This is a genomic window from Blautia sp. AF19-13LB, from assembly GCF_003479105.1.
In the GTDB taxonomy this organism is placed as follows: domain Bacteria; phylum Bacillota; class Clostridia; order Lachnospirales; family Lachnospiraceae; genus Fusicatenibacter; species Fusicatenibacter saccharivorans.
In genome coordinates this window covers 99,479-157,149 of record NZ_QUGO01000006.1, presented here as the reverse complement: position 1 = coordinate 157,149, position 57,671 = coordinate 99,479, and the positions used below count along the sequence as shown (strand labels likewise).

Annotated in this window: 44 protein-coding genes and 2 tRNA genes (1 of these 46 cut by a window edge); 43 read left to right on the top strand and 3 right to left on the bottom strand. The window is 48.1% G+C overall.

Translation table 11 applies throughout. From position 1 onward, the window contains the following. The 10 genes from DWX32_RS08085 to DWX32_RS08035 form a co-directional block, all read left to right on the top strand. Positions 1 to 271 carry the end of an FMN-binding protein gene (locus tag DWX32_RS08085; RefSeq protein WP_118595168.1) on the top strand. Its footprint begins 1,409 nt before the window's first position, so 271 of the gene's 1,680 nt are visible here — the last part of the coding sequence; the start codon falls outside the window, past its left edge; the stop codon is at positions 269 to 271. 740 nt (positions 272 to 1,011) lie between these two features. Next, entirely contained in the window at positions 1,012 to 3,750 is a 2,739-nt protein-coding gene (locus DWX32_RS08075) for a translation factor GTPase family protein (protein ID WP_118659606.1), read from the top strand. A 1-nt stretch (position 3,751) separates the two neighbouring features. Further along, positions 3,752 to 4,456: an IspD/TarI family cytidylyltransferase gene (locus DWX32_RS08070; protein WP_022462996.1), complete on the top strand. Its 705-nt coding sequence runs from the start codon at positions 3,752 to 3,754 to the stop codon at positions 4,454 to 4,456. After that, a complete protein-coding gene (locus DWX32_RS08065) occupies positions 4,453 to 5,466 on the top strand; it encodes a galactitol-1-phosphate 5-dehydrogenase (protein WP_118595170.1) in 1,014 nt (337 codons plus the stop codon). The genes DWX32_RS08070 and DWX32_RS08065 overlap by 4 nt, the downstream gene beginning before the upstream one ends. A gap of 6 nt (positions 5,467 to 5,472) precedes the next feature. Next, on the top strand, positions 5,473 to 6,144 hold the full coding sequence (locus DWX32_RS08060; protein ID WP_118595171.1) for a ribulose-phosphate 3-epimerase: 672 nt from the start codon (positions 5,473 to 5,475) through the stop codon (positions 6,142 to 6,144). An 80-nt stretch (positions 6,145 to 6,224) separates the two neighbouring features. Continuing rightward, positions 6,225 to 6,785, top strand: a complete 561-nt coding sequence (locus DWX32_RS08055; RefSeq protein WP_055219426.1) for a manganese efflux pump — start codon at positions 6,225 to 6,227, stop codon at positions 6,783 to 6,785. Between the two features lie 139 nt (positions 6,786 to 6,924). After that, a complete protein-coding gene (locus DWX32_RS08050) occupies positions 6,925 to 7,689 on the top strand; it encodes a glycosyltransferase family 2 protein (RefSeq protein ID WP_117804423.1) in 765 nt (254 codons plus the stop codon). Next, a complete protein-coding gene (locus tag DWX32_RS08045; RefSeq protein WP_118595172.1) occupies positions 7,689 to 9,086 on the top strand; it encodes a sugar transferase in 1,398 nt (465 codons plus the stop codon). The genes DWX32_RS08050 and DWX32_RS08045 overlap by 1 nt, the downstream gene beginning before the upstream one ends. Beyond that, positions 9,079 to 9,954 (top strand): LicD family protein, encoded by an 876-nt coding sequence (locus tag DWX32_RS08040; protein ID WP_118595173.1) that lies wholly within the window; start codon positions 9,079 to 9,081, stop codon positions 9,952 to 9,954. Before DWX32_RS08045 ends, DWX32_RS08040 begins: the two co-directional genes overlap by 8 nt. Before the next feature lie 17 nt (positions 9,955 to 9,971). Continuing rightward, complete coding sequence (locus DWX32_RS08035) at positions 9,972 to 10,952, top strand: glycosyltransferase family 2 protein (protein WP_055219419.1); 981 nt, start codon at positions 9,972 to 9,974, stop codon at positions 10,950 to 10,952. A gap of 58 nt (positions 10,953 to 11,010) precedes the next feature. Here the strand turns inward: DWX32_RS08035 and DWX32_RS08030 are convergent, their stop codons facing one another. Further along, positions 11,011 to 13,257: an MBL fold metallo-hydrolase gene (locus tag DWX32_RS08030; RefSeq protein WP_055227573.1), complete on the bottom strand. Its 2,247-nt coding sequence runs from the start codon at positions 13,255 to 13,257 to the stop codon at positions 11,011 to 11,013. 199 nt (positions 13,258 to 13,456) lie between these two features. Between DWX32_RS08030 and DWX32_RS08025 the strand changes: the two genes are divergently transcribed. From DWX32_RS08025 to DWX32_RS08005, 5 genes are all read left to right on the top strand, one after another. Next, complete coding sequence (locus DWX32_RS08025) at positions 13,457 to 14,524, top strand: DUF6077 domain-containing protein (protein WP_118659604.1); 1,068 nt, start codon at positions 13,457 to 13,459, stop codon at positions 14,522 to 14,524. A 12-nt stretch (positions 14,525 to 14,536) separates the two neighbouring features. Continuing rightward, the gene (locus DWX32_RS08020; protein ID WP_055227571.1) at positions 14,537 to 15,373 is read left to right on the top strand and encodes a hypothetical protein; all 837 of its coding nucleotides are present in this window, start codon (positions 14,537 to 14,539) and stop codon (positions 15,371 to 15,373) included. A 16-nt stretch (positions 15,374 to 15,389) separates the two neighbouring features. After that, on the top strand, positions 15,390 to 15,740 hold the full coding sequence (locus DWX32_RS08015) for an EamA family transporter (protein ID WP_055265337.1): 351 nt from the start codon (positions 15,390 to 15,392) through the stop codon (positions 15,738 to 15,740). Then, positions 15,733 to 16,071, top strand: coding sequence for an EamA family transporter (locus DWX32_RS08010; protein ID WP_022462983.1), 339 nt, complete (start codon positions 15,733 to 15,735; stop codon positions 16,069 to 16,071). The genes DWX32_RS08015 and DWX32_RS08010 overlap by 8 nt, the downstream gene beginning before the upstream one ends. Positions 16,072 to 16,166: 95 nt before the next feature. Next, on the top strand, positions 16,167 to 17,297 hold the full coding sequence (locus DWX32_RS08005; RefSeq protein ID WP_055227568.1) for an acyltransferase family protein: 1,131 nt from the start codon (positions 16,167 to 16,169) through the stop codon (positions 17,295 to 17,297). A 117-nt stretch (positions 17,298 to 17,414) separates the two neighbouring features. On the opposite strand, the gene DWX32_RS08000 is transcribed toward DWX32_RS08005, so the two are convergent. Then, positions 17,415 to 19,364 carry a sulfatase-like hydrolase/transferase gene (locus tag DWX32_RS08000; RefSeq protein ID WP_243001857.1) on the bottom strand — a complete coding sequence of 650 codons (1,950 nt, stop codon included), beginning with the start codon at positions 19,362 to 19,364 and terminating at the stop codon, positions 17,415 to 17,417. Between the two features lie 305 nt (positions 19,365 to 19,669). Between DWX32_RS08000 and rfbC the strand changes: the two genes are divergently transcribed. From rfbC to DWX32_RS07955, 9 genes are read left to right on the top strand one after another with little or no spacing between them, the layout of a single operon-like run. Beyond that, on the top strand, positions 19,670 to 20,230 hold the full coding sequence (gene rfbC / locus DWX32_RS07995) for a dTDP-4-dehydrorhamnose 3,5-epimerase (RefSeq protein ID WP_022462980.1): 561 nt from the start codon (positions 19,670 to 19,672) through the stop codon (positions 20,228 to 20,230). A 16-nt stretch (positions 20,231 to 20,246) separates the two neighbouring features. After that, entirely contained in the window at positions 20,247 to 21,047 is an 801-nt protein-coding gene (locus DWX32_RS07990; RefSeq protein WP_055219413.1) for an ABC transporter permease, read from the top strand. 9 nt (positions 21,048 to 21,056) lie between these two features. Then, positions 21,057 to 22,388, top strand: a complete 1,332-nt coding sequence (locus tag DWX32_RS07985) for an ABC transporter ATP-binding protein (RefSeq protein ID WP_117801715.1) — start codon at positions 21,057 to 21,059, stop codon at positions 22,386 to 22,388. Positions 22,389 to 22,416: 28 nt separating this feature from the next. Further along, positions 22,417 to 23,340 (top strand): class I SAM-dependent methyltransferase, encoded by a 924-nt coding sequence (locus tag DWX32_RS07980; RefSeq protein ID WP_117804382.1) that lies wholly within the window; start codon positions 22,417 to 22,419, stop codon positions 23,338 to 23,340. Positions 23,341 to 23,344: 4 nt separating this feature from the next. Further along, positions 23,345 to 24,721 (top strand): hypothetical protein, encoded by a 1,377-nt coding sequence (locus tag DWX32_RS07975; RefSeq protein ID WP_118659602.1) that lies wholly within the window; start codon positions 23,345 to 23,347, stop codon positions 24,719 to 24,721. 2 nt (positions 24,722 to 24,723) lie between these two features. Beyond that, on the top strand, positions 24,724 to 25,695 hold the full coding sequence (locus tag DWX32_RS07970) for a glycosyltransferase family 2 protein (protein WP_022462975.1): 972 nt from the start codon (positions 24,724 to 24,726) through the stop codon (positions 25,693 to 25,695). 18 nt (positions 25,696 to 25,713) lie between these two features. Beyond that, positions 25,714 to 26,955 carry a rhamnosyltransferase WsaF family glycosyltransferase gene (locus DWX32_RS07965; RefSeq protein WP_243037568.1) on the top strand — a complete coding sequence of 414 codons (1,242 nt, stop codon included), beginning with the start codon at positions 25,714 to 25,716 and terminating at the stop codon, positions 26,953 to 26,955. After that, positions 26,936 to 28,369 (top strand): ArnT family glycosyltransferase, encoded by a 1,434-nt coding sequence (locus DWX32_RS07960; protein ID WP_117509230.1) that lies wholly within the window; start codon positions 26,936 to 26,938, stop codon positions 28,367 to 28,369. The genes DWX32_RS07965 and DWX32_RS07960 overlap by 20 nt, the downstream gene beginning before the upstream one ends. 30 nt (positions 28,370 to 28,399) lie before the next feature. Beyond that, positions 28,400 to 30,604 (top strand): glycosyltransferase, encoded by a 2,205-nt coding sequence (locus DWX32_RS07955; RefSeq protein WP_055265468.1) that lies wholly within the window; start codon positions 28,400 to 28,402, stop codon positions 30,602 to 30,604. Positions 30,605 to 30,798: 194 nt separating this feature from the next. Here DWX32_RS07955 and DWX32_RS07950 read toward each other — a convergent pair whose 3' ends face one another. Beyond that, complete coding sequence (locus DWX32_RS07950; RefSeq protein WP_055227560.1) at positions 30,799 to 32,106, bottom strand: D-alanyl-D-alanine carboxypeptidase family protein; 1,308 nt, start codon at positions 32,104 to 32,106, stop codon at positions 30,799 to 30,801. A 250-nt stretch (positions 32,107 to 32,356) separates the two neighbouring features. Between DWX32_RS07950 and DWX32_RS07945 the strand changes: the two genes are divergently transcribed. The 19 genes from DWX32_RS07945 to DWX32_RS20105 all read left to right on the top strand — a co-directional run. Beyond that, positions 32,357 to 34,192 (top strand): glycosyltransferase family 2 protein, encoded by a 1,836-nt coding sequence (locus DWX32_RS07945; protein ID WP_118595195.1) that lies wholly within the window; start codon positions 32,357 to 32,359, stop codon positions 34,190 to 34,192. Beyond that, positions 34,180 to 35,154 carry a glycosyltransferase family 2 protein gene (locus DWX32_RS07940; protein ID WP_117509227.1) on the top strand — a complete coding sequence of 325 codons (975 nt, stop codon included), beginning with the start codon at positions 34,180 to 34,182 and terminating at the stop codon, positions 35,152 to 35,154. The genes DWX32_RS07945 and DWX32_RS07940 overlap by 13 nt, the downstream gene beginning before the upstream one ends. A 150-nt stretch (positions 35,155 to 35,304) precedes the next feature. Continuing rightward, positions 35,305 to 36,714, top strand: a complete 1,410-nt coding sequence (locus DWX32_RS07935) for an undecaprenyl-phosphate glucose phosphotransferase (protein ID WP_118595182.1) — start codon at positions 35,305 to 35,307, stop codon at positions 36,712 to 36,714. An 18-nt stretch (positions 36,715 to 36,732) separates the two neighbouring features. After that, positions 36,733 to 37,929, top strand: coding sequence for an LCP family protein (locus tag DWX32_RS07930; RefSeq protein WP_118600518.1), 1,197 nt, complete (start codon positions 36,733 to 36,735; stop codon positions 37,927 to 37,929). 21 nt (positions 37,930 to 37,950) lie between these two features. Then, complete coding sequence (locus DWX32_RS07925; protein ID WP_055219399.1) at positions 37,951 to 38,904, top strand: glycosyltransferase family 2 protein; 954 nt, start codon at positions 37,951 to 37,953, stop codon at positions 38,902 to 38,904. Between the two features lie 173 nt (positions 38,905 to 39,077). Further along, positions 39,078 to 40,904, top strand: coding sequence for a glutamine--fructose-6-phosphate transaminase (isomerizing) (glmS, locus tag DWX32_RS07920; protein ID WP_118640232.1), 1,827 nt, complete (start codon positions 39,078 to 39,080; stop codon positions 40,902 to 40,904). A gap of 145 nt (positions 40,905 to 41,049) precedes the next feature. Next, on the top strand, positions 41,050 to 42,771 hold the full coding sequence (locus tag DWX32_RS07915) for a S1C family serine protease (RefSeq protein WP_118600516.1): 1,722 nt from the start codon (positions 41,050 to 41,052) through the stop codon (positions 42,769 to 42,771). 225 nt (positions 42,772 to 42,996) lie between these two features. Next, positions 42,997 to 44,433 carry an ATP-dependent Clp protease ATP-binding subunit ClpX gene (gene clpX, locus DWX32_RS07910; RefSeq protein WP_022462962.1) on the top strand — a complete coding sequence of 479 codons (1,437 nt, stop codon included), beginning with the start codon at positions 42,997 to 42,999 and terminating at the stop codon, positions 44,431 to 44,433. An 80-nt stretch (positions 44,434 to 44,513) separates the two neighbouring features. Further along, on the top strand, positions 44,514 to 45,005 hold the full coding sequence (locus DWX32_RS07905; RefSeq protein WP_118640233.1) for a zinc-ribbon domain-containing protein: 492 nt from the start codon (positions 44,514 to 44,516) through the stop codon (positions 45,003 to 45,005). Then, positions 45,002 to 45,460, top strand: a complete 459-nt coding sequence (locus DWX32_RS07900; protein WP_022462960.1) for a signal peptidase II — start codon at positions 45,002 to 45,004, stop codon at positions 45,458 to 45,460. The genes DWX32_RS07905 and DWX32_RS07900 overlap by 4 nt, the downstream gene beginning before the upstream one ends. Before the next feature lie 162 nt (positions 45,461 to 45,622). Beyond that, positions 45,623 to 45,706, top strand: a tRNA-Leu gene (locus DWX32_RS07895). A gap of 260 nt (positions 45,707 to 45,966) precedes the next feature. Then, positions 45,967 to 46,050: transfer RNA gene (locus DWX32_RS07890), tRNA-Leu, on the top strand. Between the two features lie 301 nt (positions 46,051 to 46,351). After that, the gene (locus DWX32_RS07885) at positions 46,352 to 47,425 is read left to right on the top strand and encodes a carbamoyl phosphate synthase small subunit (RefSeq protein ID WP_055219571.1); all 1,074 of its coding nucleotides are present in this window, start codon (positions 46,352 to 46,354) and stop codon (positions 47,423 to 47,425) included. Beyond that, positions 47,425 to 50,631: a carbamoyl-phosphate synthase large subunit gene (carB, locus tag DWX32_RS07880; RefSeq protein WP_022462958.1), complete on the top strand. Its 3,207-nt coding sequence runs from the start codon at positions 47,425 to 47,427 to the stop codon at positions 50,629 to 50,631. The genes DWX32_RS07885 and carB overlap by 1 nt, the downstream gene beginning before the upstream one ends. A gap of 203 nt (positions 50,632 to 50,834) precedes the next feature. After that, entirely contained in the window at positions 50,835 to 51,746 is a 912-nt protein-coding gene (locus tag DWX32_RS07875; protein ID WP_118659600.1) for an undecaprenyl-diphosphate phosphatase, read from the top strand. A 509-nt stretch (positions 51,747 to 52,255) separates the two neighbouring features. Next, entirely contained in the window at positions 52,256 to 54,886 is a 2,631-nt protein-coding gene (gene ppdK, locus DWX32_RS07870) for a pyruvate, phosphate dikinase (RefSeq protein WP_118659598.1), read from the top strand. A gap of 145 nt (positions 54,887 to 55,031) precedes the next feature. After that, entirely contained in the window at positions 55,032 to 55,625 is a 594-nt protein-coding gene (locus tag DWX32_RS07865; protein ID WP_118659596.1) for an NUDIX hydrolase, read from the top strand. Between the two features lie 102 nt (positions 55,626 to 55,727). Continuing rightward, positions 55,728 to 57,059 carry an MATE family efflux transporter gene (locus DWX32_RS07860; RefSeq protein WP_055227542.1) on the top strand — a complete coding sequence of 444 codons (1,332 nt, stop codon included), beginning with the start codon at positions 55,728 to 55,730 and terminating at the stop codon, positions 57,057 to 57,059. A gap of 223 nt (positions 57,060 to 57,282) precedes the next feature. Then, positions 57,283 to 57,671, top strand: a 389-nt coding sequence (locus tag DWX32_RS20105; protein WP_243037569.1) for an IS607 family transposase, incomplete at its 3' end; no start/stop codon positions are given.

Sequence of the window (57,671 nt, the reverse complement as noted above, 5' to 3'; positions counted from 1 at the left end):
CTTTTTCCGTGCAGCGCCTTACGTGATAGGGCAGATGAAAGAAGAACAGAGCCTTAACATCGACGCCTTGAGCGGTGCCACCTACAGCAGCAACGGTATCATTCACGCCACCGCCAATGCACTCGAAATCCCGGAAGACGAATATGCACCGCGTCCTGGCCGGGATCTGGCACATAAGCAGAAAGAGCACGGTCATATTGTAAAACATACGATCGAGAGCCAGGAGCAGTATGAAGAAAAAGTAAAAGAATACGAAGACGCACAGAATTAAAAAACAAAAATAATCTCAAAATAAGCACTGTAAATACATCCATCTGTATTTGCAGTGCTTTTCTGCTGTAACAGAACCCCGCCTGACTGCATCAAAAATATAAAAAATTTAACAATCATTTGATATAGACCTTATAGGAACAGGATAGCAGTTAAAATACAAATGTGCTACGATCGTGATTGTAGTAAAAAATATTCTGAAAGAAATGGCAGGAACAGCAAAAATACAGCGGTTAGGCTGGAGTCTGGAATGGATGCAGCGCATATCTGAAAAAGGAAACGAAAACCTGGGACAGCTGGGATATACGGATCATTCGCAGAAACACTGTATGCAGGTTGCCCATCAGGCAGAGTACGGTGCACTTCTTGCAAATGAACTTTTAAAAGAAACGGATATGACGTTGGAAGACAGAGTAACCATCGTTCCTCGGTTCTGCAGTTATTGCAGCTGTAAAACTGGCAGGCGGAACGATCAACGTGGCGGTTGCATGCCTGGCGATTTTCTTTGCACTGGGATTTGTTTTCCTGAAAATTGCAGATCGGCAGCCGATGGCGGGGGAGAGATAAAACAGAACATAGCATAAAAAATCTCAAAGCAGGAGAGAAATCCGCTTTGAGATTTTTTGCGTTTCACTCCGGGGTTCCGCAATGAGAGGTTTTGTGGTACAATAAGCAGTGAGTCGGGCCGCAGGGGATGAGGGGGCCTGAAAAATATGAATCATACAGACAGGATGAAACAAAATGGAAAAAACCAAAAAACTGGCGGTAGGCATTTTAGCGCATGTCGATGCGGGAAAGACGACGCTGGCAGAGGGAATTTTATATAAAACAGGCCAGATCCGGAAAGCCGGAAGAGTGGATCACAAGGACGCCTTTCTGGACACGGAGGAACTGGAAAAAGCAAGGGGCATCACGATCTTTTCCAAACAGGCCGTGCTGAAGCTGAACGAGACGGAGGTCACACTCCTTGACACGCCGGGCCATGTGGATTTCTCGGCGGAGATGGAGCGCACTTTACAGGTCATGGACTATGCGGTTCTTCTGATCAGCGGTGCGGACGGCGTGCAGGGGCATGTGGAAACCCTGTGGCGGCTGCTCGCACGGTATGAGATCCCGGTCTTTCTCTTTATCAACAAGATGGATCAGCCAGGCACGGATGCGGAAAAACTGCTGGAAGAACTGCAGAGCCGTCTCTCAGAGCACTGCCTGAATTTCTCGCAGGATCTCCAGAACGCAGAATTGCTGGAAGAACTCGCCATGTGTGATGAGGACGTGCTGGAGCAGTATCTGGAAACGGGAAGCGTGGAAGAAGACCAGATCCGCACGATGATCGCAGAGCGGAAGGTTTTTCCGTGCTGCTTTGGCTCTGCACTCAAGATGGAGGGCGTGACGGAATTTCTGAAAATTCTGGACCGGTTTACAAAAACGCCGGAGTACGGCGGGGATTTTGGCGCGCGCGTTTTTAAGATTTCAAGGGACACGGCAGGAAACCGTCTGACGCATCTGAAAATCACGGGCGGCGTGCTGAAGGTGAAGCAGATGCTCGGCGAAGAAAAGGCAGACCAGATCCGTATTTATTCCGGTGCGGGCTATACGATGGTACAGGAAGCACCGGCGGGGACGATCTGTGCCGTAACGGGACTGAACAGCACTTTCTCCGGTCAGGGCATCGGCAACGAAACCGAGGCGGAAAAACCGGTGCTGGAGCCGGTGCTGACGTACCGCATCGAGCTTCCGCCGGACTGCGATGTCCATCAGATGCTTGGAAAACTGCGCCAGTTAGAAGAAGAAATCCCGGAGCTCCACATTGTCTGGAATGAGCGCCTCGCGGAAATCCATGCGCAGGTCATGGGTGAGGTGCAGATCGAGATCTTAAAGAGTCTGATCCACGAGCGTTTCGGCGAATGGGTGGAATTCGGAGCCGGAAATATTGTATACAAAGAGACGATCCGCAGTACCGTGGAGGGTGTCGGCCATTTCGAGCCGCTGCGCCATTATGCGGAAGTTCATTTGCTGCTGGAGCCGGCAGAACCGGGCAGCGGACTGCAGATTGGAACCGTCTGCAGCGAGGACACCCTGGACCGCAACTGGCAGCGTCTGATCCTCACACATCTGCTGGAGCGGAAGCATCCCGGCGTGCTGACCGGGTCGGAGATTACCGATATGAAAATCACGCTGGTCAAGGGCCGTGCGCACATTAAGCACACCGAGGGCGGCGACTTCCGCCAGGCGACGTACCGTGCGGTGCGGCAGGGGCTGAAAAAAGCAGAATCCGTTCTGCTGGAGCCGGTCTATGCGTTCCGTCTGGAAATTCCGTCGGAATCGACGGGACGGGCGCTGAACGATATCCAGCGGATGTACGGCAGCTTTGAACCGCCGGAAATGGAAGGCGATATGACAGTGATCACCGGAACCGCACCGGTTGTGACGATGCGGGATTATCAGAAAGAAGTGACTGCTTACAGCCGGGGACGCGGAAGAGTGTTCTGTACCTTAAAAGGATATGAGCCGTGTCACAACGCGGAGGAAGTGATTGCCTCCATCGGCTACGATTCCGAGGCGGATGTGGAAAATCCGACGGGTTCTGTGTTCTGTGCCCACGGGGCAGGCTTTGTCGTTCCATGGAATGAAGTGGAAGACCATATGCATCTGGAATACACGCTGGAAAATCCGGAAGAAGAAAGCGATTCAGCCGAATCTGCGGCAGACCGGAGCGGCGGAGCATCCTCTGTGCAGAAAGCAAAAAAAGCATCCGACCGCGTGCCGATGGCAGCTTCCCTGCAGGAGGCAGAGGAGCTGGAAGAAATCTTTACGAGGACATACGGCAAAGTGGAGCGGAAGCGCGCCGGTTTCGAGCGGCGGACACATCCGGTCACCTCGTCATCCGGCATCGGGGATCCCAAATATGCAAAATCAAACCGCCCGAAGGAGCCGCAGGAGGAATATCTGCTGGTGGACGGCTATAACATTATTTTTGCATGGGATGATTTAAATGAGCTGGCGAAGTATAATATTGAGAGCGCCAGAGGAAAGCTGATGGACATCCTGTCAAATTATCAGGGATATAAAAAAATGACGCTGATTCTTGTCTTTGATGCCTACAAAGTAAAAGGCAACCAGGGTGAGGTCGGCATGTACCATAATATTCATGTCGTTTATACGAAAGAGGCGGAGACGGCTGACCAGTACATCGAGAAAACGGTTCACAGGATCGGCCACAACGGCAACGTAACGGTGGCTTCCTCGGACGGTCTCGAGCAGATCATCATTATGGGAGCGGGCGCGCATCGTCTCTCCGCACGGGATCTGCGCACAGAGATTGAACATACAAACGGCCAGATCCGGGAAAACTATCTGGAGAAAGAACAGAAAACGAAGTCGTACCTGCTGGAGAACGCCTCCGGAGAACTGGGAGACTTTTTAAAAGAGCTGGAAGAAGAGCGAAAAAAAGAGAGTAAAAAGAGCAAAGGAAAGGCTTAAGATGAATTACGCAATCATACTATCGGGGGGAATCGGAACGAGAATGCAGATGGGGAATTTTCCGAAGCAGTATCTGGAAGTGGAAAAGAAACCGATTCTGCTGTATACGCTGGAGCAGTTTCAGAAAAGCAGTGCCGTTGAGAAAATCGTCATCGTGGCGGCAGATGCCTGGAGAGAGAAGATCCGCGGATGGATGGAAGAAGACGGGATTACGAAATTTCTCGCCTTTGCGGATGCCGGGGATACGCGGCAGGAATCCATTCATAATGGCCTTACCGTCTGCATGGAGGATTCCGTATCGGAGAACGACGGTGTGATCATCCACGACGGCGTGCGGCCTCTGGTGAGCGAACAGCTGATTGGCGACTGCCTTGCGGCGCTTGCCGATCATGAGGGCTGTATGCCGGTGCTGCCGATGAAGGACACGATCTATCAGAGCAGCGACGGAACGAAAATTGACCATCTGCTGGAGCGCAGCACGCTGTTTGCCGGTCAGGCGCCGGAAGCCTTCCGGCTGCATCCGTACGCGAAGATCAACCGGGAAGCATCGAAAGAGGAGCTGTCCCTCACAAGGGGAACGAGTGAAATTGCCTACCGCCATGGAATGGATGTGGCGATGATCCCAGGGGATGAGCGGAACTTTAAGATTACAACAAGGAGCGACCTGGAGCGTTTCTGTACGATTGTGGAAGGAGAAACGAAATGAGAGCATACGAGCTGCATGGAGTCAATGATTTAAGAAGGGAAGACATCGAAAAACCGGAAATCCCATCCGGCTGGGTTCTGGTGCAGGTAAAGGCATCAGGAATCTGCAGCTCCGATATTCCGCGGATTTTCACAAACGGAACATACCATTTTCCAACGATTCCGGGTCACGAGTTTTCAGGCGTGGTTGCCGCATACGGCGAGGGTGTGCCGGAAGAGCGAGTTGGAAAACGGGTCGGCATTTTCCCGCTGATCCCATGCCGCACCTGCCCGCAGTGCCGGCAGAAAAAATATGAGATGTGCGAACACTACGATTACCTCGGCTCGCGCCGGGACGGCGGCTTTGCGGAATACGTGGCCGTGCCGGACTGGAACCTGATGGAGCTGCCGGAAAACGTCAGCTTCCGCGAGGCAGCAATGCTGGAGCCGCTCTCTGTGGCGCTTCATGCGGTGAAACGAAGCGGTGTGAAGCCGGGCGATACCGCAGCAGTGATCGGAACGGGCATGATCGGTTTTGCAGCGGCAGCGTGGGCGAAAGCGCTCGGCGCCGAAACCGTTTTTGTGATTGGACGGGGCGAAGCAAAACGTGCGATCGCAGAACAGATCCCGGGCATCTCATATGTGACGGAAGAGGAGAGTAAAGCGATTCAGGCGGATGTTGTAGTAGAAGCGGTCGGAACGCCGCAGGCCGTTTCCGGTGCAGTTCTTCTTGCAAGACCGGGCGGAAGCATCGTGCTGATGGGAAATCCATCGGGCGATCTTGCGATGGAAAAGAACGTGTACTGGCGCATCCTGCGCAAACAGCTGAACCTGATGGGAACGTGGAATTCTTCTTATGAAAAAGATGAAGCCTGCGACTGGACGGAGGCACTCGATGCGCTTTCGAAGAAGAAAATCCCGGCACAGGCGCTGATCACGCACTGTTTCCCGTCCGAAAAGCTGATGGACGGACTGGAACTGATGAAAAATCATAAAGAGCCATACTGCAAAGTAATGGTTTCATGGGAGTAGAAAAATATGAGAAAAAGTCAGATATCGGCATCCATGATGTGCTCAAACCTTGTGGATCTGCAGGCGACGATCGATGTATTTGAAAAAGAAAAAGTCGAATATCTCCATATTGATGTGATGGACGGCGAGTTCGTTCCGAACTTCGGCCTTGGCGTCGACTACATCCGCGGACTGCGGGAACTGACGAGTATTCCGCTCGATCTTCATCTGATGATTAAAGACCCGGAGTACAAGCTGCCGTGGATCGGCATTTACAAAGAGGACATCGTGACGATTCATTATGAGAGCACTTTCCAGGTGCAGCGCGCGCTCGATTACCTCGTGCCGTACGGCTGCAAGCGGTTCCTCGCGATCAACCCGGCGACACCGATCGGGCAGATCGAGGAAGTGCTTGATTATATCGACGGCGTCAATCTTCTGATGGTGAATCCGGGCTTTGCCGGACAGAAAATTGTGCCGAGTACGCTGCGCAAGGCGGAAAAGCTGCAGAAATTTCTGCAGGAGATGCACCGGGAGGACATCATTTTAGAAGTGGACGGAAACATTACGAAGGAGCACGGCGCGACGCTGCGTTCCTTTGGAGCCAGCATTTTTGTGGCGGGAACTTCGAGCATTTTCTGCACCAATGTATCGCACTTCGGAGAAAAAATCCGGGAATTCCGGAAAGCAGTGGAATAAGAAAAAGAACTGCCTTCCCGGGATGCACGGTTTGAAAAACAGACGAATACTGTAAAGTGAGAAATGACGGAGCGTGTCATATGGTAGAATTGCTTCTGCTTGCTGCGGCGCTCTCAGCCGATAACTTTGCAGTAAGCATCGGATATGGAAGCAGCAATACGAGAATTTCACCCGGCATGACGGCGCTGCTGAATCTGTTTTGCAGTGCTGCCCTGGTTGCTTCCGCGCAGTTTGGAAAAAGATTTCTGCAGTCCGCAGGACCGGAATGGGGAACCAGAGTGGGTGCGGGCTGCTTTTTTCTTATGGGAACGCTGAAAATTTTCGAAGAACTGAGAAAACGCAGAAGAAAAAAGCAGGGAAAACCAGAAGCAAGACTGGAACATCTGGAAAAACAGCTCCACCCACTGGAATTTGGCCTGCTGGCGGTTTCGATGTCGGTGGATGGAATTGTCTCCGGCGTCTTTGCCGCGGATCTTCCGGTGACAGGAGGACAGATCTTTTTTGCCTCCTTCGCGGTCGGAATGGCGGCGATGTATGCCGGAACTGCCATCGGAAAAAAGACGGGGCAGAAAAACGGCGGAAACGGAGCACTGTTCGGAGGAATTCTGTTCTATTTACTGGCGTTTTTAAAGCTCACATAGAATTACATGTAAGAAAGAAAAACCAGCAGATCCCGGCGTAAAATTGACAAGCCCGTGCAGATATGCTATAAAAGTAGGAGGTTTGCTGCTGGAAAATTTAAAAAACAGATGCAGCAGACAAAGTAAGAGAGGAAAATACATGATTTCAGTAGTAATCCCTTCGTACAACGGTGCAGAAACACTGTTTCAGGCAATCGACTCAGTCCTTTGCCAGACAACAAAAACCCCGCTGGAAATCCTGGTGATCGACGACCATTCCACGGACGATACGATGGAAAAGATGGGGCGTTACGGAGAAAATGACCGGGTACGGTATATCCGGAATGAGACAAACAAAGGAGCATCCGCATCCAGAAACCGCGGTGTACAGCTCGCAAAGGGCGATTACATTGCCTTTCTGGACGCGGATGATTACTGGGATCCCGAAAAACTGGAAAAGCAGGAAAAAGCCCTTGCAAAGACCGGTGATGTGCTCTGCTGTACGGGTCGGGAGCTGATTTACGATCAGGAACCGGAAAAGCAGAAGATTTTTTCTGTCCCGGAGCGGATCACCTACAAAATGCTACTGCGCGGCAACGTGATCGGCTGCTCGTCGGTACTGGCCAAAAGAAGCGTTCTGCTGGAATTCCCGATGGAAAAGGACGAGTGCCACGAGGATTATCTGGACTGGCTGCGGATCCTGAAAAAATACGGGACAGCCTGCGGTGTGGATGAGCCTTTGCTGAAATACCGGCTGTCCAGCACAGGAAAATCGGGGAATAAACTGCATTCTGCAGGAATGACTTACCGTGTTTACCGCGAGCTGGGAATGGGAACGTTCCGCTCCCTGTACTGTTTTGCGTGCTATGCCGTAAACGGTGTGCGGAAGTATTACGGTAAGGGCAAAAAGAGAGGAAGAGATTGATGAACTATAAAAACAGGGAACAGTACAAACATCTGATGCGTGTCCTGGCGGTCGCGGCGATTGTGCTTCTGGAATGCGCTGTTTTTTCTGTGTTCTGGGACAGATACTATGCGAGCCACCTGTGGCTGGAGCCGTTCTGGGATAAGGGAAATCAGATTATCGTCGTGATCTACGGCATTTTTCTTCTGGTTTTCATGTACATTTACGGCGGCATGAAGATCGGCTACATGAAGGGAAGCAGCATCATCTATTCCCAGATGATGACGGCATTCTGTGCCAATGCGCTGATGTATCTGCAGATTATCCTGCTGTGGCGCCACCTGCCGTACATTCTGCCGATGGTCGGCATGACACTCGTGGACTTTGCGCTGGCAGGCATTGTATCCTGGCTTTTTGAGAAGACGTTTGCGCGTCTCTTTCCGCCAAGAGAGGTGCTTCTGATTTACGGTGAATACCCGATGGAAAGCCTGGAGCTGAAGATGAACCAGCGGCCGGACAAGTATATTGTAGCACATAAGGTGAGCGTGGAAGTGGGAGAGAAAGAGCTCTGCCGCCAGATTGACGCATACGGTCAGGAGGGCGTGATCCTGGGCGATCTTCATTCGGAGCTGCGCAACCGTCTGCTGAAATATTGCTATGCGAAAGAAATCCGTGTCTATCTGACGCCGAAGCTGTCGGATATTATGGTACGGAAAGCGGAAGCGCTCCATATTTTCGATACACCGCTTCTGCTCGCGCGAAACAGTGGTCTTTCGTTTGATCAGAGATTCTGCAAGCGCCTGCTGGATCTGCTCGTATCGACGATTCTTCTTGTGATCACGTCGCCGATTATGCTGATCGCAGCGCTCTGCATCAAGCTGTATGACCATGGCCCAGTGTTCTTTAAACAGAAACGTCTCACGATCGGCGGAAAAAAATTCTATGTCTACAAATTCCGAAGCATGATCGTGGATGCCGAAAAAGACGGCGTAGCCCGTCTGGCAACGAAGAACGACAGCCGCATTACGCCGGTCGGAAAGGTGATCCGCGCGACGAGAATTGATGAGCTGCCGCAGCTTCTGAACATTTTCAAGGGCGATATGAGCGTCGTCGGACCGCGCCCGGAGCGGCCGGAGATTGCAAAGGAATATGAGGAATCGATTCCGGAGTTTGCTTACCGTCTGAAAGTAAAGGCAGGCCTTACCGGCTACGCCCAGATTTACGGAAAGTACAACACGACCGCATACGACAAGTTGAAGCTGGATCTGATGTACATAGAGAGCTATTCGATTTTAGAGGATCTGAAGCTGATTCTTGCAACCTTTAAGATTGTCTTCACAAAGGAGAGCACAGAAGGGCTCGAGGAAGGACAGACGATCAGCCTGAACGCGAAGGAAGAGGAGAAAAAAGATGTTTAATACCGAGGACGAAATTCTGCGCCGGCTGCAGGAAAAAAATCTGGAAATGGCCGTTATGTTTTACCACTGGTGCCAGAGAAATCATCTGACCTGTTATCTCTGCGGCGGCGGCTGTATCGGTGCAATCCGCCACGGCGGCTTTATTCCGTGGGACGATGATCTCGACTTTTTCATGCCGCGGAAAGATTACGAGAAGTTCCTGAAAATCTGGGATACGCAGGAGGAGAGTAAAATCTACAAGCTCGAGTACCCGAAAGAGGGCTTCTGCAATGCGCACACGTTTGCGAACATCCGCGACAGCCGCACCACGCAGGTGAAAAAGGAGCAGGTCGATATGGATCTCTGCCACGGCGTTGCGCTTGATATTCTCCCGATCGAGGGCTATGCACCGGGAAACCTTGCGCGGAAATGGCAGGTGATCGAGGGAAAGATTTTCCAGCTCTTCTGCACGCAGGTTATTCCGACCAAAGAACGCCACGGCGCGTTTATGCATTACCTGGGAACGATTCTGCTGGCGCTGGCTCCGACGCAGAAGATGCGGTACCGGATCTGGAAGCAGGCAGAGAACTATATTACAAAATTTGATATCGACAGCCCACGGGTGGACGGCATCACCGAGATGTGCGCACCGCAGGCGATTCTCCGGAAATATCCGAAAAAGATTTTTGCATCGGCGATTGAGGTTCCGTTCGAGAATGAGTGCCTGCCGATTCCGGTCGGATATGACACATATCTGCGCATGGCGTTCGGCAATTATATGAAACTGCCGCCGAAAGAACAGCAGAAAGGGCACCACGATGCGGCGTTTCTGGATCTCGATCATCCGTATGAGCAGTATAAGGGGATACACTACTGCTGTAAGAAATAAAGAAAGAGGATAAAACAATGCCGGAAATTTCAATCATTACCCCGGTGTATCAGGCAGAAAAATTTTTAAAAAAATGTGTGGATTCCATTCTCTCCCAGTCTTTTACGGACTGGGAGCTGCTTCTTGTAGATGATGGAAGCACCGACAAGAGCAGTGAAATCTGCCGGACATACGCAGAACAGGATGCGCGGATCCGTTATCACCAAAAAGAGAACGGCGGCGTCAGTTCGGCGCGGAATGCGGGCGTTGCGCTTGCAGAGGGGCGTTATATCACGTTTGTGGACAGCGACGATTTCGCAGCGGAGGATCTTCTGGAAACACTGTATCGTCTGGCGGAAAAATATGATGCCGAAATGAGTATCTGCCGCGGATACGATCTCTATGAAGGAAGGCCGGTGCCGGATCTGAAACAGGAGGGAATCGAATCTGTGACCGACAGCGAGGAGGGACTGCGCCAGGTGATGAAGGCGCGCGTGTTCGGCGTGATGCCGTGGGGCAAGCTGTATCGGAGAGAGATTTTCGAGGGCGTTGTCTATCCGGAGAAAACAATCGCCGAGGATGCATACGTCATCGTTCCGTTAATGGAGCACTGCCGGAAGGTGGCCTTTTCCACAGCACAGAAATACTATTATGTGCACCGGCGCGAAAGCCTCACGACAAGCGGTTTTCGCTGGTCAGATCTGGGTTCGGTGGAAGTATGGGATCATAATCAGAATGTCGTGGAAGAACGCCACCCGGCGCTGAAAAAAGAAGCAGGTGTGCGCTGCTGCTGGGCGCGGTTTTTCGTGCTGGACAAGCTGATGCTGTTGGAAACCATGGACGCGGAGAAAAAGGCGCTTGCGAAGAGGCTGGCAAAAGAGCTTAAAAAGCATCCGCTTCTGGTACTGGAAGGCGATCACTTCACGAACGGGCGGAAAATCGCCTATCTGACCCTGTTTCTGGGAACCGGAATTTACCGGCAGTGCGTTCGTGCACTGTTCCGGAAAAGAAATTTATAAAAAATGCGGCAGAAACGAATGAGATTTTCGTTTCTGCCGCATTTTTATATGGATTTTTCTAGCTTTCTTTTTCGGAAAGCAGAACACCGTTTTTATCAAACACATACGTTGTTCCGTCAATTTTTTTCGTCCCGGTGACGCATCCGCCCCAGCTCTGGAAATAATATGTTTTTCCATCAATTTCTGCCCAGCCGGTCTGCATGGAAGCATCATCGTTGAAGTAATACCAGTTGTTTTTATAATAGAACCACTGCGATTTTCTCGCACCGCCCCAGCTGTAGGTAAAGTACCAGACACCGTCCCGGATCACCCATTGGTTTGCCGGCATGACGCCGTTTTCATCAACAAAATAAAGATTGTTATCATACGTAAAGGCTTCATCCGTTTTCCGTGTACAGTCCTCATTAATATAATAGTATTTATTCTGAAGCAGCAGCCAGCCTTCGTGTGCGGCACCGCCCCAGCTTCTGAGATAATAATAGTTTCCATCCCATTTCAGCCACTGGTTCTGATACATTTTTCCGCTCTTATTTACAAAGTAGAGATTGTTGTCATACAGGAAACTTTCGTTCTGCTTCAGGGAACCGTCCGCATTCATAAAATACCAGGCGCCATCGATCTGATACCAGCCATTGGTTACGCAGGAATATTTCTGTACATAATACCAGGCACCGTCATGGTACAGCCAGGTGCTGCCGGAAATACCGCCCCAGGAAAGAAATTTGACGCGGTAACCGTTTAAGGTAAGTGTCGTATTGCGTGCGGCACCTCCCCATGTGTAAAAATAGTACATCGTTTTGGTCTCCGGATCAGCGTGCCATCCGGACGAATACATAATACCGGTATCCTTGGCGAGATAGTACCAGTTGTTGCTGATAAACTGCCATCCGGTCTGCATCTCACCGCTGCCGGAAAAATAATAGTAATCTCCATCAAGCAGAAGCCAGCCTGTTGCCATAACGCCGTCCGCGCCGAGGTAATACGTTTTGTGGTCGAGGGTGAGCCAGCCGGTATACGGTGTTTCATCATCGTTGTAGTAATACCATTTTCCATCCCGTTTTACCCAGCCGATGACGTGGCGTTCGTTTGTGATCACGCCGTTTTCATCGGAGGTATATTCGATGCCCGTTTCTGTGTCGCGCCAGGAAGTGGAGCATACGAGAAGATGGCTGCTGTCTGCATAATATTTCTGTCCGCCGCGGGTGAAAAATCCGCTGTACGGGATGCCGTCATGATAAGCAACGAGCTTGGAAGAACGGCCGCGGTAAATTTCATAGGTATCATCCACGTTGGAAGTGACCGCGGAACCGGAAAAGTCAGCAATGACTGCCGGAAGATCGCCGGAATATTCTGTCGTGGAAAATACGCGCAGCCCCAGAGAGGTCAGGGTCTCGACGGTATCGTTATCCATAATACGGAAGTCACCGGTCTGGATAAAATATTCCGGGTTGACGGCAGCAAGATAGTCTGCATCGACAGCATTCGGATATCCGTGATGATTGGAAGTCATCAGATCAATGCTGTACAGCCCGTAGTTCGAAACAATCCGGCTGGCATCGCCCTCGACGTCGTCGATATCGCTCGTCAGAAAAGCGCGGTGGTCGTTTGCGGAGGCAATTACACCAAGACAGAACTGGTTGGCGTCCTCTTTTGGACTTGTGAGATAATCTTCCTCGTAGTTGACAATCTGGATCTGGAAATTTCCAAAAGCAAAATCAGGAGATCCTTCTTCTGCGGAGGCGGCACCGGGATTCAGATGCTGGATCAGGGTCACACCTTCAGTCTCTTCTACAGCAGTAAGAAGCTGGTCGTAGACATAAAGATTGTCCCAGAGACGCGCAGTATTATAGATATAACTGTCATCATACGGGAGCAGATAAACCCGGTCGGGGGAATACAGCCGCACGATGGTATCGCCGGTTCCAATATGGTCGCTGTGCGGATGTGTTGCAACATAAAACTGCAGATTATCGGAGGTGACACCGAGGGAGTCCAGGTAGGAGAGTACCTCATCGTCGTAGCCGGTCGACGTTGTGATGCCGCTGCGCAGCGGATAACGCGGATCAGATCCGTCAGGGTAATCCCAGTCCTCGCCGGAGTCTACCATGCCGAAAATTTTCTGGCCATTATCGTCTACACTTTCCAGAACGATGGCATTGGAGCCGCTGCCGAGTGTCAGAATGTGAATTTTTGCTGTAGTATCAGCCGCATGTGTGTTTTCCGGGGTGAGAAAAAGAAAAGCAGCGGCAAGGGATGCCGCGCCGATGGAAAACACGGATCTGCGGGTATGCCGGGAAAAAGGCATATCAATGGCTCCTTTCGTAACATATATCATTAAAACAAAAAGTAAAACAGCCGGGTGGAAAATAAGCGCTCAACATCACAATTATACAAAATTTCAGGGAAAAGTCAATGTTTATTAGAATTTCGATTACTTGACGCAGACAGGGCATCATGTTAGAATGAGTGGGATTGGGAATGTAAGGAAAAGAAAGGAACCAAACATGATTACCTTATTAAAAATGCCGGCACTGTTTCTGGGAATGCTCGCAGTGTTCTGCTGCCTGGGTTCTTTTTTTATCAGAGAAAACAGGTATGAGAGCGGACATCTGGGTGAAACTGTGCTGTTTGGCTTTATTGCATATTACTTCTTATTTGAACTGATTTCTGTGCCGATGATGGTGCTCGGTGCAAAACTGCATCTGCTCGCATGGGTATGGGCTGCTGTTGTGGCTGTCCTTGTAATTGCTTCCATCTGTCTTCATCTGGGAATGTGGAGAGAGTGGGGAAAAAGAAGCGGCGGTTTATGGAGAGGAAAGACGGCAGCTTTTTATGTGATGCTGGTGCTGATTGGAATCCAGCTGTATTTTGTTGCTGCACTGCAGGAAAACGGCAGTGCGGATGCAGCGTATTATGTGGGAAGTGTGACAACGAACCTTGCGACAGATTCCATCAGCAGCTTTGACCCATATACAGGAAAAGCACTGGATTTTTTTAACATCCGTTATGTGTTCAGCATGTATCCGGCAGCAAATGCAGTACTGTGCCGTTTAACGGGCCTTCATCCGCTCGTAGTGACGAAGGTGATTCTCTGTATGATGACGGTAGTTTTAAGTTATCTCGTCTATGCACAGATCGGAAAGGCGCTGTTAAAAGAAAAACAGATGGTATGGGTGCTCCTGTGCTTTATTAGTGTTGTGAATCTGAATTTTCATACGATCTTTTCGAATGCGTCGTTCCTGCTGACGAGGGGATACGAGGGAAAGGCCGTATTGTGCAATATCATCCTCCCGTTTCTGTTTTATCTTGGTCTGCGCATGTATCAGGAGAAAAACGGAAAGAGAGTCTGGCTGCTGTTTTTCATGACAGGCGTCGCTGCGATTGACCTTACGATGTCATCCATGATGACTGTACCGGTGGCCATGAGTGCTGTGATTCTGCCGAATCTTGTGCGGAAAAAACGCTGGGGACAGAGCAGGCTCTATCTGCTTGCTGTGCTGCCGTGTGTGCTGGTGCTTGGGGTCTATCTCCTTGGTGTGCGCGGTATCCTGCAGATTCCGGTTGTGCGGTAGAAAGGAGAAAATGTGGGCGGAATAAATCTGAATGAGAGCGGCCTCGATTTTGTGAGACAGGTCTTTGTGACGTTTGGAGGAAACACAACCGTACTGACGCTGTTTCTGCTGTCGGTGCTGTATCTCGCTTTAAAAGGAAAAAAGGAAGAGCGGTATGTGTTCGTAACAACCGCTGTTTTTCTGGCCTTTACGGTATACAATCCATTTGCGGTGAAATATATCCTGGGAAAACTTGGAATGGTCAATGTCTATTACCGGTTTTTCTGGATTCTGCCGATGGTACTGACCATCGGATATGCCTGCACGAAAGTTGTGGGCGGGCAGAAAAAAGGCTGGAGACGGTATCTGACCGCGGCTGCGCTGGCAGCGGTCATCTGTTTTGGCGGAAATTCCGTACTGGCTGGCGGACTGCCGAAGCTGCCGGATAACCAGTACAAGATGCCAGATGATCTTCTGGCCGTCTGTACGGTGCTGCACGAAGAAGCGGGAGAGGGAACCGTAAGAGTTGTATTTGAACCGGATTTCAACCTGATCGTGCGGCAGTATGATGCTTCGTTTGAACTGGTTCTGGACCGCGATATGGTTCTGACCTATCAGGGCTCCAATACGGTATCAACCGATGCACTGACCGAGCAGGAAATTGAAGACGAAACAAAGATCCTTCAGATTATCACACAGATGGATCTGTCGCTGGATCAGAAAGAATTTTACAGAAGTCTTAGGGAAATGAATGCAGAGTATATTGTACTTTCGAGCAGTTCAGCGGCAGTATCCTATGTGGAAACAGCGGGGTGCATCCCGGTAAGAGAAGTAGAAGGGCATATCATTTTCCGCGTGGAAGAAAAGTAAGAAGGAGGACTTGTTTTTGAATAAGGCAAAAGATTATATTCAGCTGCACCTGAATATCCTGCTGTTTTCTCTGACGAGTGTGTTCTCGAAAGCAGCATCGGTTCAGCTGAACCGGGGAGGAATCAAAAATCCTCTATTATATGTATTTTTATTTCTGATGGTTGCAAACTGTGGCATTTACGCTATTGCATGGCAGAAGGTAATCAAAAAATTCTCTTTGTCAACCGCATATGCAAACCGCAGCGTCTATCTGATCTGGTCCCAGATCTGGGCCGTGCTCATTTTTCATGAAAATCTGACGGTAAAAAATATCATCGGCCTTCTGATTGTGCTGGTGGGAGTTATGGTGGTGCAGCGATATGAATAAATATATGATTTTAATGCTGATCTGTACAATGTTTTCAGCAGTATCACAGATTCTGCTGAAACAAAGCGCCAACGAGGAGCATGCATCTGCACTTCGCGAGTATCTGAACTGGCGCGTGATTGTGGCGTATCTGATTTTTGGCAGTGTACTTCTTTTAAATACGTATGCCTACACACAGGTAGATTTGAAATACGGTCCGGTGTTGGATACCTTTACGTACGTCTTTGTCCTGCTGCTTTCCTTTGGCGTTTTGAAAGAAAAGGTATCAAAAGGAAAGCTGATTGGGAATCTGATTATTATCCTGGGAGTACTGGTGTATACATTGCCGTAAAATGTTCCGATGATGGAAAGAAAGCGATATCAGCTAAGCAGTCCTTGTCCTTTGAAATAGGGGGTCTGCGTACAACAAACGAACGGCTTTTGATTATGAATAAGAAAAAAATAGATTATCGTTTTAAGATATTATATGCTGTGGCGATTCTGATGGTTGTTGCGGGACATTGTGATGGTGGTGGAATTTCTTTGGACTTTGCGCAATGGTTTCCGTATGAGGGAATCCATCTGGCGCTGTTTACTTTTTGTTCAGGATATTTTTTTAAAGATGCAGCACTGAAACGACCGGGGAGATATGTCTGTAAAAAGCTTCGTACCCTGATACTTCCAATGTATGGGTATACGATTGCGTATGGGCTGCTTGTCAGGTTATTACATCGGTGGGGCTTTCAAATCGGTGGAAAATTTAATTTGCACAATATTCTGATTTCACCTTTAAACGATGGGCATCAGTTTGTCCTTAATATGGCCGGCTGGTATATTGTGCCCTTGTTTATGGTAGAAATATTAAATTGTATGATTCGGGCATTTTTTAAGCGAAAAGGATGGCAGATACCGGAATGGATATTTTTTGCAGGGGCAGTACTTATTGGAATGGGCGGCAATTTTTTGGCGATTATGGAATATCGCACCAGCTGGTGGCTGACAGTGGTCAGAATTCTGTATTTTGCTCCGTTTTATGCAATGGGTATTTTTTATAAAAAGATACTGGAGAAATATGTGGACAGGATTCCATCTGTAGTGTATTTTGCGATTGTGTTTGCTGCAAAACTTATGATTTTTCTTCATTATAAAACTAGGTTGGCTTATACGCCAGCGTGGTGCAATGACTTTAATCAAGGACCGGTCATGCCAATTATTATTGGTTTTTTGGGAATTGCACTTTGGATGCGGATTGCAACGATAATGGAACCAGTATTTGGAAGAAAAAAGTGGATTAATCTTCTTGCAGACAACACATTTTCGATTATGGAAAATCAGTTTTTGGGTTTTTTACTTGTAAAAGTTGCTTTCGGAACAATTGCGAATGGCACAAAGCTGTTTTTGAAGTTTGACTGGTCAAGATGTAAAAGTGATATTTGGTGGTATTATATGCCGAAGGACGTAGAACAGACAAAAATTCTGTATTTATTAGCAGCGATTTTTGTTGCCTTACTGATCCAGTGGATCCTTACACAGGTGAAAAAAATGGGAAAAAACATATTTTTGTACGTAAGACAATAGTTAAGCGTATACTGCTTTAAATATTTTGCAAAATAAAAATCCCGCAGAAAAAGAAATGAAAACTTTTTCTGCGGGATTTTATTTTATATTGCATAGATCTGAATCGTTATCAAATTTTTATTGATAATCGATAGGAGACAGGTTGTGAGGATCATCTTCCGCAGAAGAGCCTAGATGTCTGATGGTTTTGGAATTATCCTCATTTTCAGAGAAATCGTCCTCATCTATTCCAGAAGAAGAACTTTCGACTGTGGAATCCAAATCGTTTTCTGTAAAAGAAGAAGCGGAGGAAATGTCACTTACCGAAGTGGAGTCGGGTGTTTCCTCTTCCAATTCAGGATTTGTATCGCAAGGACCCTCGATGAGATGGTAATCCGACTCGGAAAAATGATACCATTTCCCATCCTCAAGCTTTTGCCAGCCGGAAACCGCGTGGCCGTCCTTATCAATAAAATAAGACTGCTTACCGTCAGCCCAGAGCTGATGTGGATTGTAAGTTACCCATTCGTTATTGGCAAATCGATCTTCTTCCTTAATATAAAATTTCTGATATTCGCCATCGCCGACCCAGACGGGGGTAAGATCAGCATCAAGTTCATCGAAGAATCGGGAGCCCATAGAGAGCTGGCGATTCAGTTCATCGAAGCCAAGTTCTTCGGCAAGTGTAGGCTTGTCTGAAAAAAGATTCGTACCAAGTCCAAGACGGTCACCGTCAATGACAGCTCCAAGGCTTGCGAGAGTAGTTGGGAACATATCCATCGTGGTGAAAATCCGATTTTTTTCATGAACCGGAAGAATGGGTGAATTTAAAATAGCGTTATAAGTAGAACGTTGATAATCTTCATCGATGTTTTCACAAAAATCAGAGTCCATGGTCAGATGATCACCGGAAAGAATTATAGTCGTGTTTTCATAAAAAGGCTGTTCCTTGATCCAGTCTATAAACTCACTGACACGGGAACTGGAGCAGTCAATCACCATACCGTAGTGGTCATCTCCGTACTGCTTTTCATCACACTCGTCACATTTGTAGCCGTCCTCGAAGTGGGTGGCAACAGTCAGCATACTGAAGTTGAACGGTTCGTCATTCTTGGAAATCTCCGTCAGTTTATCTTTTGCATACTCAAACAGTTTGGCATCTTCATAGCCCCACCACTGGTAGTAGCCTTCCGGGATCAGTCCCTCGCTGATCGCCCAGTAGTAATCGTCAATTTCATAATCACCGTGCGAAGTGAAGTAATTCTTCCGTCCGCCGAATGCGGCATCGGAACCCATCATAAAGTACTGTTTGTAGCCGGCTTCATTGAGAACGTCGCCAAGTGTTGAAAGCTGCGGAAAAAAGCTGTCCTGATAAGCCATCTCATTGCCTTGAATCGAAAGCTTCAGCGGAAGACCGGAAGTCTGTGCAAAGAGACCGCCCATGGTCCAGGTGGTTCCGGTTGTCGGATAAGCGCCGCCCAGCTTGTCGGAGTTGGAAAAATTGATATTGTCCAGGGCAAGATTAGTCAGGGCGGGAATAAAATTGTGGTCGTAAGCACCGCCGTCTTTTTTATCAGAATAGGTGCTTTCCATTGATTCCAGATAAATATAGATCAGATTCCGTTTCTTTTCCGGGAATGTAATCGTTGTCTGGGACGGATTGACGTAATTATCTTCGATCAAAGTGCTGTAGCTGTTCTGAATGTGCAGGTAAGTATCGATATCCAGCGTCGTCCAGACATTATAAAGAGAATAGGAAGAAAGAGCGATTCCCAGGGCAATGCAGATGCAACCGAGAATGATTTCCACTTTCTTCCGATGGCGCAGGATAATAAAAAGCGCGATCAGAATAGCAAGAACGGCAAAAGAGATCATGCCGCAGGACCAGACGTAACTCCAGAGCACATCCTTGCTGGTACCCTCAAGGGGTGCCTTTAAGTGATAAACAAGTTCTTCCATATCAAGATGCGCCCAGGTCGCGAGCATCCAGCGGGAAGACGTAAAAAGAAGGATCCCAAGGAATCCTAACAGAACGGAAAGAATGGAAAAAAGTATCTTTCCAACATGCTGTACTTTTTTGCGAGACACAGTAAATAACCTCCAGTTTTCTTTAGTGTTTTATAATAGGTAACAAACAGGTAGCGTTAGGTATAAAATATAACTGGGAACTTACGATATTATAACAGAAACTTTACGAAAAAAATAGTATTTTCTTAAAAAATACGAGTGGAAAATGAAAATCCGGGAATTTACATAAAAAGCGGCGGGGCGGGCGTGAAAATGGGTTCTTGAGTTTCTCAGAAAAGAATGGTATAATAGCAAAGATTGTAGACACAAAAGAGGTCAAAAAAAGATCTGTTCACATTTTTGTGGAGAAGAGAAAGGAAAGAAAAATGGGAAAAATTAAAGTAGAATCTTGTGAAATTGAAGGATTAAAAGTAATTACCCCGACCGTATTCGGCGATGAGCGCGGATATTTTATGGAGACATACAATTACAATGATTTTAAAGAAGCCGGCATTGATGTCCAGTTCGTACAGGATAACCAGTCTGCATCCAAAAAAGGTGTCCTGCGCGGACTTCACTTCCAGATCAATTACCCGCAGGACAAACTGGTACGCGTGGTAAACGGAGAAGTATTCGATGTTGCGGTTGACCTTCGCGAGGGATCCAAAACCTACGGAAAATGGTTCGGCGTCCTGCTTTCGGCAGAAAATAAGAAACAGTTCTTTATTCCGAAGAACTTTGCACATGGATTTATCGTACTCTCTGATTATGCAGAGTTTGCTTATAAATGTACCGATTTCTATCATCCAAACGATGAGGGCGGTCTGTACTTTGACGATCCGGAGATCGGCGTGGAGTGGCCGATGCCGGAAGGAATGACAAAAGAAGATCTGATTATTTCGGAAAAAGATCATAAATGGGGCGGAATTAAGGATTTAAAGAAATAAGGAGTAAAAAACATTTATGAACGTATTCAAAGAACTTTATCAGAACCGGAAACTGATCTGGAAACTGTCAAAAAATGATTTCCGCAATAAATTCGCCGGAGCGTATTTTGGCATTATATGGGCATTTATCCAGCCGATGGTGACGGTTGCTGTTTACTTTGTCGTATTCCAGCTCGGACTGCGCGTGCAGCCAGCTGCCACTGGATATCCGTATATCTGCTGGCTGGTTTCCGGTATTATTCCGTGGTTCTTCTTTTCTGATGCGCTGCCAAGTGCGTCAAATTGTCTGCTGGAATACAGTTATCTGGTAAAGAAGGTCGTATTTAAAATCAGTGTACTTCCGATTGTAAAGGTGATTTCTTCCCTGTTTGTACATCTGTTCTTTATTGTGTTTGCTATTTTGATTTTTGCACTGATGGGAAAACTTCCGCCGGTTCAGATTATCCAGATCGGGTACTATACCTTTGCGGTGATCTGTCTCGTCGTTGTACTTTCCTATCTGACCTGTTCCATCACACCGTTTTTCCGCGATTTCGGCCAGATTATCAATGTAATTCTGAATGTCGGCATGTGGGCAACCCCGATTCTGTGGGATACCACAACAATTCCGAATATTCCGAACTGGCTGAACAGCCTTCTGAAGCTGAATCCTCTGTACTATATTGTCCAGGGATATCGTGACAGCTTTATGAATGGACTCTGGTTCTTCGAGCATCCATGGCACACCCTTTACTTCTGGGCTTTTGTGCTTATGGCAGGACTAATCAGTTCCAAAGTGTTCAAGCGCCTCCGGGTTCATTTCTCAGATGTATTATAGGAGGATGGAATGAGCACAGAAAATACAGAAACAGTAATTTCAATTAACCATGTCAGCAAGGTCTACAAGCTGTTTGAAAAGCCGATGGACCGTCTGAAAGAATCGCTTTCACTGACACATAAAAACTATCACACCGATCATTTTGCGCTGGAGGATATCTCACTTGAGGTGCATAAGGGCGAGTGTGTCGGTATCATTGGAACGAACGGTTCCGGAAAATCCACACTGCTGAAAATCGTCACAGGTGTCTTAAACCCGACGAGCGGAAACGTGGAGTTAAAGGGAAGAGTCAGTGCCATTCTGGAACTGGGTGCAGGCTTTAACATGGAGTATACCGGTATTGAGAACATTTTCCTGAACGGAACGATGCTTGGCTATACCGAGGAGGAGATGAAGGCAAAGCTCGACGATATCATTGCGTTTGCAGAGATCGGTGACTTTATCAATCAGCCGGTTAAGACGTATTCCAGCGGTATGTTTGCCCGCCTTGCCTTCGCGGTTGCGATCAATGTGGATCCGGATATTCTGATTGTCGATGAGGCCTTAAGCGTCGGAGACATTTTCTTCCAGTCCAAGTGTTACCGGAAATTTAACGATCTGAAAGAAGCAGGAAAAACGATCCTTTTCGTTTCCCACGATATGGGCAGCGTCATCAAGTACTGTGAGAGATGTCTTCTGATTAACAAAGGAAAACAGGTGATGGTTGGAAAATCGTCGGAGGCAGTCGATGTCTACAAGAAGATTCTTGCCAACCAGTACGATGACGAGACAAAAGAAGAGGAAGAGACCGAAGAGAGTGCAGAACAGACCGAAGAGAGAACCGAAGCAGATGCATCCGGTGCCGTATCGGCAGAAAAGCCGAAAAAAGGCCTCTGGAGAGAACGCCTGATTGCGAATGCGCAGCTGGTAGAGTATGGAGACAAGGCTGCGGAGATCGTGGACTTTGCGATTATCGACCACAAAGGTATGATTACATCTTCTGTGGATAAAAACCAGAGATTCCGCATCAAGATGAAAATCAAGTTCCATGAAACGATGGAGCATCCGATTTTTGCCTTTTCGATCAAAGACCGGAAGGGAACGGAGATTACCGGAACGAATACGGCGCTGGAGGATTACACAAAAGACGTGGTGGAAGCAGGAAAGACCGTCACGGTATGCTTTGACCAGATCATGCCGCTGCAGAGCGGACAGTATCTGATGTCGTTTGGATGTACCAGCTACCATCTGGAAGAGCTGGTGATCCACCACAGACTGTACGATGCTTGCTTCCTGGAAGTCTTCTCCATGAAAGACACCGTAGGATTTTTTGATATGAACTCTACCGTGACCTACGAGTAGGATGCGGAGGATAAACGACGGGGGTTATATGAAAGAAACAATAGGAAATGTTCTTTTGAACCTGGATTATTATGACGGCGAAGATGCTTACAGCGACGGCAGCATTGAGGACCGGCTGCTGGAGATCGTCAAGACGACGCCGAAAGAGGATTACCAGAAGGTAATCCTCACAGAAAAAAGCTGGCCGATTTTTTATCATCTCTCTCCGGAACGGGAAAATATTCTGGACTGGTATGAGTGGAAAGACGATGCTTCCGTATTTGAAGTCGGAGCCGGCTGCGGAGCCATTTCCGGCGTGCTCTGCAGAAATGCAAAGCGGGTAGTGGCAAACGATCTGTCGAAGCGGCGCAGTACGATCAATGCCTACAAAAATCAGGATGCGTCCAACCTGGAGATTATGGTTGGAAACTTTAATGTTGTTGCAGAAAAAATGGAAGAACGCTTCGATTACGTGACACTGATCGGTGTTCTGGAGTATGCAAAAAGCTATATTGGAAAGGATAATCCGTATCCGGAATATCTGGAAAAGATCAATCGTCTCTTAAAACCGGGCGGAAAAATCCTGATTGCGATTGAGAACCGTCTGGGACTGAAGTATTTTGCCGGCTGCAGGGAAGACCATGTGGGCCGGGAATTTGCCGGAATTGAAGGATATCCGGGGATCGATTTTGTCGAGACATTCAGCAAACCGGAGCTGGAGCAGATGCTGCAGGAAAACGGTTTTTCGAAGTTTAAGTTTTATTATCCCTATCCGGATTACAAATTTCCGGCGGTCATTTATTCGGATGAATATCTGCCGAAGCCGGGTGAATTGAGAAAAAATCAGCGGAATTTTGATGCTGACAGGATCACACTTTTTGACGAAGGCAAAGCATTTGACGGAATCCTGAAGTCCGGTCTGTTTCCGGTTTTTTCCAATTCCTTTCTGATTGAAGTGGAGAAAAAGGAGTAAACGTATGAGGAAAGTTCTGTATACGAAATTTTCGAGAGAACGTCGGAACGAATTTCAGATTATGACCCGGATTACAGAAGAGGATGGGATCCGGCGTGTGTGGAAGCTTCCGCTGCAGAAAGAGGGAGAACTCCACATCCGGCATATGTATGAAAACTATAGAAAGCTGGAGCATCTGTACGCCTATGCGGGCGTACAGATCTGCCCATGCGAACTGGATGAAGAAAAATGCGCGCTTGCATTTCCTTTTGTAGAAGGGGAAAGTCTGGAAACGCGCATTTCCCGTCATGGAAAAGAAAAAGATTTTGCATCGCTGAAAAAGGATTATGAACTGCTGTATCAGATCATTGCATCGGCAAAAGGGCAGAAATCCTTTGTGGAAACCGATGCGTTCTGTGAGGTGTTCGGCCATCCGGCATTGAAAGAAGGACTTGCCGCAGCGGAGATTTCCAATATTGACATGATTCCGGGCAACCTTCTTCTGGATGGAGAAAAGGTCTGGGTGGCAGACTACGAGTGGGTATTCCCGTTTGCCGTACCGATTGCATTTATCTATGCGCGGAGCGTCTTTTTACAGGAGGCGGCGAGTGCACTGACGAAGGAAGAGCAGGAAGAACTGTACGCCATTGGCGGTATTTCCATGGAAGAGATTCCGGTATACTACCATATGGAAGAGTGCTTCCAGGAATTCGCGGCCGGAAAGGGTGAGCCAAATGCGCTCGCCGCGTTCTATGGAAAACTGCACCGGCACAATTATCCGCTTTCTATCTGGGAAAAAGAAAAAATGATGTACCCGGTTGTGCTCACCGAAACAGCACCGGAGGAGAGAGAACTCTATTATGAGGACTGCTTCGGCTTGGATGAGCAGAAGGTGATGATGCTTGAAAAGGCAGACGCGGACGGAGAGCTTTCCCTTCAGCTGATGCAGGAGGGGGCTGTCATTAAAATCCGTTCTCTCGCGGGCGTATGCAGCGATGGGAAGACGGAACGTATCGCTTTTTCGCACAACGCCGAGCTTGAGATTATCGACGACTATTATTTCCTTGGAACGCCGGTTCTGAAATTCCGGAATGCCGGTTATGAACAGATCCGGATTGATTACCGGATTTACTACAAAGGCGATGGCGTTACGTCCCAGTTTATTCAATATATCCGTCAGAATAAAGATCTGAGGGATGAACTGAACGGGGAGATTTATCGGAAAGGCCAGCTGCAGGCAGAAATCGAAGCAGAAAAAGCGGCACTTGCACACAGGGAAGAAGAACTCCAGGAAACGAGAAAACAGAAGCAGTTTCTGGAGGAAGAGCTGGAGCGGATGCGCCAGCGTAAGGTTGTGCGTATGGCAGATAAAGTGCAGCATGTGATAAAAAGGAGTAAATAACTATGGATGTATCCATTGTCATTCCTACCAAAAATGGTGGGCATCTGTTTGAAAAAGTGCTGGATGCCGTTTTCAAACAGAAGACAGAGTATGAATATGAAGTAATTTGCGTGGATTCCGGGTCAAAGGACGGAACTCTCGATGTGATCCGCAAATATCCATGCCGTTTGTTTCAGATTGAGCCGTCCGAATTTGGACATGGAAAAACGAGAAACTATGGTGCTTCCAAAGGAAACGGAACGTATATCATCTTTATTACGCAGGATGCGCTTCCAGCGACCGATACCTGGCTGCAGAATTTCATTGATGCCATGAAGATGGACCCGGAAATCGTGGGAGGATTCGGGATTCATTATCCGTATCCGGACTGCAATCTGCTTGACAAGCGTGATCTGGACGGCCATTTTAAAGGATTTGGAGAAACTAATACGATTTTCCACCTTGATGATCCGGAACGCTACGAAAGAGAAGAAGGATATCGTCATTATCTGGCGTTTTTCTCCGACAATAACTCCTGTATCCGAAGAGATATTTTTGAAAAATATCCGTATGAGGATGTCAACTTTGCCGAGGATCAGATCTGGGCGAGAAAGATGATTGAACTCGGATTCAAAAAAGTATACTGCCCGTATGCACCGGTATATCATTCCCACAATTTCAAACTCAGAACGTATTTCAAACGGTATTATGATGAGCAGAAGGGATTATATGAAGTTCATCAGTATATGATTGCACAGAAATGGACGCAGCTTCCGGGCATGCTGTACCGTCAGGTGAGAGGGGACTGCGTGTATATCCGTCAGCAGCCGCTCAGTAAAAAAGAGAAAATCCACTGGGCATTTTATTCCCTGTTTCGCAATTTTGACCGCTTTGTGGGCGGCTATCTCGGCGGAAAATACCATCTGTATTCCAAACGGAAACAACAGTTCCTGGATCGTCACATTTCGCAGCAGTACGATCAGAGACATGCATAGAAGAAAGGAAAAAGAAACGTGAAAAAACCAAATGTAGCATACCGTGCGTTACGGTATCTGAAGAATCATGGATTAAAAGAAACGATTGAGCGCGCAAAACAGGGCAATGAGCCGGCTGTACCGCCGAAGAACAACGTCATCGGATTTTACAGATTTGTCGTAGACAACGATCCGATCCCGTTCAATCAAAAAGAGTATGAGAAACATAAAAACGACAAGAAAAAGATCCTGAATTGGGTTGTACCGGAAATGGGACCTGGTTCCGGCGGTCATACCACCATTTTCCGTTTTATTTCCAACCTGGAGCGCCTCGGTTTCCACAGTAGAGTTTATCTCTACATGTCCCCGAATTTTCAGGATAATGCGTCCATCCGCAAATTCCTAAAAGAGTACTTCCCGCTTCTTGTGCCGGAAGTAGAAGTTTACTGCGATGTATCCCAGATGAAATTTGCACATGCAACCGTAGCAACCTCCTGGACCACCGCTTACTACGTAAGAAAATTCCAGAATACGATTTCGAAGTTTTACTTCGTACAGGATTTCGAGCCGCATTTCTATGCACACGGTTCGGAGTATGAGTTTGCAGAGAACACGTACAAGATGGGATTCCGAGGAATCACAGCAGGAGACTGGCTGCGGGATATCATGAGAAATGAATACGGCATGCAGGCAGACAGCTTCCATTTCTCCTACGATGACAAGGTATATCAGCCGAAGGAAAAGCAGGACAACGAGAAGAGAGTTTTCTTCTATGCCCGCCCGGTTACCCCGAGACGTGATTTTGAGCTCGGTATGCTGGCACTCAATGAGCTGTGCCGCAGAATGCCGGAGATCGAGGTTGTTTTCGCGGGATGGGATGTCAGCGGCTATGAGATTCCGTTCAAACACAGAAATTTAGGTATCGTAACACCGCAGGTGCTGGCAGATTCCTATGCGATCTGTGATATGTGCCTTGTTATTTCGAATACCAACCTTTCCCTCGTACCGTTCGAGGTTATGGCCTGCAACTCGGTCGCTGTCTGCTCCAAGGGTGCAAACAGCAGTTGGATGGTAAATGAGGAAAACTCCATTCTGGTTGACTATGATCCGATCCAGATCGCAGATAGAATGGAATATTACTTCAACCACCCGGATGAGCTGGCTACAATCCGCAAAAAGGGAATGGATTTCGTAAAGGGAACCTCCTGGTACAAAGAAACCGAAAAAGTTTACGCAAGTATGCTAAAAGGAATTGAGGAAGATGAGAAAAAACTGCAGTAAGGATGTGAGCAGAGAACGCAGAATCGAGATTCTGTTTGTATTCGGCGTATTCCTGTTTTACTTTTTGTGGTCCTGTACGCAGCGATACAATTTCTCGTCGGATGAATCAATGCGGTATCAGATTCCACAGTTCATTTATGAATATGGGAAGCTTCCGCGGGGTGACGAACCGCTGATTCGGAATGAGGATTGGGGGATTTCCTATGCATTCAATCCGATTCTCTCCTATATGGCATCTGCAGTTTTGATGAAGGGGATGAGCCTGTTTTCCACGGATGAGTGGATGCTGCTCATTTCCGCCCGTTTTGTAAATGTTCTGCTGGGAGCGCTTACTGCCTGGGTGGTCTTAAAGACGGCAAAGCTGTTGTTTCCAAGACGCTACGCATGGATGTTTACGACTCTGGTGGTTTTCCTGCCGGGCAATGTGATTTTATATTCCTATGTCAACTGCGACGCGCTTGCAATGTGTTCGACGGCCATTATCTTTTATTCCTGGGTAAAGGCGTACAAAGAGGGATGGAGCTGGACCACGTGTGCGGTATCGGCCGTTGGAATGGGAATCTGTTTCTTGTCGTATTACAATGCGTATGGATTTATTCTGATGACGTTTTTCTACTTTGTGGGAACGATGCTGACGGACCAGTCGAAACCGGTCAAAGAACGATGGAAAGAAATGATCCAAAAAGGTCTTTTTATTTTGGTGATCGTCTGTGTCATTGCTCTGTGGTGGTTTATTCGAAATGCTATTCTCTATGGAGGAGATTTTCTGGGACGCCAGGCATCGAGCGCAAGCGCGGAACTGTATGCAAGATACCAGTACAAGCCGTCGCACAGCAAGACCTTCCAGAAAAAAGGAGGCTCCATGTTGCATATGATCTTCTATAAGCCGAGTTTTCTGGAACATGACTGGCTGGTAACAGTGCTGTACAGCTTTGTCGGCGCGTTTGGCTACAATAAGATTTATCTTTCCACGATGATTATTGTTCCGTACCTCTGCTGTCTTCTTGTCGGTCTCATTCTGATGCGGAACTGTTGCCAGAGAGACTTTTTCTTCTGGAATGCAGACGGCACGCAGACGGCTCTTACCGGAAAAACGAAGAGAAAATGGAGTAAACTGGGATGGTTTACCTGGGCTAATGTGTTTGCCCTGCTGATCCCGAATTATCTGAATGCGTATTACTCCTACAGTTCTGATTTTCAGCCGCAGGGACGATACAGCATGCCGATGCTGATTCCGCTGATGTATTTCGTGACGAAGGGTGTGCAGGCGTTCCTGAAACGGGAGAAAAAACTACAGAAGTATGAAAAATTGTTCTGTATTCTGGTCTGTGTGGCGGCAGCGGCATTAGCGGCATTTACTTGGGCGAGAATCATCTATCCGATGTACTTGCAGAACTACTACGGATTGCGGTAAGCGGAACAGAGAAAGAAAGCGGTGAAACGTTTGGAAAAAATTTCAGTGCTGACAGCAAAATTAAAAAAAGCTGTTGCAGAAGAAGGAATCGGCGGTCTGGCTGGGCGTACGAAAGGGTACCTTGCGCGGGCAAAAAAAGAAAAAGAGTTTCAGAGAGAAAAATCCCGGGTCTACCGGGATATTCTCTTTATCAGTGGCTGCAATGAACAGCTGCCGCATCCACACCGGTACCGCGTGGTGCATCAGATGGAGCAGCTGGAGGCAGGCGGATATACGTGTGATACGGTTTATTTTCAGGAGTTGAAGCCCTGGATGGTACGTTGCTACGGCGCGTTCGTGATTTTCCGCTGCCCGATGACGGACACCCTGCGGGAATTTGCCACAATGGCAAAGCAGATGAACAAGCCTCTGTGGTACGATGTGGATGATCTTGTGATTGATACGAAATACACCGATCAGATTCCGTTTCTCGACCGGATGCAGCCGGAAGAACGGCAGGCATACGATCAGAATGTCCGAAACATGGGCGAGCTGCTTTCCCTCTGCGATGCGGCGGTTACGACGACAGCGGCGCTGGCAGAAGAACTGAAGCAGTACGTACCGGAGGTGCTGATCAACCGCAACTGTGCGTCAGATGAGATGCTGCTACTGTCCGAGGCGGTGTTAAAAGAAAAACAGAAAAAGAACGAAGCAGATGGAACGGCGAAAAAAGTACGCCTTGGCTATTTCAGCGGCAGTGCGACGCATCTGGACGACATCGAGATGATCGTTCCGGTGCTGAAACAGTTGCTTGGCAAAAATCCGAACCTGGAACTCCTCATCGTGGGAATTCTGGAACTCCCGGTGGAGCTGAAACTGTTTGCTTCCCAGATCCAGATGGAGGGCTTTGTCGATTACCAAAAACTGCCGGAGCGGATTGCGTCGGTGGATATCAACTTGGCTCCGCTTACCGATACGATTTTTAACCGTGCGAAATCGGAAAATAAATGGGTGGAAGCGGCTCTGGTGCAGACTGTGACAGCAGCCAGCAATCTCGGCGCTTTTGCTGAGATGGTACAGGATGGAGAAGACGGCGTACTCTGCCGAGACGAAGCGGAGTGGTTGGAAAAACTGCAGTGGCTGATCGACGACGAACCGGCACGAAAAGCCATTGCCGGACGGGCATATGGCCGGTGCAGCCGCGAGTGTGTCACAATCTTTCATGCCACCGGGATTTGCGAGTGGGTGGAGCGCCACTGGAATCTACGCTGTGCCTTTGTGCTTCCAGCGATGGAGATCAGCGGAGGCATCCGCGTTGCACTTCTTCATGCGGAAATGCTGGTAAAAGCAGGAGCGCAGGTCAGCCTCTTTACTCTGGAAGGGGAGGCGGAGTGGTATCATGAGGGTGATTTCCATTTTCCGGTGCTGTCGGCCGAGCGAGAGAAACTGCAGGGAACGCTGGATCTTGCGGTAGCGACGATGTGGAATACCGCAGAGTTCGTCGAACAGTCCAGCAAGATCCGAAAGAAAAAATATCTGGTGCAGAATTTTGAAGTTGGATTTTATCCGCCGGGAAGCCCGTACCGGATCGCAACTTCGGCGACTTACCGGATGAGGAGCCCGATGGAGTACGTAACCATTTCCAAATGGTGTCAGAACTGGCTGCGGGAGGAATACCATACCGAAGCAGCCTATCTTCCGAACGGCATCGATCCGTCCTTCTATCCGAAACGGGGGCGGGATCTGCAGGGAAAAATTCGGATTCTGATCGAGGGAGACTGCAGCGCGGAGCATAAAAACGTGGACGAGAGCTTCCGTATCGTGGAACAGCTGGATCTGGAAAAATTCGAGATCTGGTACATGTCCTACAATGGAAATCCGAAATCCTGGTACCGCGTGGACCGCTTTTTACACCGGGTTCCATATGAAAAAACACCGGAAGTCTATGCGGCGTGTGATATCCTGCTGAAAACAAGCCTGCTGGAAAGCTTTTCCTATCCGCCGCTTGAGATGATGGCGTCCGGCGGCTACGTCGTTGCTGTGCCGAACGGTGGCAATCTGGAATACCTGAAAGATGGGGAAAACTGTATTCTCTATCCGCAGGGAAATCTCGCGGAGGCAAAAGCGGCGATTGAGCGTATTCTGACAGATGCGGAACTGAGGAAAAAACTGGATACGGGAGCAGAAGAGACGGTAAAGGAAAGAAACTGGAAAAGAATCGAACCACAGATTTTAGAACAGTATCTTGGAAAATAAATAAGCAACAAAAAGGGCTGTCGCACTAGCAAATATTTCTGGCGGTAGCTCTGCGTTATACCCAAATGGCATCGAAATCGGTTGCGTTTTCGATGCCATTCTTTACTTCTTATAGGAAAGTTCGACTTCCGTCGAACTCTTGAATCAGGATCACCCGTTGGACGGGAGGTCCTGATTGCTTATAAATTAGAAGATCAGTGCCGTTTGTTTCGGTTATTGCGGCGTCTGTTTCTGCGTTTCCGTCTCTTTCTCGCGTTGTTGATCACGACAATGATCAGAATCAGAAAAGCGACACCGTTCAGGCCAAGCAGAATATAGAGCAGTGTGGAGAGAAAAGAAATTTTCTTGGTTTCTTCCGGTGTTGGAATATCTGTGCTGTCGGTTTCTTCTGATGAATCGGAGGAAACCGAAGAACTGTCGGAAACAGTACCTGGAGCGGAAACCTCGGCTGTTCCGATGAAGTGATCATCGAAAAAATACTGGCGGGTGTACGGTTCCTCAACGGAAGCGCCGTCCGGATCGGTGTAGGTTGCAGTTTCAATTTTCGCATTCTTTGGAAGCGTTACCACACCGGAAAGACTTTCCTTTTTTGCGTTCTTCAGGGTATAATGTGTAAAATTATCATAACCGAAATCAAGTACGGTACGGGTATCGTTGATATAATCGAGGTTATCACAGGTTAAAACAACGCAGACCAGCGTCATATTGCCTCGCTTGGCAGCGGTAACGAGTGTGTTGTGTGCCTCATCGGTATAACCGGTCTTTCCGGCGAAAGCACCCTTGTATCCCCACTGACCGTCCTGGAACAGCAATGCGTGGTGGTTCTGAAGATCACGCGGTGTCGAGGTCATATTGGTCGGCTGAATTGTGTAGGTCAGATCGGACTCGATGCGGCAGAAGGTCTCGTTTTTGATGCACTCCTGCATAATGAGTGCCATATCGTGTGCACTGGTGTAGTGGTTCGGATCTGGCAGACCGTTTGCATTGACAAAATGGGTATTCGTGCAACCAAGTGCAGCGGCGCGTTCGTTCATCATGGCGGCGAAACCTTCCTCGCTTCCGGCAATGTCGATGGCAAGCTGTGTGCAGACCTCATTTGCCGAGGCAAGAAGAATCGCGTGAAGAGCATCCTCCACTGTGATCGTTTCGCCAAGCTGAACGTTGATGCGGGCATTTCCCGGAATGGATTCGCTGACAGCATGTTCGCCGAAGGTAACGGTGTCGGTCATCTGCTTGTTTTCAATGATCAGCAGAGCCGTCAGAATCTTGGTGATGCTGGCAGGATAGCGCTGCTCGTCCATGTTTTTATCGTATAAAACAGCACCAGTATCGGCATCGAGTAAACAGACAGCGCCGGAATTGTTTTCCGGTCCTTCGGGCCAGGTGGTGACTGTTTTTTTATCGGTTGTGGCAAAAATCGTCTGCGGGAGGCAGGACGCGGCAAAAACAAAAGCAAGCAACAGGCATAAAAATGTGCGGGCTGCAGAATTCTTTCTAATCATAACTCACTCCTTCTGATCCAGCGGGTACAGCTGCATAAGACTGTCCGGGCAGCGGATCTCTCTAAAATGTATTAGACACACTTTTATTATTATAACATAAAGCGAGCAGGGAAGAAACACATAATTTCTTAATATTTTCAGTCGGGATTTGCAAAATGCAGTAAAATAGAGTATAATGCGAACGAGTTCATACGGAAAAACAAAAAACCTGAAAAACAAAAACCCCAAGGAGTTAAAAAAAGTGTCAGATATGAAATGGCTCCGTTTTATACGGAAATTGAAACCTTACAACATACAGAAGGGACTGCGTTACCTGAAACATTATGGCCCAAAGGAATTCCTGATCCGTCTTTCGGAGAGGATGGAGCCGGAGGAGGTTCCGTACGGACCGTGGCGGGAGCAGTACTGCGCAAAAGAGGAGGACCTGGCGTGTCAGAAAAATCATAAATTTTCTTATTGTCCGAAGATCAGCGTTGTTGTTCCGGCTTACCGTACGCCGGAAATTTTTCTGCGTCAGATGATCGAATCCCTGGAAAAACAGAGTTATGAAAACTGGGAACTGGTGATCGGAAATGCCAGCCCGGAGGATGAGACGATGGCGCGCATCCTGAAAGAGTATACCGGAAAAGATCCGCGCGTAAAGAACGTTCCGATTCCGGAAAATATCGGCATTGCAGAGAATACAAATGCAGCGCTTGCCGCAGCAGCGGGAAATTTCGTCGGTTTTATGGATCACGACGATCTGCTTGCGCCGGATGCACTCTTTGAAATTGCCATCCGTCTGGAAAAAGATCCGTCCATCAATGCTTTTTATACCGATGAGGACAAGGTACGGACCGATCTGTCCGAGTATTTCCAGCCGCATTTCAAACCGGATTTCAATCTGGATCTGCTGCGGTCAAACAATTATATCTGCCATTTCTTCGTTGTACGGCGGGAGATTGCGGAGAAAACCGGCGGCCTTCGTCCGGAATACAATGGGGCGCAGGATTATGATTATATCTTCCGCTGCACGGAAATGGCGGGAAAAATTGTACACATTCCGAGAGTTTTATATCACTGGAGGGTCCACAGCGCTTCCACCGCAGACAATCCGGCAAGCAAGCTGTACGCGTATGAGGCCGGAAAAAAGGCAATTGAGGGAAACCTTGCGCGCTGCGGCGAAGAGGGAACCGTCACACTGCGTTCGGATTATGGCTTCTACGATGTAGATTATAAACTGCGGGGAACGCCTCTGGTTTCGATTCTGATCCCGAACAAGGATCAGGCCGATACGTTACGCACCTGTCTGGAATCCATTAAGAAGAAGTGCATGTATCCATCCTATGAGATTCTGATTATTGAGAACAACAGCACTGAGGAAGCAACGTTTTCCTATTACAAAGAACTCGAAGCACAGGGCATCCGTGTCCTGAAGTATCCAAAACAGGGCTTTAACTATTCTGCGATCAATAATTTCGGCGTCAAAGAGGCAAAGGGAGAGTATCTCCTGTTTCTCAATAACGATATGGAAATTATTACACCCGATTTTATGGAAAAGATGGTGTCCAATCTGCAAAGACCGCAGATCGGGGCGGTCGGCGCGAAGCTGTATTACCCGGACAACACGGTGCAGCATGCGGGTATCATCATCGGTATCGGCGGCATTGCGGGCCACGCCTTTTTAGGACTGGCGCGCGGAAGAAGCGGCTACCTGCATAAGGCATCGCTCCAGATGAATGTGAGTGCGGTGACAGCAGCGTGCATGATGATGAAAAAAGAGGTTTTTGAGGAGGTCGGCGGCTTTGAAGAAGAACTGTCCGTCGCTTTCAATGATGTTGATCTGTGCCTGCGCATTGGAAAAGCAGGTTATAAAATCGTATACAATCCGCACGTGGAGCTGTACCATTATGAATCTAAATCCAGGGGAGCAGAGGATGACGAGAAGAAGGTGCGCCGCTTCCAGTCGGAAATCGAATTTATGCGCAGCCGCTGGATTGGGCTGTTAAAGGCAGGAGATCCCTGCTACAATCCAAATTTAACGCTGGCATCGTGGAACTATGGACTGCGTGCCGACGGCAGGGGAGTAAAACCATGGACAAAGTAGCAGTTGTAATACCAAATTATAATGGATACCGGTATCTGGAGACGTGCTTTGCAGCGCTTGCAAAGCAGACCTTTACGGAATTTACCACATATTTCGTGGACAATGGTTCACAGGATGAGAGCTGTGCGTTTCTGCGGGAACACTACCCGGAGACGAAAATCATCCAGCTCGATGATAACTATGGCTTCAGCCGTGCGGTCAACGAAGGCATCCGCCAGTCGAAGGAGCCGTATGTGATCCTTTTAAACAACGACACCGAAGTGTTCCAGGACTTTGTCGAGCGCCTTTATGAGGGAATCTGTAAAAGAAAGAATGCGTTTGCATGCAGCGCAAAGCTGATTTCCTATCAGGAGCGTGATAAAATCGACGATGCGGGAAATTACTATAATATGCTGGGATGGGCATTCGCAAGAGGAAAAGGAAAACCGGTCAGTGAATTTGAAACGTCCGACCGGATTTTTGCGGCCTGCGCCGGAGCAGCGATCTACCGCCGGGAATTTCTGGAAAAGACCGGACTTTTTGACGAAGAACATTTCGCTTATCTGGAAGATACCGACATCGGCTATCGTGCGCGGCTTTTGGGCTACGAGAACTGGTATGAGCCGTCCGCGAAGGTTTACCACGTCGGAAGCGGAACGAGCGGCTCCCGGTATAACCTCTTTAAAATCCGTTATTCTTCCAGGAACAATATTTATCTGATCTATAAAAATATGCCGGTTTTACAGATTTTGCTTAACCTGCCGGCCTTTATCCTCGGTTTTTCGGCAAAACTGGTCTTTTTTGCATCGAAGGGATACGGAAAAGAATATCTGGCAGGAATCAAGAATGGTTTTTTCATCTGCCGGAAGCCGGAAAACAGAGCAAAAAAGATCCGTTTTGAGTGGAAGCGCCTCGGCACGTATTTTGTCATCGAATGGGAGCTTTTTATCAATGTGTTCCGGAGATTTCTGGAGAGGGCATAAGGATTCTTTCAAAAGATTACGAAAAAGTTAAAAAGTTTACGGAAATAAGAAGAATGTTAGAAAAATATGATTGCTCTTTTTTGAAACTTATTGTATAGTTAGGGGTAGGGAATTTTTAAATCCCGAAAAAAACAGATAAGGTGAACGAATTTGATCAACGATAATCAGAAATATTTTGACCGGATGCACGTTCTGATCGATGCCCTGGTGCTCGCACTTTCCTACGTACTGTCCTGGTACTGCTATGTGCGGCTGGGCGTTATGAATAATCATCCGGAGAGGGGAATTCTGCCGCCGGCGACGTATATGATGGCACTGCTCTATATCGTGCCCGGCTATCTGCTGCTTTACTATGCATTCAATCTCTATGCATCCAAGCGTTTTCAGGGAAGACGTCTGGAATTTGCCAATATCTTAAAAGCGAATACGGTTGGATTTCTGGTCTGGCTGGCCAGCCTTTACATGGTGCGCCAGGTTCACTTTTCCCGTGGTATGCTCTGCATCTTCTTTGTGCTGAATGTGACACTGGAAACGATCATAAGAAATCTGATCCACTATATCTTAAGCAATATGTGGAAACACGGCCGCAACCAGAAGCAGATTCTGATGGTCGGCTACAGCCGTGCGACCGAGGAATACATTGACCGGATCATTGCAAACCCGGAGTGGGGCTATCTCGTCCGCGGAATCCTCGATGACCATGTCAAAGCGGGAACGATGTACCGCGGTGTCAAGGTTCTTGGAAGAATCAACAATCTTTCAGTCATTCTGCCGGAAAACAAACTGGATGAAATTGCCATTACCCTTGGCCTGAACGAATACTTCCGCCTGGAGGAGATCGTTGCCATGTGTGAAAAATCCGGCGTACATACCCAGTTTGTGCCGGATTACCACAACATCATTCCGACAAAGCCGTACACAGAAGACCTGCAGGGACTTCCTGTCATCAATATCCGCTATGTGCCGCTTTCCAACACGTTCAACGCGATGCTGAAACGGATTGTGGATATTTTCGGCGCGTTCGTGGCGATCATTCTGTTCTCACCGGTGATGCTGTTTTCCTGCATCATGATCAAGCTGACCTCACCGGGTCCGCTGATCTACCGTCAGACACGCGTCGGACTGCACAACAAACCGTTTGAAATGTACAAGTTCCGTTCGATGGAAGTTCAGACGGAGGAGAAAGAAAAGAAGGCATGGACCGTGAAGAATGACCCGCGTGTGACGGGATTTGGAAAATTCATGCGCCATACCAGCATTGATGAGCTTCCACAGCTCTTTAACATCTTAAAAGGAGATATGAGCCTGGTCGGACCGAGGCCGGAGCGACCTTTCTTTGTGGAAAAATTCCGGGAGGAGATCCCGCGTTATATGGTAAAACATCAGGTTCGTCCCGGTCTTACGGGATGGGCGCAGGTGAATGGATACCGGGGGGATACTTCTATCCGCAAGCGTATTGACTGTGATCTGTATTATATTGAAAACTGGACGCTGGGACTTGATTTTAAAATTCTGTTCCTGACCTTTTTCAAAGGATTTGTGAATAAAAACGCTTACTAAAAGATAAGGGGAAAAGAGATGTCGAAGAAGAATTACAAAAAGAGCAGAAAATACAAAAAAATGCGCCGCAGAAAAATAATTTTCGGAATTGAAATCACCGTTCTGCTGATTCTTTCCGGAATTCTGTTCGTCTACGCATGGATCAACCGTTCGATGGATAAGATGAATCAGGATACGCTGGACAGCTCCCAGATTCAGATCAACAGTGAAGTAAAGGCAAATACCGATCTCTCACAGATGTCCGGTACACAGGTCATCGCGCTGGTCGGCGTGGATGCCAGAGGTGTGGAAGGCTCCGAGCTGGCAGAAAGCATGAACAGTGACACGATTATTCTCTGTTGTATTGATCATGACAAGCAGGAAATCCGTATGGTGTCGATTATGCGTGACACCTGGATGAATATGGCGAAATATACCGATGAATATTATGAGTTTGACAAAGCCAATTCCGCATACAACCGCGGCGGCCCGGAGAGTATGCTCTCCATGCTGAATACAAACCTTGACTTTGCACTGACCGATTACGTTACCGTAAACTTCAAGGCACTCGCCGATGCGATTGATGTCCTGGGCGGTCTCGACATCGAGATGACAAATGCAGAGTGTGTTCATGCAAACAACTACAACAGAGAGGTATCGGAAGCACAGGGCGTAGAGTATGAAGCTATTCCGTATGATGAGGACCTTGGGGATGATTACAGCGAAGTACGTCATGTCAGCGGTGCGCTTGCTACCTCCTATGCGCGGATCCGTTATGGCGGCGGTGATGATGCAAAACGTACCAGCCGTCAGCGAATTGTTATCAATCTTATGGTACAGAAGCTGAAACAGAATCCGACCAAGATTCCGGAAATTCTGGACAAGGTGATGGGAAATGTCAGCACCAGTCTTACCAAGAATGAAATCCTGGAACTTGGTATGCATGCGGTAACGTATACGATGGGAACCTCCTATGCCTATCCGTTCCAGCTCTGCTATGGTGAAAATGTAGTGAATGCCATTGGTGAGGATGTTGTAATTCCGGTTACGCTGGAGTTCAATGTAAGAGAGCTGCATGAATATCTGTATCCGGGTCTTTCGTATGAACCGTCTGCGGCTGTTACAGAGTACAGCGACTACATTGCAAGAAAGAGCGGTTACGATGAAGATATGATCGGCTATGTGCTGAACCAGGGGCCTGGTGCAGAGGCAGATTCGGTGATCGCAGGCGACTAAATACGAGGGAGAAAACCAGACATGAAATTCTATACCGTTGATGTTATGATACCAACGTATAAACCAGGGCAGGAGTTCGCAGAGCTTCTGCCCCGCCTTTTGGAACAGACTTACCCGATCCGGTCGATCCGGGTTGTAAACACAGGGAAAAAGTTCTGGAACCCGGCGTGGGAGCAGTTATCGGATAAAATTATGGTAGAGCATATCCGGCCAAGCGAATTTGACCACGGCGGAACGAGAAGGGCGATGGCAGAAAGTTCGGATGCGGATCTTCTGCTTTTTATGACCCAGGATGCCATGCCGTACGACAATGCGTGCGTGGAACATCTGGTGGAAAAATTTTCACTGCCGCATGTGAAGGCGGCCTATGCGCGGCAGCTTCCGCGGGATGACTGCCGTACACTGGAACGGTTTACGAGAGGCTTTAACTATCCGGAGGAGAGTGATATCAAGGATGCCGGTGATCTGCCAAAACTTGGTGTTAAGACTTTTTTCTGCTCCAATGTCTGTGCAATGTATGACCGCAGGACATATGAAGAGCTGGGTGGATTTGTAGAAAGCACCTTGTTTAACGAAGATATGATCTATGCCGGGCATCTTGTGCAGGCGGGCTATGCGATTGCCTATGCGGCAGATGCGAAGGTGGTACATTCCCACAATTACGGTTGTCTGGCACAGCTTCACCGCAATTTCGACCTCGGTGTATCCCAGGCACAGCATCCGGAGATCTTTGATGCGTATCCGTCTGAGGGTGAGGGAATCCGTATGGTGAAAAAATCGGCATCCTACGTCTGCAAAATTCATAAGCCGTGGCTGCTCGTCACGTTATTTTTTCAAAGCGGATTCAAATATGTGGGATACTTCCTCGGAAAACGATACAAAAGCCTTCCGGACGGTGTGATCCGCTGGTGTACCTCAAACAAAACGTGGTGGGAATATCACGGAAAGATAAGAAAAAAACGAAATAGAAGATAAGTGAAAGTAAAAAACAAAAATAAAAAGATTTTGTAAGTAAATACGAAATGCTCCATAAGGTTGACAGAGAACGGAGCAGCGTGGTAAAAAAGTAAAGAACAAGAAATTAGAAGGCGGCATAACCTGAAAACAGAACAAGGGTGCCGCCTTTTGCTGTTAGGAGGAAAAAATCTATGTGTGGAATTGTTGGATATATTGGAACCTGCCAGGCTGCCCCGGTGCTGCTGGACGGATTGTCAAAGCTGGAGTACCGCGGATACGATTCGGCCGGAATTGCTGTATACGATGGAAACAAAATTCAGATGCAGAAAGCAATGGGCCGTCTGAAGGTGCTTGAGGAAATGACACAAAATGGAGCGACACTTCCGGGTACCGTAGGAATCGGACATACGAGATGGGCAACGCATGGGGCACCTTCCGATCTGAATGCACATCCGCATTTCAATAAAGACCACTCGATTGTCGTTGTACACAATGGAATTATTGAGAATTATCTGAAATTAAAGAAAAAACTGATGTCCAAAGGATATGAGTTCCTTTCGGAGACAGATACCGAGGTAATTGCCCATATGCTGGATTACTATTATAACGGCGATCCGCTTGCAACGATCACAAAGGTTATGCACCGCATGGAGGGATCGTATGCACTGGGTATCCTGTTCCGCGACCATCCGGATGAGGTGTATGCGGTCCGTAAAGACAGCCCGCTGATCGTTGGTACAAGTAAGAGCGGAAACCTGATTGCATCCGATGTTCCGGCTGTCCTGAAATATACAAGAGATGTCTATTTTCTGGAAAATGAGGAGATCGTGAAACTGACCCGCGATGGCCTTCACTTCTACAATATTGACGAGGAGGAGCTGGAGAAAGAGGCAACCCACATCGACTGGGATATGAATGCGGCAGAAAAAGGCGGCTATGAGCATTTCATGCTGAAAGAGATGCATGAGCAGCCAAAAGCCGTAAAAGATACCCTGACGCCGCGTATTAAGAACGGTGATGTTGTGATCGAAGAACTCGGCATGACCGATGAGGAGATCCGCGCGATCCGCAAAATCTTTATCGTTGCCTGCGGTTCTGCATACCACACCGGTGTAACCGCAAAATACGTCTTCGAAAAGCTGGCAAGAATCCCGGTTGAGGTAGATCTGGCAAGCGAATTCCGCTACCGTGATCCGATTCTGCAGGAAAATACGCTCGTGGTCATCGTCAGCCAGTCGGGTGAGACGGCCGATACCCTCGCGGCTCTCCGCCTTGCAAAAGAAAAGGGCGTGCGTACCCTTGGCATCGTAAACGTAGTTGGAAGTTCGATTGCAAGAGAGGCAGACAATGTCATGTATACCTGGGCCGGTCCGGAGATCGCTGTTGCGACAACGAAAGCGTACAGCACACAGCTTATCGCGCAGTACCTTCTGGCGATGAAGTTTGCCAAAGTACGCGGAACCGTTTCACAGAATGACTTCGATGCGATGATCCAGAGCCTTGAGCGCCTGCCGGAGCAGATTTCCCTGCTGCTGTCCCACAAGGAGAACGTACAGCGTTTTGCCAACCGTTATCTTGCGGCAGAACACGTCTTTTTCATCGGACGCGGCATCGACTATGCAATCTCGATGGAGGGCTCCCTGAAGCTGAAAGAGATTTCCTACATCCACTCCGAGGCGTATGCAGCCGGTGAGCTGAAACACGGAACCATTTCCCTGATTGAGGACGGACGCCTTGTCGTAGCCGTGCTGACCCAGCCGGAGCTCTACAAGAAAACGATCAGCAATATTCAGGAAGTGAAGACACGAGGCGCGTTTGTCATGGCGGTAACGACCGTTGGCAATACAGAAGTGGAAAAAGTAGCCGACTACGTAGTTTACCTGCCGGAGACAAATCCGATTTTTGCAAACTCCCTGGCGATCATTCCGCTGCAGCTCTTTGGCTACTACGTATCGATCGGCAGAGGCCTCGATGTGGATAAACCGAGAAACTTGGCGAAATCGGTTACGGTAGAATAAAAACCGCAGCATAAAATTCCTCTTTTTTCAAAATTATCACAGTTTCAACACAATTCTAACGTACAATAGGCAGTAGAAAATGAAGAAAGAAATAAGAGCACTGTGTATTGGTGCCTGAGATAGAAAAGAGAAAGAGGGATCAGCCATGAGTGAAGAATTCAAAAAAGAAGAAATAAATGGTGAGGCAGCAGAGAAAACCAAAGCTGCAGAGCATACAGAAGAAGTAAAAGCAGAAACGACAGCAGAGCAGAGTGCAGCAGAGACGGAAAAACCGCAGGAAACCGCAGAAGCGCCGAAGGCGGAAGAAAAGAAAACGACAACCTACAGCTGGGTGAATCCGAAAATCAGCGGAAAGACCGGCGAGGAGAATAACAGCGCTTCCTACACCGGAGAACCGGACCCGTCGGAGGCAAAGGCAGAGCGGACATCTTCTGCAAAGACAGAACATTATCAGTACCAGTCACAGACACAGAGTGCTCCGAAGCAGGAAAAACCACAGTTTTCTGCCGTTCCGCAGCCGCAGGATCACAAAAAGAAAGCGAAAAAACCAATGTCAGCCGCAAAAAAATGGGGCATGACACTTGCCATGGCAGCGTGCTTCGGACTCGTGGCAGGCGGTGTTTTCATTGGGACTGCAGCAGTCGGTACGAAAGTGATCGGTACAGCAACAGAGCAGAAGCAGGAAGTTACAATTCCGACGACCACCACAACAACGGCAGCAGACAGCAGTGATACCTCCGATACCGTAAAAGCAACCGGCGAGATGTCCGTGAAAGATGTTGCATCGAGTGCGATGCCGTCTCTGGTAGCAATTTCTACGACAACGGTGGAAGAAGTTGAGACATTCTTCGGAACCACAAGCCAGGAAGTTCCTGCAAGCGGAACCGGAGTTATTGTCGGACAGAACGACGATGAGCTCCTGATTGCGACAAACAACCACGTTGTCAGCGGTGCGACGTCTCTTTCCGTCAGCTTTATCGACGATGAGACGGTAGAAGGCCAGATCAAAGGTACCGATGCGGACAATGACCTTGCTGTTGTTGCAGTAAAACTTTCCGACATCAAGGACGAGACAAAGAGCCAGATCAAAATTGCCGTGATGGGAAATTCCGATGACCTTGAGGTCGGTGATCAGGTTGTGGCAATCGGAAATGCACTGGGAACCGGCCAGTCCCTGACGAGCGGATATATCAGTGCAAAAGACCGTACGATCTCCAGTCAGGATGAGAGTACCGGCGAGACGATTACTTCTGAGGGACTGATCCAGACCGATGCAGCCATCAACCCTGGAAACAGCGGCGGCGCCCTTCTGAACATGAACGGTGAGCTGATCGGCATTAACGAAGCAAAATACAGCTCCACACAGGTCGAGGGCATGGGCTTTGCGATCCCGATTTCGAAAGCGGAGCCGATTCTGCAGAACCTGATGAACCTGACAACAAGATACAAAGTCAGCGATGATAAGGCCGCTTATATCGGAATCAACATGGCGGATGTCAGCGCAGATGTTTCCCAGAACTACGGTATTCCGACCGGTGTCTGCATCATGAGCGTTGTGGACGGCAGCCCGGCAGCCGATGCGGGCTTCAAGAAAGGCGATGTTATCACCACGTTTGATGGAAGAAGCATCTCGAACGCCAAAGGCTTAAAAGAGACACTGACCTATTATGCGGCAGGCGAGACCGTAGATGTCACCGTACAGCGTGCGGACAACGGTGAGTACAAAGAAGTAACACTGACGCTGACCCTTGGCTCTGCAGCAGATATGCCGCAGACGAGCGGAAGCAGCAACGGAACCACAAACGATGGAACCGGAAGCTCCGATCAGAATGACCAGGGTATTCAGAATCCGTTTGGCAACAGATAAAAACTCGAAATAACTATTTCCTAAGAGAAAAAAGACGGACAGCACAGGAATATGAACGCCTGGCTGTCCGCCTTTTTTTGCATTTTTTGATATAATTTTTTGAATTTGTAAAATTCTTAAAAAAGTTGGTAATTTTTAAGAAAGTTTTTACTTGTGACCCTATGGCTTTTGGGCTATAATCAAGCTAGACCAAGCGATCTATTACAGAAAGGAATTTGAAAAATCATGTCAGAAGAGAAAGACAGAGTGGACGGTACCGCGGACGAAACTAAGGCGGAAACAAAAAGCTCTGACCATCATACAGAAGATACCTATGAAAAAGTCTGCTTCATGTGCCGCAGACCGGAGAGCAAAGCCGGAAAGATGATTACCCTTCCGGGAAACATCAATATCTGCCCGGACTGCATGCAGAAGAGCTTTGATACCATGAACCAGAACCCGGGCCAGATCAATGAGATGATGAATAATATGAACAACATGCCGAATATCGGCATGCTCGATCTCTCCGGGCTTTCCAACCAGATCCCGAACCGGCAGCGGGTAAAGAAAAAAGAAGAAAAGAAGAAAACAAAAGAATTTTCCATCAAGGACATTCCGCCGCCGCACCGGATCAAGGCGATGCTTGACGAATACGTTATCGGCCAGGACCGTGCAAAGAAAGTCATGTCGGTTGCCGTTTACAACCATTACAAACGTGTCTTTGCACCGCAGGACGGAAATATCGAGATCGAAAAATCCAACATGCTGATGATCGGACCGACCGGTTCCGGAAAAACGTATCTGGTGCAGACACTGGCACGCCTCTTAGATGTGCCGCTTGCCATCACGGACGCCACATCCCTTACCGAAGCGGGTTATATCGGTGATGATATTGAAAGCGTGGTATCTAAGCTTTTAGCGGCCGCAGACAACGATGTGGAGCGCGCGGAGCACGGTATCATCTTCATTGACGAGATCGACAAGATTGCGAAAAAGAAAAATACAAACCAGAGAGACGTCAGCGGAGAAGCCGTACAGCAGGGAATGCTGAAGCTCCTCGAGGGCAGCGACATCGAAGTTCCGGTGGGAGCCAACAGCAAAAATGCGATGGTTCCGCTCGAGACCGTCAATACCAGAAACATTCTCTTTATCTGCGGCGGTGCCTTCCCGGATCTGACGGACATCATCAAGGAGCGTCTGAACAAGACAGCTTCCATTGGCTTCCAGGCGGATCTGAAGGACAAGTATGATGGGGATAAGAACCTGCTGTCACAGGTGACCTTAGAAGACCTTCGGACTTTCGGTATGGTGCCGGAGTTCCTTGGCCGTCTGCCGATCGTATTTACGCTGGAGAGTCTCAATGAGGATATGCTGGTCGAGATCTTAAAAGAACCGAAAAATGCGATCCTGAAGCAGTATAAGAGACTGCTCGAACTCGACGAGGTGAAACTGGAATTTGATGATGATGCACTTCGCTCTATTGCAAGAAAAGCGCTGGAAAAAGATACCGGTGCGAGAGCACTCCGTTCGATCATCGAGGATTTCATGCTGGATATCATGTATGAGATTCCAAAGGACAGCAGCATCGGAGAGGTTATCATCACAAAAGACTATATTGAAAAGACCGGCGGGCCGACGATTCTCCTGCGCGGTCAGGAAGTTCCAAAGTTAGAGCAGAAATAAGGTAACTGGAAAACACAGCGGAGCAGACGTGAAACTGGCGTTTTCTTGAAATAAGAGATAAGAAAGAGAGGGTTTTAACTATGGCAGAGGATTTTTTTGGAAATTTAAGTAAAACACTGAAAAAAACAGTGGATACTGTGGGAAAGAAAACAGATGAATTCGTAGAAATTCAGAAGATCCGCACCCGTCAGCATGCGCTTGAGGATCAGATTGAGAAGAATTACCAGGATATCGGACAGATCATCTACAACCGCTATCTGAACGGCGAAGCATTCGACGAGAATCTTGCCGGCATCTGCAAAGATATCACCGATCTGGAAAAAGAGATTGCAGACTGCAGGGAAGACGTGGCAAACAAGAGAGGCCGCATCGTATGCCCGGCCTGCGGCGCAAGTGTTCCGAAAGATGCAGCTTTCTGCATGCGCTGCGGTGCTGCTATGCCGGAGAAGGAAGAAGAGCCGGAGGATGCCGAGTTTGTACACGTAGAACCGGAAGAAAAAGCAGAAGAAACCGAAGCAGCAGCGCCGGAAGAAGAGCCTGAAAAAGAAGCAGAGGTACCGGAAGAGGAATGATCTGGACCCTGCTGCCGGGAGCGGTTTTCCTTGCAGACGGATGCCTGAAAAAGAAGGCAGAAGAGGAGTTAAAGGAAAATGAGCAGATCCCGGTCTGCAAAGGACATATTGTCCTGCGGAAATGTCATAACCGCGGCGTAGCGGGCGGCGGCTTCGCGGACAGCACGAAGAAGGTGGAAATTCTCACCTTCTTTTTGCTGTCCGGACTGTGGGCGCGTCTCGGAGCGCTGGCGGGCAGACGTAAGTGTAAGGCGAAGAAGCTTGGGCTTGCGCTTACGATTGGCGGCGGCATGTCGAACTGGTATGACCGGCATAAGAGAGGTTACGTGACCGACTATGTCAGCTTCCGGTTTGGACCGGAGAAGTTCCGCAGACTTGTGTTCAATGTTTCTGATTTCTGTATTTTCTTCGGACTTGCGCTGCTGACGGCAATTTCCTGCCGGGAGTCCAGGTGATGCAGGATCTCCCGAAAAGCCCTGCGGATGGCGGGCTTTTCGGGGCAAAAAAGAAAATTTGAAATTTTTTGAAAAAATTTGAAAAAAGCTGTTGACAGATTCGGAATCATCTGGTAATATATGTTTTGTTGAACGGCACATGAGAGCCGCAAGACAAGAAATGCAGGAGTGGCGGAATTGGCAGACGCGCAGGCTTCAGGTGCCTGTGGTCGCAAGATCGTGTGGGTTCAAGTCCCATCTCCTGCATTATTTTTTACCCTGCCTGGAATGATGCAGAAACTTCCCGGCAGGGTCTTTTTATTTCTGTGCGGAGAAGATGTGCAGACGGGGAAAGAAAAACAGACGAATCTCAGACAGTGTAAAATTGTTTAAAATTATCACTATTATCCATATTTTTCATAAAATCAAAAAAATTAAAATTTTTTCAAAAAAAGTGTTGACTTTTCTTTAGAAAGCTGTTATTATCTATCTTGTCAAGCGGACAACCGCTAAGACAACTAAGAAATGCAGGAGTGGCGGAATTGGCAGACGCGCAGGCTTCAGGTGCCTGTGGTCGCAAGATCGTGTGGGTTCAAGTCCCATCTCCTGCATTATTTTTTCGCTTTGCGTATCAAGAATTGGTCCGGTGGACCAATTCGGATTGCCCTGATGGGAAGTGTGAAAACTTTCCGTCAGGGTATTTTTATTTTTCCAGAAAAGAAAATAATTCCGACAGGACATTTTATGCCCAATACACACTTCAAAAGTATTCCAGAAAAGAAATTTCCGTAATTCGACAAAAATAGTTGAAATGTTTCCCTGGTTGTGATAGAATCTGAAAGATTAAAGTATGAGATGCATATTTCATACAAACTCAAAACCGAACGAAAAAGAAAGGAAAACGGTGGAATGATGAAAGCTTTTCTAATCTTAGAAGACGGGCATGTCTTTACCGGAACCAGCATTGGTTCACAAAAAGAAGTGATCAGTGAAATCGTATTTAATACATCCATGACTGGATATCTCGAAGTGCTGACCGACCCATCCTATGCGGGACAGGCAGTATGTATGACGTATCCTCTTATTGGAAACTATGGAATTTGTTATGATGATCAGGAGTCCTTAAGACCTTGGCCGGATGGCTATATTGTAAGAGAATTATCCCGTCTCCCCAGCAACTTCCGTTGCCAGGACACCATTCAGAATTTCCTGAAAAAGTTCGATATTCCCGGAATCGCCGGAATCGATACTCGTGCTCTTACCAAAATTCTTCGTGAAAAAGGTACCATGAACGGTATGATCACGACCAACGAAAATTATCACCTCGATGAAATTATTCCAAAATTAAAAGCGTATAATACCGGAAAAGTTGTAGAAAAGGTAACCTGCTCTGAAAAATCAGTTTTAAAAGGAGAAGGCTTTAAAGTTGCACTTCTGGATCTTGGCGCAAAGAACAACATCGCACGTTCCTTAAATGAGCGCGGATGCGAAGTGACCATTTATCCGGCGCTTACTACAGCAGAAGAGATCCTCGCCGCAAATCCGGACGGAATCATGCTGTCCAACGGCCCTGGAGATCCGAAAGAGTGCGTATCCATTATCAAAGAGATTAAAAAACTGTACGATTCCAATGTACCGATCTTTGCAATCTGTCTTGGACATCAGCTGATGGCACTGGCTACCGGCGCAGATACCCACAAGATGAAATACGGCCACCGCGGCGGAAACCACCCGGTCAAGGACCTTGCAACCGGAAGAGTTTACATTTCTTCCCAGAACCACGGCTATGTCGTAGATACCGATACCCTGGATCCGAATGTGGCAGTTCCGGCCTTTGTGAACGTCAACGACGGCACCAACGAGGGACTCAAATACGTCGGCAAAAACATCTTTACCGTACAGTTCCATCCGGAGGCATGCCCTGGCCCGCAGGATTCCGGATACCTGTTTGATCGATTCCTTGAGATGATGGGAGGTAACAAATAATGCCAAAGAATCCGAATATTAAAAAAGTTCTGGTTATCGGTTCCGGTCCGATCGTCATCGGACAGGCAGCAGAGTTCGACTACGCAGGAACACAGGCGTGCCGTTCCCTGAAAGAAGAGGGAATGGAAGTTGTTCTTCTGAACTCCAACCCGGCAACCATCATGACCGATAAAGACATCGCAGACCGCGTTTACATCGAGCCGCTGACCGTAGAAGTGGTAGAGCAGCTCATCCAGAAGGAAAAACCGGACAGCGTTCTTCCGACTCTGGGAGGCCAGGCAGGACTGAACCTTGCGATGGAACTCGAAGAAAAAGGCTTCTTAAAAGAAAACAACGTACGCCTGATCGGTACCACAGCACAGACCATCAAAAAAGCAGAGGACCGTCAGGAATTCAAAGATACCATGGAAAAAATCGGCGAGCCGGTAGCGGCATCCCTGGTTGTCCATGATGTACAGGCTGGTATCGATTTCACCAACAAGATCGGTTATCCGGTTGTACTGCGTCCGGCTTACACCCTCGGCGGAAGCGGCGGCGGTATCGCTTACAACGAAGAAGAGCTGATCGAGATCCTCTCGAACGGACTCCGTCTTTCCCGTGTCGGCGAAGTACTCGTTGAAAGATGTATCGCCGGATGGAAAGAGATCGAGTACGAGGTAATGCGGGACAGCGTAGGAAACTGCATCACCGTCTGCAACATGGAGAACATCGACCCGGTCGGCGTTCACACCGGAGACAGTATTGTCGTAGCACCGTCCCAGACCCTGGGAGATAAAGAGTATCAGATGCTGCGTACTTCCGCACTCAACATCATCACCGAGCTCGGCATCACCGGCGGATGCAACGTACAGTATGCGTTGAATCCGGACAGCTTCGAGTACTGTGTTATCGAGGTAAATCCGCGTGTCAGCCGTTCTTCCGCACTGGCTTCCAAAGCGACCGGTTATCCGATTGCAAAGGTTGCTGCAAAGATCGCACTTGGCTACACTCTGGATGAGATCCCGAACGCCATTACCGGAAAAACCTACGCAAGCTTCGAGCCGATGCTGGATTACTGTGTTGTAAAAATCCCGCGTCTGCCGTTCGATAAGTTTATCAGTGCAAAACGTACCCTGACCACACAGATGAAGGCAACCGGTGAGGTTATGAGTATCTGCAACAACTTCGAGGGCGCGCTGATGAAAGCCATCCGTTCCCTGGAACAGCACGTAGATTCCCTGATGTCCTATGACTTCAGCCACTTGTCCAAAGACGAGCTGATCGAAGAGCTTCACATCGTAGATGATATGAGAATCTGGAGAATCGCAGAGGCGATTCGTCAGGGCATCTCCTACGACGAGATCCACGAGATCACCAAAATCGATGTATGGTTCATCGATAAGCTGGCTATCCTCGTTGAGATGGAGCAGGCATTACAGGCCAAAGAGCTGGATGAGGATCTGCTGCGCGAAGCAAAACGCCTTGAGTTCCCGGATTACCTGGTGGCAAAACTGGCAGGAAAGACCGAAGAAGAAGTAAAAGCGTTAAGAAAACAGTATGATATCACCGCAGCTTACAAGATGGTAGATACCTGTGCCGCTGAGTTCGCAGCAACCACACCGTATTACTATTCCGTATACGGCGGCGAAAACGAAGCTGTCGAGACAAACGACAGAAAGAAAGTCCTCGTCCTTGGTTCCGGCCCGATCCGTATCGGACAGGGTATCGAGTTTGACTTCTGCTCCGTACATTGTACCTGGGCATTCAAGAAAGAGGGCTATGAGACCATCATCATCAACAACAACCCGGAGACCGTCAGCACCGACTTCGATATCGCAGATAAACTGTATTTCGAGCCGCTGACACCGGAAGATGTAGAAAATATCGTCAACATCGAGCATCCGGACGGAGCCGTTGTACAGTTCGGCGGCCAGACCGCGATCAAGCTGACCGAAGCACTCCTGAAAATGGGTGTGCCGATCCTTGGAACATCTGCAGAGAACGTAGATGCCGCAGAGGACCGTGAGCTGTTCGATGAGATCCTGGAGCAGTGTGAAATCCCGCGTCCGAAGGGACACACCGTATTCACCGCAGAAGAGGCGAAAAAAGCAGCCAACGAGCTCGGCTATCCGGTACTCGTCCGCCCGTCCTACGTCCTTGGAGGACAGGGTATGCAGATCGCCATCAGCGATGAGGACGTCGATGAATTTATCGGCATCATCAACCGGATCGCACAGGAGCATCCGATCCTGGTTGATAAATATCTGCAGGGCAAGGAGATCGAGGTTGATGCAGTCTGCGACGGCACCGATATTCTGATTCCTGGTATCATGGAGCACATCGAGCGCGCCGGCGTTCACTCCGGAGACAGTATCTCCGTTTATCCGGCACAGAGCATCAGCCAGCATGCAAAAGACACTATCGTAGAGTATACGAAACGTCTGGCAAGATCCCTGCATGTCATCGGTATGATCAACATCCAGTTCATCGTATGCGGTGAGGATGTTTACGTCATCGAGGTCAACCCGCGTTCTTCTCGTACCGTGCCATACATCAGCAAGGTAACCGGAATCCCGATCGTGCCGCTGGCAACGAAAGTCATCCTCGGCCACACGATCCGCGAGCTTGGCTACGAGCCGGGACTGCAGAGAGAGGCAGATTACATTGCCATCAAGATGCCGGTATTCTCCTTCGAGAAGATCCGCGGCGCAGATATCGCCCTTGGACCGGAGATGAAATCCACCGGTGAGTGCCTTGGTATTGCAAAGACCTTCAACGAGGCTCTTTACAAAGCATTCCTCGGCGCCGGAATCAACCTGCCGAAATATAAAAACATGATCATCACCGTAAAGGATGAGGATAAAGAGGATATCGTTCCGATCGCACAGAGATTCCAGGCTCTCGGCTACAAGATCTATGCGACGAGAAATACCGCGAAAGCCCTGAACGAGAACGGCGTCAATGCGATCCGCACCAACAAGATCGAGCAGCCGTCCCCGAACCTGATGGACCTGATCCTCGGCCACAAGATCGATCTCGTCATCGATACTCCGTCCCAGGGTGTTGAGCACTCCAAAGACGGATTCGTCATCCGCCGGAACGCGATCGAGACAGGTGTCAACGTACTGACCTCTCTGGATACCGCAACCGCACTCGTAACCAGTCTGGAAAATACAGATGTGAAGAAGCTGACCCTGATCGATATCGCAACGATCGACAAGAGATAAGCATGATAGAAGCATAAAGCAAAGAAAAGCTCTCTGCTGCAGAAACAAAGCGGCAGAGAGCTTTTTTGGCCGAATGTGGGTTTGAATGGATTTTACAAAAAAAGAAAACGTGACGCGCTTGTGTTTTTAGCATAAGTATGATAGATTTTTAATAGAATGCCAGAAAAGGGCATCCAATTCAAAAAGAGAAAGGTACATATCGTATGAACATCATTGAGTGGTTAAAGGTTATCCTGCTGGGTATCGTAGAGGGCATTACCGAGTGGCTTCCAATCAGCAGCACCGGCCACATGATTCTGGTAGATGAGTTTATTAAGCTGAATGTGACAGCTGATTTCAAGAATGTTTTTGAAGTTGTCATCCAGCTCGGTGCAATCCTTGCGGTTGTCGTCATCTATTTCTGGGATCTCTGGCCGTTTCATGGTAAAAGTAAAGCCAGAAGCCGGAGCTATTTTGCCAATCCAAGCGACAACAAGGTCTTTGCAGGTATTCAGAACTTTGTAGACAATTACTGTTATCTGGACAAAATTATCATGTGGTTCAAGATCGTCGTATCGTGTCTGCCGGCAGCCGTGATCGGACTGGCATTCAACGACTGGATCGAGGCCCATCTGATGAATTACGTGATCGTAGCACTGATGCTGATCATCTATGGTGTCCTCTTCATCATCATTGAGAATTACAACAAGACGAGAACACTGTCTGCAACAAAAATCAAAGAGATTACCTGGAAAAATGCGCTGTATATCGGTGTTTTCCAGCTCCTTTCCATCGTACCGGGAACTTCCCGTTCGGGAGCAACCATCATCGGCGGTATCCTGCTGGGATGCTCGAGAGAGCTGGCATCGGAGTACACGTTTTTCCTTGCCGTTCCGGTTATGTTCGGCGCGAGCCTTTTAAAACTGGTAAAACACGGCTTTGCCTTTACCGGTGTTGAGGTGGCGATCATGATCGTCGGCATGCTGGTGGCATTTGCGGTATCGATTTTTGCCATCAAATTCCTGATGCAGTACATCAAGAAGCACGATTTCAAAGCCTTCGGCTGGTACCGTATCGTACTCGGTGTGATTGTGCTGCTGTATTTCGTAATCAAAACCGTAATTTTGAAAGCATAAAATCGAACAATTCCGAAAATTTACCGGGAAAAATAGAAGAAGAAGTATCGTAAAATGAAAAAAATTGTGCGATACTTCTTTTTTTACGCGAAAATTACAAAAAACCCTGTAAAAAGTAACCAAAAGCTGATATAATAAAACATAACAGGGGCACAGACGATACAGTTCACCCGCGCCATTCGCAAAACTGCGCTTTCAGCGCTTTCCGCTGCTGCGCAGCTCCTTTTGCTCATTTCTCGGCGCTCCCTTCGTGTGTTCTTGCAAACAAATTTTCATGCAAGCATGAAATTTGCCCGCCAGAACACACGAGTGAACTGTAAATTAAAAAAAATACCGAAAATTTGCCATATTTTTATTGACTAAAGATATTCTTATGGTAAAATAAATGTGTGCGCCCGAGAATATCTTTCTTTTCGGTGCAATCAGTATAGGGTGAACGTATCATCCAGGGCAATCTGGAAATACTTTACTATAACCTATCAAAATTACAAGTAGGAGGAAAAGTAACAATGGCAAAATGGGTTTACATGTTCACTGAAGGTAATGCAGACATGCGTAACCTTCTCGGTGGAAAAGGCGCAAACCTGGCTGAGATGACAAACCTGGGACTTCCTGTACCACAGGGATTCACGGTAACAACCGAGGCTTGTACACAGTACTATGAGGATGGCAGACAGATCAACGACGAGATCATGGGTCAGATCATGGAAGCAATCGATAAAATGGAAGGAATCACAGGAAAGAAATTCGGAGACGCTAAGAATCCGCTGCTCGTTTCTGTACGTTCCGGAGCAAGAGCTTCCATGCCAGGTATGATGGATACCATCCTGAACCTTGGTCTGAACGAAGAGGTTGTTGAAACTCTGTCACAGGCTTCCGGCAACCCACGTTGGGCTTGGGACTGCTACAGAAGATTCATTCAGATGTTCTCTGACGTAGTTATGGAAGTTGGTAAAAAATACTTCGAAGAGCTGATCGACAAGATGAAAGAGGAGAAAGGCGTAAAACAGGACGTAGATCTTGACGCAGATGACCTCAAAAAACTGGCTGAGCAGTTCAAAGCTGAGTACAAAGCTAAAATCGGTGAGGATTTCCCGACCGATCCTAAGGTACAGCTGATGGAGGCTGTAAAAGCCGTATTCCGTTCCTGGGACAACCCGAGAGCAAACGTTTATCGTCGTGACAACGACATCCCGTATTCCTGGGGTACCGCTGTTAACGTACAGATGATGGCATTCGGAAACATGGGAGATGACTGTGGTACAGGTGTTGCCTTCACTCGTGACCCTGCTACAGGAGAGAACGGACTGTTCGGTGAGTTCCTTACCAACGCACAGGGCGAGGACGTAGTTGCCGGTGTTCGTACACCTATGCACATTTCCGAGATGGAAGAAAAATTCCCGGAAGCTTTCAAACAGTTCAAAGATGTTTGCAAAACTCTGGAGACACATTACAGAGATATGCAGGACATGGAGTTCACTGTTGAGCACGGTAAACTGTACATGCTGCAGACACGTAACGGTAAGAGAACAGCAAAAGCTGCTCTGAAAATCGCCTGCGACCTTGTAGATGAGGGAATGAGAACAGAGGAAGAGGCAGTTGCAATGATCGATCCTCGTAACCTTGACTCTCTGCTTCATCCGCAGTTCGATGCAAAAGCACTGAAAGAGGCTACTCCAATGGCAAAAGCACTGGGAGCATCTCCGGGAGCTGCTTGCGGTAAAATCGTCTTCACAGCTGATGACGCTGTTGCATGGGCTGAAAGAGGAGAAAAAGTTGTTCTGGTTCGTCTTGAGACATCCCCAGAAGATATCACAGGTATGAAATCTGCACAGGGTATCCTGACTGTTCGTGGTGGTATGACTTCCCACGCAGCCGTAGTTGCCCGTGGTATGGGAACCTGCTGTGTATCCGGTTGCGGTGATATCGTAATGGACGAGGCAAACAAGAAATTCACACTGGCTGGCAAAGAGTTCCACGAGGGAGACTGCATCTCTCTGGATGGTTCTACAGGATGCATCTATGACGGACTGATCCCGACCGTAGACGCTACCATCGCTGGCGAGTTCGGAAGAATCATGGGCTGGGCAGATAAATACAGAACCATGAAAGTTCGTACAAACGCTGATACTCCGGCAGACGCTAAAAAAGCTCGTGAGCTTGGCGCAGAAGGTATTGGTCTTTGCCGTACAGAGCATATGTTCTTCGAAGGCAACAGAATCGATGCATTCCGTGAGATGATCTGTGCTGAGACCGTAGAAGAGAGAGAAGCAGCACTTGCTAAGATCCTTCCGGAGCAGCAGGGAGACTTCGAGAAGCTGTATGAAGCTCTGGAAGGCAACCCGGTTACCATCCGTTTCCTGGATCCGCCGCTTCATGAGTTCGTTCCGACTGAGGAAGAGGACATCAAGAAACTGGCTGACGCACAGGGCAAATCTGTTGAGCAGATCAAAGCAATCATCGCTGGTCTGCATGAGTTCAACCCGATGATGGGTCATCGTGGATGCCGTCTTGCTGTAACTTATCCGGAAATCGCTAAGATGCAGACAAGCGCAGTAATCCGCGCAGCCATCAACGTGAAGAAAGCTCATCCGGATTGGAATGTAAAACCGGAAATCATGATCCCACTTGTTGGCGATATCAAAGAGCTGAAATACGTTAAGAAATTCGTAGTAGAGACCGCTGACGCTGAAATCGCAGCTGCAGGCAGCGACCTTGAATACGAAGTTGGTACCATGATCGAGATCCCGAGAGCAGCTCTGACTGCAGATGAGATCGCAAAAGAGGCAGACTTCTTCTGCTTCGGAACCAACGACCTTACTCAGATGACTTACGGATTCTCCCGTGATGATGCTGGTAAATTCCTGAATGCTTACTATGACGCTAAGATCTTCGAGAACGATCCATTCGCAAAACTCGATCAGGACGGCGTTGGCAAGCTGATGAAGATGGCTATCGATCTTGGAAGACCGGTTAACTCTTCTCTGCACGTAGGTATCTGCGGTGAGCACGGTGGAGATCCGAGCTCCGTAGAGTTCTGCAACAAACTGGGTCTGGACTATGTTTCCTGCTCACCGTTCCGTGTACCGATCGCCCGTCTGGCAGCAGCTCAGGCAGCTATCGCTCAGAAGAACGCTTAATTTAAGCGGAATTTGTCCGAATCAGGATATTCATGCAGTAGCATGATTTGTGTTCAAACGTAAGGAGACCCCGGCGGTCTGTAGAAATACAGGCGCCGGGGTCTTTTTTATCAATCGTTTAAAATCAAAGTGGGAGGGAAAACGGATGCAGAATGAAACAGCCAAAGAAAACCTGCTGCGGCAGATCCGGAAATACCGTCCGTACAATGAGCAGGAAGAGCGGGATCGGGCGATTCTGCTGAAATGGATGGAGAGCGGATGCGATATTTTGACGCGGGAAAATGAGACCGCACATCTGACTGTCTCCGCCTGGGTCGTAAGCCCGGATCGGAAGCAGGTGCTGATGGCGTATCACAATATTTACCATTCCTGGGCATGGCTCGGCGGCCACGCGGACGGAGATGCGGATCTTTGCAGCGTGGCGGTAAGAGAAGTGAAGGAGGAATCCGGGATTGAAGAGGTGAAGCTCTTATCGGATCAGCCATTCTCGCTCGAAATCCTGTCGGTGGACGGCCATGTGAAGCGCGGAAAGTACGTGACGACACATCTCCATCTGAATGTGACATATCTCATGGAAGCAGACCCGGTACAGGAAATCCGCTGCAAGCCGGATGAAAACAGCGCAGTCGGCTGGATTCCGGTGGAGCAGATCGCAGAAAAATCGACAGAGCCATGGTTTGTGGAGCGTGTGTATGGCAAGCTGTGTGAGAAAGTGAAAAGAGATTTCTGTGAAGTGTAATATGCAATCCGCGTATGAACTGCCATTTAGAATAAGCATTAGAAAAATGAGCTGTTAGATGTCTAAGATAGAGACAGAAAGAAAAATGGCAGGAGGGGTTTTATGTTTACAAATCAGGATTTGAAAAAGCTGATTATTCCGCTTTTCCTAGAGCAGCTTCTGGTGGCTCTGGTCGGAATTGCGGACGTGTTTGTTATCGGATTTGTCGGAGAGGCGGCGGTTTCCGGTGTGTCACTGGTCAATGCGTTTAATATGATCTTTATCAACCTGTTCACAGCGCTGGCATCCGGCGGTGCGGTGGTCATCAGCCAGTATATCGGAAAGAAGGACAAGGAGCAGGCGGGAGCGGCAGCTTCCCAGCTTCTGACGGCATCGGTATTGCTGTCGGTTGTTATTTCTGTAGTGGTACTGGTTGCCAACGAACAGCTGATGCGTTTGATGTTCGGCAAGGTTGAGGATGATGTCATGGCGGCATGCGTGACGTATCTGCGTATCTCGGCATATTCCTATCCGGCAATGGCGATTTACAATGCGGGAGCGGCTTTGTACCGCAGTTTTGGAAAAACCAGCACGACGATGTACCTTTCGATTGCATCGAATGTGATCAACGTAGTCGGAAACTGTATCGGCGTCTTTGCTTTGCATGCAGGTGTGCCTGGCGTTGCGGTTCCGTCGCTGATTGCGCGTATCTTTTCCGCAGCTGTTATCACGGTTCTCTGCTTCTCAAAGCGAAATCCGGTGCAGTATCTGAAAGAGTGGATTTTTAAAGTAGACTTGAGCTTCCAGAAAACGATCCTCAGTATCGCAGTTCCGAACGGTATCGAGAGCGGTATTTTCCAGCTCGTCAAAGTAGCACTTTCCAGTGTGGTAGCACTGTTTGGTACCTACCAGATTGCCGCAAACGGCATTGCCCAGAGTATATGGTCCATGGCGGCACTCACAAGCAGTGCACTTTCCCCAGTATTCATCACCGTCATCGGACAGTGCATGGGCGCGGGAGATACTGATCAAGCGGAGTATTATTTCCGCAAGCTGATAAAAATCACACTGATCATTGGAGTGGCATGGAATGCGCTTGTCTTTGCAGTCACACCGTTTGTCCTTTCCTTCTATGCGGTGTCCGAGGAGACGAAGCGGCTGACACTCTGGCTGGTACTGCTGCATAATATTTTCAACGGCATTGCACTCTGCTACGCCGGACCGCTTGGAAGCGGCCTTCGTGCGACAGGAGATGTAAAATTCACAATGGGAATTTCCCTCTTCACGACCATCGGCGTCCGCCTGATTTTCTCTGTGATTTTTGCAATCTGGATGAACATGGGCGTTATGGGAATCGCTCTTGCGATGTGCCTCGACTGGTCCGTGCGCGGCATCATCTTCTGGTGGAGATTCAAACAGGGCAAGTGGAAAACGTTTCAGGTTATCCGTGAGTGAAAAAACGATCCTCTTTTTCTGACGACAGAAAAGTTGTTGGTAAAAGGGGATTTTTGGGGTAAAAGGGATTATTTCGGTGCGTTGAAAATCATGCCGGGGTATGGTAAAATGGACTCCGAAAAACAGCAAAAGGAGGAAAATATAAGTAACTAAATATATTGTCAAATGTGATATAATGTGTTTAAACATACAAAAGGAGAATCATATTATGAACACATCAAATATCACAAACTACAAGCCGAAGGATTTTGCTGAATTGTTAGGGATATCTGTTAAAACGCTACAGCGTTGGGACAGAGAAGGGATTTTAAAAGCAAATCGAACTCCAACTGACAGGCGTTATTATACGTATGACCAATATCTTCAATTCAAAGGCATAAATATCGAAAATGATAAACGTCAGGCAGTTATTTATGCCAGAGTATCTACAAAAAATCAAAAAGACGATTTGCAAAACCAGGTCGCATTTTTGCGACAGTTTTGTAATGCCAGAGGAATCATTGTAGACCAATGTATCGAAGAGTATGGAAGTGGTCTTAATTACAACCGCAAAAAGTGGAATAAATTATTAGATGAAGTAATGGAACAGAAAGTAAAAACGATCATCATAAC

Bases quoted from the DNA above. Each gene is read 5' to 3' on its own strand.
- DWX32_RS07970 (WP_022462975.1), top strand. From the start codon at position 24,724: ATGGATGTATCCATTGTCATTCCTACCAAAAATGGTGGGCATCTGTTT.
- DWX32_RS08045 (WP_118595172.1), top strand. From the start codon at position 7,689: ATGAACTATAAAAACAGGGAACAGTACAAACATCTGATGCGTGTCCTG.
- glmS (WP_118640232.1), top strand. From the start codon at position 39,078: ATGTGTGGAATTGTTGGATATATTGGAACCTGCCAGGCTGCCCCGGTG.
- DWX32_RS07940 (WP_117509227.1), top strand. From the start codon at position 34,180: ATGGACAAAGTAGCAGTTGTAATACCAAATTATAATGGATACCGGTAT.
- DWX32_RS07875 (WP_118659600.1), top strand. From the start codon at position 50,835: ATGAACATCATTGAGTGGTTAAAGGTTATCCTGCTGGGTATCGTAGAG.
- DWX32_RS07990 (WP_055219413.1), top strand. From the start codon at position 20,247: ATGAACGTATTCAAAGAACTTTATCAGAACCGGAAACTGATCTGGAAA.
- DWX32_RS07980 (WP_117804382.1), top strand. From the start codon at position 22,417: ATGAAAGAAACAATAGGAAATGTTCTTTTGAACCTGGATTATTATGAC.
- DWX32_RS08005 (WP_055227568.1), top strand. From the start codon at position 16,167: ATGAATAAGAAAAAAATAGATTATCGTTTTAAGATATTATATGCTGTG.
- DWX32_RS07945 (WP_118595195.1), top strand. From the start codon at position 32,357: ATGAAATGGCTCCGTTTTATACGGAAATTGAAACCTTACAACATACAG.
- DWX32_RS07905 (WP_118640233.1), top strand. From the start codon at position 44,514: ATGGCAGAGGATTTTTTTGGAAATTTAAGTAAAACACTGAAAAAAACA.
- DWX32_RS07975 (WP_118659602.1), top strand. From the start codon at position 23,345: ATGAGGAAAGTTCTGTATACGAAATTTTCGAGAGAACGTCGGAACGAA.
- DWX32_RS07930 (WP_118600518.1), top strand. From the start codon at position 36,733: ATGTCGAAGAAGAATTACAAAAAGAGCAGAAAATACAAAAAAATGCGC.
- DWX32_RS08070 (WP_022462996.1), top strand. From the start codon at position 3,752: ATGAATTACGCAATCATACTATCGGGGGGAATCGGAACGAGAATGCAG.
- DWX32_RS08010 (WP_022462983.1), top strand. From the start codon at position 15,733: ATGAATAAATATATGATTTTAATGCTGATCTGTACAATGTTTTCAGCA.
- DWX32_RS07885 (WP_055219571.1), top strand. From the start codon at position 46,352: ATGAAAGCTTTTCTAATCTTAGAAGACGGGCATGTCTTTACCGGAACC.
- DWX32_RS07950 (WP_055227560.1), bottom strand. From the start codon at position 32,106: ATGATTAGAAAGAATTCTGCAGCCCGCACATTTTTATGCCTGTTGCTT.
- DWX32_RS07915 (WP_118600516.1), top strand. From the start codon at position 41,050: ATGAGTGAAGAATTCAAAAAAGAAGAAATAAATGGTGAGGCAGCAGAG.
- rfbC (WP_022462980.1), top strand. From the start codon at position 19,670: ATGGGAAAAATTAAAGTAGAATCTTGTGAAATTGAAGGATTAAAAGTA.
- DWX32_RS07925 (WP_055219399.1), top strand. From the start codon at position 37,951: ATGAAATTCTATACCGTTGATGTTATGATACCAACGTATAAACCAGGG.
- DWX32_RS08035 (WP_055219419.1), top strand. From the start codon at position 9,972: ATGCCGGAAATTTCAATCATTACCCCGGTGTATCAGGCAGAAAAATTT.
- DWX32_RS07865 (WP_118659596.1), top strand. From the start codon at position 55,032: ATGCAGAATGAAACAGCCAAAGAAAACCTGCTGCGGCAGATCCGGAAA.
- clpX (WP_022462962.1), top strand. From the start codon at position 42,997: ATGTCAGAAGAGAAAGACAGAGTGGACGGTACCGCGGACGAAACTAAG.
- DWX32_RS07960 (WP_117509230.1), top strand. From the start codon at position 26,936: ATGAGAAAAAACTGCAGTAAGGATGTGAGCAGAGAACGCAGAATCGAG.
- DWX32_RS08075 (WP_118659606.1), top strand. From the start codon at position 1,012: ATGGAAAAAACCAAAAAACTGGCGGTAGGCATTTTAGCGCATGTCGAT.
- DWX32_RS08050 (WP_117804423.1), top strand. From the start codon at position 6,925: ATGATTTCAGTAGTAATCCCTTCGTACAACGGTGCAGAAACACTGTTT.
- DWX32_RS08040 (WP_118595173.1), top strand. From the start codon at position 9,079: ATGTTTAATACCGAGGACGAAATTCTGCGCCGGCTGCAGGAAAAAAAT.
- DWX32_RS07900 (WP_022462960.1), top strand. From the start codon at position 45,002: ATGATCTGGACCCTGCTGCCGGGAGCGGTTTTCCTTGCAGACGGATGC.
- DWX32_RS08060 (WP_118595171.1), top strand. From the start codon at position 5,473: ATGAGAAAAAGTCAGATATCGGCATCCATGATGTGCTCAAACCTTGTG.
- ppdK (WP_118659598.1), top strand. From the start codon at position 52,256: ATGGCAAAATGGGTTTACATGTTCACTGAAGGTAATGCAGACATGCGT.
- DWX32_RS08030 (WP_055227573.1), bottom strand. From the start codon at position 13,257: ATGCCTTTTTCCCGGCATACCCGCAGATCCGTGTTTTCCATCGGCGCG.
- carB (WP_022462958.1), top strand. From the start codon at position 47,425: ATGCCAAAGAATCCGAATATTAAAAAAGTTCTGGTTATCGGTTCCGGT.
- DWX32_RS08055 (WP_055219426.1), top strand. From the start codon at position 6,225: ATGGTAGAATTGCTTCTGCTTGCTGCGGCGCTCTCAGCCGATAACTTT.
- DWX32_RS07860 (WP_055227542.1), top strand. From the start codon at position 55,728: ATGTTTACAAATCAGGATTTGAAAAAGCTGATTATTCCGCTTTTCCTA.
- DWX32_RS08025 (WP_118659604.1), top strand. From the start codon at position 13,457: ATGATTACCTTATTAAAAATGCCGGCACTGTTTCTGGGAATGCTCGCA.
- DWX32_RS07985 (WP_117801715.1), top strand. From the start codon at position 21,057: ATGAGCACAGAAAATACAGAAACAGTAATTTCAATTAACCATGTCAGC.
- DWX32_RS08065 (WP_118595170.1), top strand. From the start codon at position 4,453: ATGAGAGCATACGAGCTGCATGGAGTCAATGATTTAAGAAGGGAAGAC.